The organism is Vibrio sp. Vb1127, assembly GCF_033338735.1.
GTDB lineage: Bacteria > Pseudomonadota > Gammaproteobacteria > Enterobacterales > Vibrionaceae > Vibrio > Vibrio alginolyticus.
The window spans coordinates 57,672-115,342 of the sequence record NZ_JAWOTF010000013.1 but is presented as its reverse complement, the minus strand read 5'-3'; the positions used below and the strand labels follow the sequence as shown (position 1 = coordinate 115,342).

Annotated in this window: 51 protein-coding genes (2 of these 51 cut by a window edge); 18 read left to right on the top strand and 33 right to left on the bottom strand. The window is 44.3% G+C overall.

Going from position 1 to position 57,671, the window contains the following annotated elements; translation table 11 throughout:
• Nucleotides 1-69 carry the 5' portion of a fumarate hydratase gene (locus R7H07_RS17120; RefSeq protein WP_005376905.1) on the bottom strand. The gene continues 1,449 nt to the left of window position 1, outside the view, so 69 of the gene's 1,518 nt are visible here — the first part of the coding sequence; it begins with the start codon at nt 67-69; its stop codon lies off the left edge, out of view.
• A 270-nt stretch (nt 70-339) separates the two neighbouring features.
• Here R7H07_RS17120 and pabB point away from each other — a divergent pair, with 270 nt between their 5' ends.
• Nucleotides 340-1,704: an aminodeoxychorismate synthase component 1 gene (pabB, locus tag R7H07_RS17115; RefSeq protein ID WP_065274662.1), complete on the top strand. Its 1,365-nt coding sequence runs from the start codon at nt 340-342 to the stop codon at nt 1,702-1,704.
• A gap of 360 nt (nt 1,705-2,064) precedes the next feature.
• Here pabB and R7H07_RS17110 read toward each other — a convergent pair whose 3' ends face one another.
• Together R7H07_RS17110 and R7H07_RS17105 are read right to left on the bottom strand one after the other, a co-directional pair.
• Nucleotides 2,065-3,765, bottom strand: coding sequence for an ATP-binding protein (locus R7H07_RS17110; protein WP_005376903.1), 1,701 nt, complete (start codon nt 3,763-3,765; stop codon nt 2,065-2,067).
• Nucleotides 3,766-3,772: 7 nt separating this feature from the next.
• Nucleotides 3,773-4,312, bottom strand: coding sequence for a heme NO-binding domain-containing protein (locus R7H07_RS17105; protein ID WP_005388282.1), 540 nt, complete (start codon nt 4,310-4,312; stop codon nt 3,773-3,775).
• Nucleotides 4,313-4,543: 231 nt separating this feature from the next.
• Between R7H07_RS17105 and R7H07_RS17100 the strand changes: the two genes are divergently transcribed.
• The 5 genes from R7H07_RS17100 (at nt 4,544) to R7H07_RS17080 (ending at nt 10,690) form a co-directional block, all read left to right on the top strand.
• Nucleotides 4,544-5,143 (top strand): CoA pyrophosphatase, encoded by a 600-nt coding sequence (locus R7H07_RS17100; RefSeq protein WP_005376901.1) that lies wholly within the window; start codon nt 4,544-4,546, stop codon nt 5,141-5,143.
• A gap of 345 nt (nt 5,144-5,488) precedes the next feature.
• On the top strand, nt 5,489-6,742 hold the full coding sequence (locus tag R7H07_RS17095) for an aromatic amino acid transport family protein (protein ID WP_005388284.1): 1,254 nt from the start codon (nt 5,489-5,491) through the stop codon (nt 6,740-6,742).
• A 97-nt stretch (nt 6,743-6,839) separates the two neighbouring features.
• A complete protein-coding gene (locus tag R7H07_RS17090; RefSeq protein ID WP_005376899.1) occupies nt 6,840-8,201 on the top strand; it encodes an L-serine ammonia-lyase in 1,362 nt (453 codons plus the stop codon).
• 211 nt (nt 8,202-8,412) lie between these two features.
• Nucleotides 8,413-10,128: an EAL domain-containing protein gene (locus R7H07_RS17085; protein WP_169628565.1), complete on the top strand. Its 1,716-nt coding sequence runs from the start codon at nt 8,413-8,415 to the stop codon at nt 10,126-10,128.
• A 94-nt stretch (nt 10,129-10,222) separates the two neighbouring features.
• Nucleotides 10,223-10,690 (top strand): GNAT family N-acetyltransferase, encoded by a 468-nt coding sequence (locus R7H07_RS17080; protein WP_169628564.1) that lies wholly within the window; start codon nt 10,223-10,225, stop codon nt 10,688-10,690.
• An 89-nt stretch (nt 10,691-10,779) separates the two neighbouring features.
• Here the strand turns inward: R7H07_RS17080 and queD are convergent, their stop codons facing one another.
• Nucleotides 10,780-11,142 (bottom strand): 6-carboxytetrahydropterin synthase QueD, encoded by a 363-nt coding sequence (gene queD / locus R7H07_RS17075; protein WP_005376896.1) that lies wholly within the window; start codon nt 11,140-11,142, stop codon nt 10,780-10,782.
• Between the two features lie 293 nt (nt 11,143-11,435).
• On the opposite strand from queD, the gene R7H07_RS17070 reads away from it, so the two are divergent.
• Both R7H07_RS17070 and asnS read left to right on the top strand, forming a co-directional pair.
• Complete coding sequence (locus tag R7H07_RS17070; protein WP_025767294.1) at nt 11,436-13,061, top strand: methyl-accepting chemotaxis protein; 1,626 nt, start codon at nt 11,436-11,438, stop codon at nt 13,059-13,061.
• Between the two features lie 189 nt (nt 13,062-13,250).
• The gene (gene asnS, locus R7H07_RS17065; RefSeq protein ID WP_017636101.1) at nt 13,251-14,651 is read left to right on the top strand and encodes an asparagine--tRNA ligase; all 1,401 of its coding nucleotides are present in this window, start codon (nt 13,251-13,253) and stop codon (nt 14,649-14,651) included.
• A gap of 91 nt (nt 14,652-14,742) precedes the next feature.
• Here asnS and R7H07_RS17060 read toward each other — a convergent pair whose 3' ends face one another.
• Nucleotides 14,743-14,967, bottom strand: a complete 225-nt coding sequence (locus tag R7H07_RS17060) for a hypothetical protein (RefSeq protein ID WP_017636102.1) — start codon at nt 14,965-14,967, stop codon at nt 14,743-14,745.
• A 98-nt stretch (nt 14,968-15,065) separates the two neighbouring features.
• Nucleotides 15,066-16,457, bottom strand: coding sequence for a PLP-dependent aminotransferase family protein (locus tag R7H07_RS17055; protein WP_154204464.1), 1,392 nt, complete (start codon nt 16,455-16,457; stop codon nt 15,066-15,068).
• 258 nt (nt 16,458-16,715) lie between these two features.
• On the opposite strand from R7H07_RS17055, the gene R7H07_RS17050 reads away from it, so the two are divergent.
• From R7H07_RS17050 to R7H07_RS17040, 3 genes are all read left to right on the top strand, one after another.
• Nucleotides 16,716-16,946, top strand: coding sequence for a hypothetical protein (locus tag R7H07_RS17050; RefSeq protein ID WP_017636104.1), 231 nt, complete (start codon nt 16,716-16,718; stop codon nt 16,944-16,946).
• A gap of 245 nt (nt 16,947-17,191) precedes the next feature.
• Nucleotides 17,192-17,491, top strand: coding sequence for a hypothetical protein (locus R7H07_RS17045; RefSeq protein ID WP_005376885.1), 300 nt, complete (start codon nt 17,192-17,194; stop codon nt 17,489-17,491).
• Between the two features lie 331 nt (nt 17,492-17,822).
• The gene (locus R7H07_RS17040; RefSeq protein WP_017636105.1) at nt 17,823-19,013 is read left to right on the top strand and encodes an amino acid aminotransferase; all 1,191 of its coding nucleotides are present in this window, start codon (nt 17,823-17,825) and stop codon (nt 19,011-19,013) included.
• 93 nt (nt 19,014-19,106) lie between these two features.
• Here R7H07_RS17040 and R7H07_RS17035 read toward each other — a convergent pair whose 3' ends face one another.
• Nucleotides 19,107-19,748 carry an outer membrane beta-barrel protein gene (locus R7H07_RS17035; RefSeq protein WP_005376883.1) on the bottom strand — a complete coding sequence of 214 codons (642 nt, stop codon included), beginning with the start codon at nt 19,746-19,748 and terminating at the stop codon, nt 19,107-19,109.
• A gap of 314 nt (nt 19,749-20,062) precedes the next feature.
• On the opposite strand from R7H07_RS17035, the gene R7H07_RS17030 reads away from it, so the two are divergent.
• Together R7H07_RS17030 and R7H07_RS17025 are read left to right on the top strand one after the other, a co-directional pair.
• Complete coding sequence (locus R7H07_RS17030; RefSeq protein ID WP_017636107.1) at nt 20,063-21,952, top strand: DUF294 nucleotidyltransferase-like domain-containing protein; 1,890 nt, start codon at nt 20,063-20,065, stop codon at nt 21,950-21,952.
• Nucleotides 21,953-21,960: 8 nt separating this feature from the next.
• Complete coding sequence (locus tag R7H07_RS17025; RefSeq protein WP_206959885.1) at nt 21,961-22,680, top strand: 3'-5' exonuclease; 720 nt, start codon at nt 21,961-21,963, stop codon at nt 22,678-22,680.
• Nucleotides 22,681-22,749: 69 nt separating this feature from the next.
• Here the strand turns inward: R7H07_RS17025 and R7H07_RS17020 are convergent, their stop codons facing one another.
• On the bottom strand, nt 22,750-24,633 hold the full coding sequence (locus tag R7H07_RS17020) for a methyl-accepting chemotaxis protein (RefSeq protein WP_005376880.1): 1,884 nt from the start codon (nt 24,631-24,633) through the stop codon (nt 22,750-22,752).
• Nucleotides 24,634-24,864: 231 nt separating this feature from the next.
• The gene (locus R7H07_RS17015) at nt 24,865-26,436 is read right to left on the bottom strand and encodes a BCCT family transporter (protein WP_005376879.1); all 1,572 of its coding nucleotides are present in this window, start codon (nt 26,434-26,436) and stop codon (nt 24,865-24,867) included.
• A 387-nt stretch (nt 26,437-26,823) separates the two neighbouring features.
• Between R7H07_RS17015 and R7H07_RS17010 the strand changes: the two genes are divergently transcribed.
• Nucleotides 26,824-27,300 carry a MarR family winged helix-turn-helix transcriptional regulator gene (locus tag R7H07_RS17010; RefSeq protein WP_005376877.1) on the top strand — a complete coding sequence of 159 codons (477 nt, stop codon included), beginning with the start codon at nt 26,824-26,826 and terminating at the stop codon, nt 27,298-27,300.
• Between the two features lie 40 nt (nt 27,301-27,340).
• On the opposite strand, the gene R7H07_RS17005 is transcribed toward R7H07_RS17010, so the two are convergent.
• The 6 genes from R7H07_RS17005 to R7H07_RS16980 form a co-directional block, all read right to left on the bottom strand.
• On the bottom strand, nt 27,341-27,979 hold the full coding sequence (locus tag R7H07_RS17005; protein ID WP_005376875.1) for a response regulator: 639 nt from the start codon (nt 27,977-27,979) through the stop codon (nt 27,341-27,343).
• Nucleotides 27,972-29,327, bottom strand: coding sequence for a cache domain-containing protein (locus R7H07_RS17000; RefSeq protein ID WP_053306569.1), 1,356 nt, complete (start codon nt 29,325-29,327; stop codon nt 27,972-27,974). Before R7H07_RS17000 ends, R7H07_RS17005 begins: the two co-directional genes overlap by 8 nt.
• Nucleotides 29,328-29,478: 151 nt before the next feature.
• Nucleotides 29,479-30,765, bottom strand: a complete 1,287-nt coding sequence (locus R7H07_RS16995; protein WP_005376871.1) for a TRAP transporter large permease — start codon at nt 30,763-30,765, stop codon at nt 29,479-29,481.
• A 12-nt stretch (nt 30,766-30,777) separates the two neighbouring features.
• Complete coding sequence (locus R7H07_RS16990; protein WP_053306570.1) at nt 30,778-31,317, bottom strand: TRAP transporter small permease subunit; 540 nt, start codon at nt 31,315-31,317, stop codon at nt 30,778-30,780.
• Between the two features lie 115 nt (nt 31,318-31,432).
• Nucleotides 31,433-32,524, bottom strand: coding sequence for a TRAP transporter substrate-binding protein (locus R7H07_RS16985; RefSeq protein WP_017636112.1), 1,092 nt, complete (start codon nt 32,522-32,524; stop codon nt 31,433-31,435).
• Nucleotides 32,525-32,938: 414 nt separating this feature from the next.
• The gene (locus R7H07_RS16980) at nt 32,939-33,343 is read right to left on the bottom strand and encodes a hypothetical protein (RefSeq protein WP_005376863.1); all 405 of its coding nucleotides are present in this window, start codon (nt 33,341-33,343) and stop codon (nt 32,939-32,941) included.
• A gap of 273 nt (nt 33,344-33,616) precedes the next feature.
• Here R7H07_RS16980 and R7H07_RS16975 point away from each other — a divergent pair, with 273 nt between their 5' ends.
• Nucleotides 33,617-34,282: a DUF2982 domain-containing protein gene (locus tag R7H07_RS16975; RefSeq protein ID WP_005386825.1), complete on the top strand. Its 666-nt coding sequence runs from the start codon at nt 33,617-33,619 to the stop codon at nt 34,280-34,282.
• A gap of 18 nt (nt 34,283-34,300) precedes the next feature.
• Here the strand turns inward: R7H07_RS16975 and R7H07_RS16970 are convergent, their stop codons facing one another.
• The 15 genes from R7H07_RS16970 to nrfB form a co-directional block, all read right to left on the bottom strand.
• Complete coding sequence (locus R7H07_RS16970; RefSeq protein ID WP_065274666.1) at nt 34,301-34,957, bottom strand: MBL fold metallo-hydrolase; 657 nt, start codon at nt 34,955-34,957, stop codon at nt 34,301-34,303.
• Nucleotides 34,958-35,086: 129 nt separating this feature from the next.
• Nucleotides 35,087-35,635: a DUF882 domain-containing protein gene (locus tag R7H07_RS16965; protein WP_031778936.1), complete on the bottom strand. Its 549-nt coding sequence runs from the start codon at nt 35,633-35,635 to the stop codon at nt 35,087-35,089.
• A 166-nt stretch (nt 35,636-35,801) separates the two neighbouring features.
• Nucleotides 35,802-37,343, bottom strand: a complete 1,542-nt coding sequence (locus R7H07_RS16960) for a L,D-transpeptidase family protein (protein ID WP_005376852.1) — start codon at nt 37,341-37,343, stop codon at nt 35,802-35,804.
• A 153-nt stretch (nt 37,344-37,496) separates the two neighbouring features.
• A complete protein-coding gene (locus tag R7H07_RS16955; protein ID WP_206959887.1) occupies nt 37,497-38,579 on the bottom strand; it encodes a DUF1513 domain-containing protein in 1,083 nt (360 codons plus the stop codon).
• Nucleotides 38,560-39,597 (bottom strand): imelysin family protein, encoded by a 1,038-nt coding sequence (locus R7H07_RS16950; protein ID WP_054866138.1) that lies wholly within the window; start codon nt 39,595-39,597, stop codon nt 38,560-38,562. Before R7H07_RS16950 ends, R7H07_RS16955 begins: the two co-directional genes overlap by 20 nt.
• A gap of 10 nt (nt 39,598-39,607) precedes the next feature.
• Nucleotides 39,608-40,990 carry a di-heme oxidoredictase family protein gene (locus R7H07_RS16945; RefSeq protein WP_065274667.1) on the bottom strand — a complete coding sequence of 461 codons (1,383 nt, stop codon included), beginning with the start codon at nt 40,988-40,990 and terminating at the stop codon, nt 39,608-39,610.
• 92 nt (nt 40,991-41,082) lie between these two features.
• Nucleotides 41,083-42,345: an imelysin family protein gene (locus R7H07_RS16940; RefSeq protein ID WP_053304295.1), complete on the bottom strand. Its 1,263-nt coding sequence runs from the start codon at nt 42,343-42,345 to the stop codon at nt 41,083-41,085.
• A gap of 174 nt (nt 42,346-42,519) precedes the next feature.
• Nucleotides 42,520-43,116: a GTP cyclohydrolase II gene (locus R7H07_RS16935; RefSeq protein WP_025767283.1), complete on the bottom strand. Its 597-nt coding sequence runs from the start codon at nt 43,114-43,116 to the stop codon at nt 42,520-42,522.
• Nucleotides 43,117-43,387: 271 nt separating this feature from the next.
• Nucleotides 43,388-43,564: a hypothetical protein gene (locus R7H07_RS16930; protein WP_020480909.1), complete on the bottom strand. Its 177-nt coding sequence runs from the start codon at nt 43,562-43,564 to the stop codon at nt 43,388-43,390.
• Between the two features lie 146 nt (nt 43,565-43,710).
• The gene (gene nrfF / locus R7H07_RS16925) at nt 43,711-44,121 is read right to left on the bottom strand and encodes a heme lyase NrfEFG subunit NrfF (protein WP_053306573.1); all 411 of its coding nucleotides are present in this window, start codon (nt 44,119-44,121) and stop codon (nt 43,711-43,713) included.
• Complete coding sequence (locus R7H07_RS16920; RefSeq protein WP_005376839.1) at nt 44,108-44,641, bottom strand: DsbE family thiol:disulfide interchange protein; 534 nt, start codon at nt 44,639-44,641, stop codon at nt 44,108-44,110. Before R7H07_RS16920 ends, nrfF begins: the two co-directional genes overlap by 14 nt.
• Nucleotides 44,619-46,526 carry a heme lyase CcmF/NrfE family subunit gene (locus tag R7H07_RS16915; protein ID WP_151514965.1) on the bottom strand — a complete coding sequence of 636 codons (1,908 nt, stop codon included), beginning with the start codon at nt 46,524-46,526 and terminating at the stop codon, nt 44,619-44,621. The genes R7H07_RS16920 and R7H07_RS16915 overlap by 23 nt, the downstream gene beginning before the upstream one ends.
• A 9-nt stretch (nt 46,527-46,535) precedes the next feature.
• Entirely contained in the window at nt 46,536-47,507 is a 972-nt protein-coding gene (nrfD, locus tag R7H07_RS16910; RefSeq protein WP_025767279.1) for a cytochrome c nitrite reductase subunit NrfD, read from the bottom strand.
• Nucleotides 47,504-48,190 (bottom strand): cytochrome c nitrite reductase Fe-S protein, encoded by a 687-nt coding sequence (nrfC, locus tag R7H07_RS16905; protein WP_017636123.1) that lies wholly within the window; start codon nt 48,188-48,190, stop codon nt 47,504-47,506. Before nrfC ends, nrfD begins: the two co-directional genes overlap by 4 nt.
• A gap of 1 nt (nt 48,191) precedes the next feature.
• Nucleotides 48,192-48,794, bottom strand: coding sequence for a cytochrome c nitrite reductase pentaheme subunit (nrfB, locus tag R7H07_RS16900; RefSeq protein WP_054701239.1), 603 nt, complete (start codon nt 48,792-48,794; stop codon nt 48,192-48,194).
• Nucleotides 48,795-49,244: 450 nt separating this feature from the next.
• Between nrfB and nrfA the strand changes: the two genes are divergently transcribed.
• Nucleotides 49,245-50,672, top strand: coding sequence for an ammonia-forming nitrite reductase cytochrome c552 subunit (gene nrfA / locus R7H07_RS16895; protein WP_085569792.1), 1,428 nt, complete (start codon nt 49,245-49,247; stop codon nt 50,670-50,672).
• A gap of 118 nt (nt 50,673-50,790) precedes the next feature.
• Here the strand turns inward: nrfA and R7H07_RS16890 are convergent, their stop codons facing one another.
• The 3 genes from R7H07_RS16890 to gyrA form a co-directional block, all read right to left on the bottom strand.
• Nucleotides 50,791-51,345: a hypothetical protein gene (locus R7H07_RS16890; RefSeq protein WP_017636126.1), complete on the bottom strand. Its 555-nt coding sequence runs from the start codon at nt 51,343-51,345 to the stop codon at nt 50,791-50,793.
• A gap of 42 nt (nt 51,346-51,387) precedes the next feature.
• Entirely contained in the window at nt 51,388-52,011 is a 624-nt protein-coding gene (locus tag R7H07_RS16885; protein ID WP_054701274.1) for a tetratricopeptide repeat protein, read from the bottom strand.
• Nucleotides 52,012-52,134: 123 nt separating this feature from the next.
• The gene (gene gyrA, locus R7H07_RS16880; RefSeq protein WP_206959889.1) at nt 52,135-54,855 is read right to left on the bottom strand and encodes a DNA topoisomerase (ATP-hydrolyzing) subunit A; all 2,721 of its coding nucleotides are present in this window, start codon (nt 54,853-54,855) and stop codon (nt 52,135-52,137) included.
• A 475-nt stretch (nt 54,856-55,330) separates the two neighbouring features.
• On the opposite strand from gyrA, the gene ubiG reads away from it, so the two are divergent.
• On the top strand, nt 55,331-56,038 hold the full coding sequence (ubiG, locus tag R7H07_RS16875) for a bifunctional 2-polyprenyl-6-hydroxyphenol methylase/3-demethylubiquinol 3-O-methyltransferase UbiG (RefSeq protein ID WP_017636129.1): 708 nt from the start codon (nt 55,331-55,333) through the stop codon (nt 56,036-56,038).
• A gap of 501 nt (nt 56,039-56,539) precedes the next feature.
• On the top strand, nt 56,540-57,671 hold the 5' portion of the coding sequence (nrdA, locus tag R7H07_RS16870; RefSeq protein ID WP_005376819.1) for a class 1a ribonucleoside-diphosphate reductase subunit alpha. It continues 1,151 nt past the right edge of the window; the window shows 1,132 of its 2,283 coding nt (coding positions 1-1,132); the start codon lies at nt 56,540-56,542; the stop codon falls past the right edge of the window.

Here is a 57,671-nt window from a genome sequence, read left to right as displayed (position 1 = left end):
GTAGTAAGAAATATACTGTAGCGCATCAGCGACACTGCTGATCACATCCTGCTTGCGTATTACCGTCATTACATGCCTCGTTATAGTTATGCTTCCATTATTGGCTTAGCTTCAATCGTGTTTGTTGAGCTTATTGCTCTTTTGAGCTTCGTTTTTTATAAACAATTGTCGAACGGCTGATATCGACACACGAAATGCTGAAGTTGCCTACTTGTAAACCATCTCAAAACCCTATGAATAGAGGGAGTTTGGCTATACAGAGGAATATGATACTCTTGCTGCCCATGACATGCCATGCAGTGAACGATCTCTTTGTCACAAATTACACAAATGAACAACATGGACAATCAATTCATTGATTTTAAAGCGTTGGAATACGCACCAGAGTTTGCTCTTCACCTTTTTTCTCGCATTCAACACCTACCTTGGGCGATGTTGCTGCGTTCTGCATCAAAAACGCATATCGATAGTCGCTTCGATGTATTGGTTGCCAACCCAATTGCAACGTTAGAAACCACTGCCGACAACACACTAGTTGAAACACCATCGAATGCCTATTCAACTCAAGATGACCCATTTGCGCTGCTTCATCAGTTGCAAGAACAGTGGCTTCCTCACGTAGAGTTAAATAAAGAATTGGATTTGCCTTTTGTCGGCGGTGCGCTCGGTTACTTCAGTTACGATTTAGGTCGCCGCGTAGAAACGATGCCAGAAGTGGCAGAAAAAGATCTCAACACGCCGGATATGGCCGTAGGTCTGTATGAATGGGCCGTTGTTGTTGACCACAAGCTTAAAAAAGCATGCCTAGTTGGTCAGAATATCGAGCAAGCTTGGCAGTGGTTAAACGAGCAAAAAGCAGAACAAACCATTGACTTCGCTTTGTCTGGTGCTTGGCAGTCAAACATGACGAAAGAGAGCTACGCCACTCGCTTTGACCAGGTGCAAGAATACTTGTTGAGCGGTGACTGTTATCAGATCAATTTGGCGCAGCGCTTTAACGCGCCGTATCAAGGCAGTGAGTGGCAAGCGTATCTGAAATTGGAGTCCGCCAACCAAGCGCCATTCTCAGCGTTTATCCGTATGCCTGAGTCTTCGATTTTGAGTATCTCTCCAGAGCGCTTTTTAGAGCTCAAAGATCGCGTCATTGAAACAAAACCAATCAAAGGTACTCGCCCACGCAGCGAAGATCCAAAGCAAGATAATGCTAATGCCCATGACTTGCAGACAGCGGAAAAAGATCAGGCAGAAAACCTGATGATTGTCGATTTGCTGCGTAATGATATTGGTCGGGTTGCATCACCGGGTAGCGTTCACGTGCCAAAGTTGTTCGATATTGAAAGCTTCCCTGCCGTGCATCATTTGGTGAGCACCATTCGTGCAAGTTTGGATGAACAATACGCTCCTGCGGATTTGCTGCGAGCGTGTTTTCCAGGCGGTTCAATTACGGGAGCACCTAAAGTTCGCGCAATGCAGATCATTGAAGAACTGGAGCCGCATCGACGCAGCGCGTATTGCGGCAGTATTGGCTACATTTCACGCCATGGTCGTATGGACACCAGCATTACTATCCGAACTCTTGTAGCGGAAAAAAACAAACTTTACGCTTGGGCTGGCGGCGGCGTCGTGGCAGATAGCGATTGCGCCTCTGAGTATCAAGAAACGTTGGATAAGCTTTCAAAGATTTTGCCAGCGCTGCAATCGTAGGTTTCAACAGCACACAACGCCGCTTTAATGCTATTGACGAAAACAATCCGCCTCCAGAACGGATAATGCCGCTCGTTTAACAGCGAGTGGCATATTTCTGTATCTCATCACCCTGCACAGCGACGAAGGAGCGTGATACAGGTTCTTCTATTCGAGCACTTTGTGGTCAAATTTGTTTCATTACCCGCTCATCGTGCTGCTACTAGATTCTCAGTCTCGCCAAGGCTCGCTAGAATGACCCAAAAAACATCGTTAAATGATCGGCATTATCCAGTGTGGTGCGTTTTTTTGTGTGTTTTATTTGCATGTACTTTAGCTTTTAGCCGTTGGCCAACAAACATACTTTTTAAGAGGCAGCGTCTACTGCTCAAGCCACTTACACATAATCTGTTCGATATCGGTTGCGGTGTACGGCTTAGTGAGGATGTCGTCCATGCCTGAATCAATGCACTTTTGACGCTCTTCGATGGTAGTGCCAGCGGTTAATGCAATAATAGGATGAGTAAAGCCACGCTCTCTCAGATACATCGTCGCCTCATAACCATCCATTTCTGGCATTCGGCAGTCCATGAATATCAGTTCGTAGTCTTTACTTTTCACCGCTTCTAATGCTTCTTTGCCGTTGGCTTTTAAATCAGGTGTAATGTCGAGTTTTTTCAGCATTTGAGTAACAATGACTTGATTCATTCTGATGTCATCAACCACTAATATTGAGCGTCCTGCTAAATCGCTTCGCTCTATGGTGACCAATTCCCCCTCTGCTGTGCCTTGTGCTTGCCCTTCCTCAAGAGGAATAGCAACTTTAAAAGTTGTCCCTTTGCGCTCTTCACTCTCAAAGCTAATTTGACCTTGCATCAAATCCACGAGGTTTTTACAAATCGCGAGACCTAAACCTGAGCCTTCAAAGCTGCGTTTCGCCGAGCGATCAACTTGGACAAATGGATCAAAGAGTGACGGCTGTGCTTTTATTGGGATGCCAATACCAGTGTCTTCAACCTCAAAATAAGCCGTGCCGTTAAGCCATTCCACCCGTAACACGACGCCACCCAAGTGAGTAAACTTAATCGCGTTTCCCACTAAGTTAACCAAAATTTGTGTAATGCGCTCTAAGTCACCGACTAAAAATTCTGGAATCCCCAGCTTTTTGTCGATAGAGAAATGGATGCGCTTTTCCGCAGCCTTAGCTGCAAATACACCCATGATGGCTTTTTCAAGCTCCTCCCAGGCAAAAACTTTATGTATGATTTCCATCATACCGGCATTCATCTTACTGAAATCAAGAAGATCATTAATGATAACTCTCAATAAGTCCCCTGATTGAGTCAGATTGCTCAAGTATTGACGCTGCTCTTCTTCTAATTGGGTTCGACTCAATAACTCCGCACTACCCAATACGCCATTGAGAGGAGTTCGCAGCTCATGGTTAATCATGGCGACAAACTCCTTCGTCGCTTTTTCTGATTCCTCAGCCCGCTTTCTCAGCTCGACCTCTCGCTCTAAACTTAAGTGTCGACCAATAACACCATGAACTAAGTCAGACACGAGCTCCATCTGTTTGGAAATAAAAGACTGATCGATTTGATCTTGCAACACAGAGAAAATCAACTCCCCAACCGTTTCTCCATCAATGATAACTGGCAAATGCAAATTCTCTCCCTGCCAATTAGGAGTGGTGAAAATCTCGTTGTTATGACGAAGCTGTAAGTGACCAAAGTGATGACGACGCAATGAGCTCAGCTTTGTAGCGTCAAGAAACAAGTAAGCCGCAGAAATGATCGAGTTAGAAGTGAGCTGCTCAATAAAGCTCGCTATCATTGCTTCATCGAACGTGCTCGATAAAAAAGTACGACCGAACTTAATCAACGTCGCATCAATTTGCTCTTCAAACTCAAACTTACGAAGATCCTTTTTAGATTTCAGCTCCAGCTTTTTCAATGCAACACTGAGTTGCTGGTTGGATTCATATAACTCTAAGCTTTTCTGTTCCAACAGCTGCTCAGCTGCTTTTCTTGATGCAACTTCTCGTTTGAGTTTCCTTTCTAATGAGGAACTTCCCGTCATATCGTTCTTATTGAGCCTCTAACCAAAAACGTACTTTGCTACCATCTTCTGACTGATTTTGATGTTTGATATGAACTACCTCACCAAAATGCGCAGCACAGCCTTTTATCAATCCTAAGCATACGTGAGACATACATCTTGCACTGTGGTAGTCAAATACCAATTGGGATTGATTTTCACTAATGAAATCAAATTGCGGAGGGTTAGCATCAGGATAGAGCTTCTTAACTTCGACATGAATAAAGTCTTCAACATGGCGAACAAATTGAAACGTCGTTTCACACTGTTGCAAACTGGCGTGACTAGGAATGGAGCGAAGTAAATTCAAAAAGACGCACTCTCCAAACACTTCTTGCAGTTGCTCGGGGGGAACACCAGATACTTTACTGAGATTCACGATCAACTTAACCAAGTCTTTGTGATCGTAACTACCAACAGCGGTGTAAACACCTTCATCGTTAGAAAGATCGAGAACTTGGTCTAACACATCAAGACCGAATTTCTCTTCTACTAACTCCATGAACTCGGTGAAAATAATCCCTTTCATTGGCCAATACTTGTCCTATAGTGACGTCCTAAAATAAAGAATGGTGTATAACCTTATAAGTTTCAAATTAATATGTTCAAGCAGAGTGAGACACACAACACAAAGAGGGAAAGTGCTGGCGAGTGCTTTAATGCGAATGTTTTATTTGGTAACCAGTAACGATAACGCCATACGCTTTGCCGTCTTTGAGTATAATAAATAATGGTTAGGCACGATAAATAAGGACTCAGTTTGGTTATCGACAAAACTCATTTACTACAGAACTTTCAATTTCGGCTTCCAACGGGCTACCACAAAGAGTCCCTTGCACGACTGAAATGGATGAAAGAAAAGTCCCTGAGAGATGCGGCAGTCTTAATCGGTTTTGTGGAACGCGATGACGGGTTACAAGTCATTCTGACTAAGCGTGCAGCCCACTTACGCCATCATCCGGGACAAATCAGCTTTCCCGGTGGCAAATATGAGCAGGAAGATATTCAGCTCGTGAATACCGCTTTAAGGGAAACCAAAGAAGAAGTTGGGATAGAAGATGAGCATATTCATGTGTTTGGTCAACTGCCTACACTACCAACGATTAGTCAATTTAATGTGACACCTTTTTTGGCTTTTGTTTCTCCGGAATATAAAACGCATATTGACCCAAATGAAGTAGAGTCAGTTTTTGAGGTTCCTGCCAACCATATTCTGAACCCCAAAAAATTGTATAGCACCAAATTTGACCTAAAAAGAAGCAGTCATCGTGTATTTGCTATCCCATATAGACAGCATTTCATCTGGGGCATGACGGCACAAATTATCGAATCAATGCAAAAACATATTATTTCACATTAAACAGTTGTTGATATCGGTGCTTTTATAGGCGCGATCATTATGCGCATCAATATTAATAAAACGTTGCTTCATAAACATTCATTCACATTAGATTAATTTTCCATTTTCACCGCAAACGCTTGCGGTGAAATAAATTTATACAAACAGCCCTATTGATAAGTTTTTCTAATTTTACTCATTAGCAGAAATCACGAGTAGCACATCATTTTCGTGATAAAAAGCAGGTTTTTGACATATCATTCAATAAGCGTAAGCAATAAATGATTTAGATCTAATTTTCCTAGTGTAAAATCTTGCAAAATTACTCCCGACTTATTTCCTGTTCCCAAAATGAGTAACTAAAAAATGAATACAACTACTTCTGCGGTTTCTACCGCACAATCGTCTAGTAAGTTTTCTTACAAAGACTTTACCTGGTGTCTGTCCCTTTTTGGTACGGCAGTAGGTGCAGGTGTACTGTTCCTTCCTATTAAAGCAGGTGCAGGTGGCTTTTGGCCATTAGTAATCCTAGCCCTAATTGCAGCACCAATGACTTGGTTCGCACACAAATCTTTAGCTCGTTTCGTTCTTTCTGCGAAAAACCCTGAAGCGGACATCACCGACACAGTAGAAGAGCACTTTGGTAAGACTGGCGCAAACCTTATTACGTTCGCTTACTTCTTCGCTATCTACCCAATCGTACTTATCTACGGTGTTGGTATCACAAACACAGTTGACTCTTTCCTAGTTAACCAAATGGGCATGGAATCTATTCCTCGCTGGCTACTTTCTGGTGCACTTATTGCTGCAATGACAGCAGGCGTAGTATTCGGTAAAGAGCTTATGCTGAAAGCAACTTCAGCAATGGTTTACCCTCTCGTGTTCATCCTACTAGCTCTGTCTGTATACCTGATTCCTGGTTGGAACACTTCAATGATGGAAGTGTCGCCTGACTGGGGTGCAATGCCAGCTATCGTATGGCTAGCAATCCCTGTTATTGTGTTCTCTTTCAACCACAGCCCAATCATTTCTCAGTTCTCTAAAGAGCAACGTCGTGTATATGGTGATGACGCAGTTAAGAAAACTGACGCTATCACTGGTGGCGCAGCAATGATGCTGATGGGCTTTGTTATGTTCTTCGTTTTCTCTGTTGTACTTTCTCTGTCTCCAGAGCAACTAGCAACGGCGCAAGAGCAAAACATCTCTGTTCTTTCTTACCTAGCAAACGTGCATGAATCTCCACTGATCTCTTACATGGGTCCATTGGTTGCTTTCGCAGCGATCACCTCTAGCTACTTTGGCCACTTCTTAGGTGCGCACGAAGGTCTAGTTGGTCTAGTGAAATCTCGTTCAAAATCACCAGTAAGCAAGATCGAGAAGATGTCTCTAATCTTCATTGTAATCACAACTTGGATCGTTGCTATCGTTAATCCAAGCATCCTAGGTATGATTGAAACAATGGGTGCACCGATGATTGCGGCAATCCTATTCTTGATGCCAATCTTCGCAATGCAAAAAGTTCCTGCGATGGCTAAGTACAAAACTTCAGCACCTGTGCAAATTTTCACAGCAATCTGTGGTCTTGCTGCAATTAGTTCTGTAATCTACGGCGCTCTTTAATCATCTCTGCCCAGTGCAGTATGATTAATCCAAAAATATAACGATAAAATTAAGCCTCCCAACTCCCCTTGGGAGGCTTTCTTCTGAGGTAATCGATATGATTAGTGTTTTTGATATCTATAAAATCGGTGTTGGACCTTCAAGCTCACACACTGTAGGCCCAATGAAAGCGGGTAAAGAGTTTATTGATGATCTTCGTGCAATGGGAAAACTGCGCGACATCACTAAAATCACCGTTGACGTTTATGGATCACTATCACTGACAGGGAAAGGTCACCACACAGATATTGCTATCATCATGGGTCTTGCAGGCAACACTCCTGAGAAAGTTGATATCGATTCTATCCCGGGCTTTATCGCTCGTGTAGAAGAAACTGAACGCCTTCCTGTTGGCATGCACTGTCACACAGTATCGTTCCCACGTGAAGGTGGAATGAACTTCCACAAAACAAACCTAGAGCTACACGAAAACGGCATGCAGATCCACGCTTGGATTGATGACGAAAAGGCGTACTCAAAAACTTACTACTCTATCGGCGGTGGTTTCATCGTTGATGAAGAAAATTTCGGTAAAGAAGCTGAAAACCCAGTAAAAGTACCTTACCCGTTTACAACGGCAGAGGAACTGGTTAACCAATGCCACGAAAGTGGATTGTCCATCAGCGCACTAACCATGAAGAATGAGCATGCGCTTCATTCAGATGAAGAAACTCGTACTTATTTCGCAAACATCTGGCGCACAATGCGCGAGTGTATGGATCGCGGTATGAATGAAGAAGGTATTTTGCCTGGTCCACTGCGTGTGCCTCGCCGTGCAGCAGCACTTCGCCAGCAGCTACTTACTTCAGAAAAGACAACAAACGACCCAATGTCTGTTGTTGATTGGGTAAACATGTTTGCTTTCGCAGTAAACGAAGAGAACGCAGCAGGTGGCCGCGTTGTTACAGCACCAACTAACGGTGCGTGTGGCATCATCCCTGCGGTACTGGCTTACTACGATAAGTTCATCCAAACTGTGACTGAAAAAGATTACATCCGTTACTTTGCGGCTTCTGGCGCAATCGGTGGTCTTTACAAGCGCAACGCGTCTATCTCTGGTGCTGAGGTTGGCTGTCAGGGTGAAGTTGGCGTGGCATGTTCTATGGCAGCAGCAGGCCTTGCTGAGCTTATGGGTGGTAGCCCAGAGCAAGTGTGTATGGCAGCAGAAATCGCGATGGAGCACAACTTAGGTCTAACGTGTGACCCAGTTGCAGGTCAGGTTCAGGTTCCATGTATTGAGCGTAACGGTATTGCGGCAGTAAAAGCAATCAACTCTACTCGCATGGCACTACGTCGCTCTTCAGCTCCAACTGTTTCTCTAGATAAGGTTATCGAAACCATGCTAGAAACAGGTAAAGACATGAACGCGAAATACCGCGAAACATCTCAAGGTGGTCTAGCAATCAAAGTGATTTGCTAACACGCCTTTCTGAATACCAATCAAAACCCGAGTCTGTGCTCGGGTTTTTTTATACCTAAAAAACCCAGGAAAATGCGTTATCAGGACAAGTAAAAAAAACCTAAAACGTTGAATATATCCAAATATTATGGATATCTCAGTAAAAAATCACATCTCTTCCCTAGCTTTATTGATAACGTAGCCAAAAATTAAACTTGGAGCACATCAACACATGATTAGGTTTGAAATTGGAAACCAAATCTGCGTTTGCTTGTCCGAAAACGAAATATCTCTAGAGCTCAATCAGTCACTCCACCACTCCATTCCTGTCAACCCAAATGAGTACGCCATTCTGTCAACTATCGCCACATACGGCAGTTTAAATACGCCGATTAGTCAGCGGTTAATAGAAAGCAAAATCACTCAACAATACAAAATGACACTGCCTGAAAATGGCTTTAAAAACGCGGTGGCCGCTCTAAGAAAGAAATTTCGCAAGCTCACGGAAGAACACTTAACCACTAACAAAAACATTATCGAAAACATTCACCGGACCGGATACTTCATCCCTTTTACTATGCAAAACAACCATCAGAATGGCATCGAACATCAACAGAAGATCAATCAATACACAACCAATAGTCTTCGAAAAGCACTTCGTATTTGCCTGCGTAATAAAAAGATCTATTCAGAAGCGATGTGGGTTGTGTTGATCACTGCGATCATTTTCTTTGCTATCTGTTACTACACGATAAACAGCATCGTTAAACATAATTATCTGGATAACGCCTTCGAAATTGCAGAGAGCCTTTCCCGCAGGAGTTGCTTTGCTAATGAAAGCGAACTGAAGTCGCTATTTGATAATGTGAAGTTGGTGGAATCGAGCATGATGCTAGATCGTTTCAATATTCGATGCTTAGTCACTCCAGAAACCGTTGTCCCTGTCAGCAAAAAAGCCTTTGAAGAGTGGAGTAACAATAACAATTACACGACCCAATCATTTGACTTAAATAACGCAACTGTTTTGGTTCGTGTTAAAAACATTAACTTATCCGACAATGTTGAAAATCATATTTCACGTTTTTTTCTTTCCGGTATGAAGCTATCAACGAATACCGGAACGTCGTTAGAGATTGGTAACACCAATGAACGCTTTTTCAATTATCACGTAAAGAATAGTGGCTATAAAGAGGTGTATTACATCTCTGGACCGTTTCAAAGTATCATTCTACTGAGCTTACTTTTTCTCATTATACTGCGTCACCGCTCCCTACAAGCCTTTATGGCTTACTTGTGCGCAATTCGACAATTCAAAATAAAACTGGAGCCGATTTATAACACTTCGGCACAAAAGATTGTGCACTACGAAGCCCTCTCCCGGTTTAAGGTAAAAAATACGCAACGGTTTATTGAAACACTGATCCGCAATGGATTGCTGCTAACTCATACCTTACTGGTGATTGATTCCATCTACACCAAGCAAAAAGCGTTGCCCATCCCTATCAGCATTAACGTTTGTCCTTCTTTGCTGCGAGGGCGTAACTTTTCAATCCTATATAGAGAGCTATCTAATCGGGATTGCCGTTTGCTGACAATCGAAATCACAGAAAATGCATCGATGTACTATACCTCTGAGATTTATGGCAATGTCGCGAAACTAAAAGCTCTGGATTGTAAAATCAGTATTGATGACTTTGGCACCGGCAATAATAATGTGGCGCTTATCAGCAAGCTGAATCCGGACTATCTCAAAATCGACCGAGAATTTGTTATTGGCCTAAAAACTGATGATAAAAAGATAGAAACCTTGCGTCAGTTAATTGCTATGGGTAATACGTATCGCTGCACGGTCATTGTTGAAGGCGTAGAAACCGCAGACAGTGCTCACTTACTCACAACATTGGGCGCATACATTCACCAAGGTTATTATTACCCTCTTCATTGCTAGCTTTTCTTCACTCGGTTAGTTACTTAAAATAGATCTAATACTCTATAAAAACTCGTGGTGGCATAAAGGTATGCCGCCAATTTGTGATTGAGCGATGATTGCGATTAAACCCACCAAACTGAAAGATTTTTCAAGTTTGATGCAATTGGATGTGCAAGAAGAGCAAAAAGGATTTTTTACACCGTTTGAAATGGCTTATCAAAAACGTAGTAAGTCAGAGGCGTTGTTTACGATTTATTCTGATGACCTATTAGTAGGCTATCTTGTTATCGATAAAGGTTTCTCCCAACATGCGCCGTTTGCTAAACGATACGAACTGGAGCTTAAGTACTTGATGATTGATCAACGTTTCCAACGTCAAGGGGTTGGGAGTGAGGCATTGCGTAAACTGTTCCTTTATGCGTATACCATTAACCCTAAAAGCACTTCTCTTTGCGCCACTGTCCCACAAAGTCAGCAATACGCTATCAGTTTTCTTGATGCGTGCGGATTCATTAATACAGAGGAAACAACATTGGGTGATAATGAAAAAGAATGGATTCTACGACACCCATTAAGCTAGCTGGTGAAGCATAATCAAAATTGGGCCATTCAGATACAACAAAGGCAAGCTTCTCGCTTGCCTTTGTTTAATGCTCAACAGAAAGTGACTTATTCGCCTTTGTAAATACAACCCGCTGTGCACGTTTCTTTGATTTCTACTTTACTTAGCAGTGGTAAGCTTGGCTTAAGCTGCTGCCAAATCCATTTTGCTAACACTTCGCTAGTCGGGTTCTCTAACCCTTCAATGTCGTTTAGGTAGTAATGGTCTAAGCGATTGTAAATTGGTTTAAATGCAGCTTTGATCTCTGCAAAATCCACTACCCAACCTGTATGTGGATCAACTTCACCTTCTACATAAAGACGAACAAGGAAAGAGTGTCCGTGCAAACGACCACACTTGTGACCTTCTGGTACGTGTGGCAAATGGTGTGCTGCTTCGAACATAAACTCTTTGTATAATTCTGTTTTCATCTTGATTCTCAGGCTTTAAAAAGACAGGCAATACTAAGGAATTCGCTGCCAAGAGACAAGCGTTACCCCATACAAGCGTAGCAAAAACTTCCGCTTGTTCCTGGCCTCTTTGCTATCACTCACACCAAAGCGCCGTATTTCTGTCACGCGCCAAACATTTGATTACACAGCACTCACATCACAATTACATATCCCCAACATGTGTGGGGTCACAATCATTCATTTCGTTGTTCGCAGTGCGCATTTGTGCACATTAATATTGTGCAGTTCGTTCCAATTACACTTATAAATTTATGCGCTCAACTATCACTTTTAAGCTCTTACTGGCGTTAATTGCTGTCTTCAGCTGCGTTCTAGCTGCCTCTACGGCTTACCAATACCATCAACAAAAAACCTTAATCAATGATGTTCTTAGTGAACAACTCCATGATAAGGCTAGTAATTATTTCGATAGCCTAAATATGATGATGCTTACGGGCACCATGTCGCAAAAAGAAACCTTACGTCAAAAGGCCCTGGCCCAAGAAGGCATTGAAGCAGTTCGCGTGTTGCGAGCTGATACTGTGACCAAACTTTACGGACCTGGGCAACAAAACCAGCAGCCTGTCGATGATATTGATCAACGAGCGTTGAATGGTGAACTGGTGATTGAACCAATCTCAGCCGATTGGGGCAAAGGGTTAGTAGTCGCGCTACCAATGAAATCGAGCGAAAATTACCGTGGCACCAACTGCGTTTCTTGCCACGTTGCACCAGCAGGAGAAGTGTTGGGCGCGATTCGCTTGGAATACAACATGAATCATGTCAATTCAATGATCAGTAAACAGGCAATGTTTGCGATGGGAATAATGGCCGTAATCGCATTTGTGGGCTTCATCATAACGATGAGTTTGATTCAAAAAATCATTGTACGACCAATTCAAAGAACGTCGAAATTCATGTCGAATGTGAGCCATAGCAAAGATCTATCTCAACGACTTATGCATCACCAACAGGATGAAGTGGGCCAACTTTCTACAGCCATCAATTCATTCATGGATACGGTCTCCGAAAGCTTAGAACGTGTGCAAGACACCTCTCACTCACTTGCCGACTCCGCGAGTAAACTAACTGCTGTCGCGCAGTCCACAGATAAAGCGGCCAATAACCAACAGCTAGAGACCAACGAAGTACAAAGTAATATCACCGATATGTTGCAGCAACAAACTGCGGTTGAGGACTCGACTAATAATGCTACTGTTTTGGTCAATCACACCGTTGATGTCGCCACTCATAGTGCAAGCCAAGCACACAACGTCAGTGAAGACATCAAACAACTAGTAAGTAACATTGATACCGTACGGGAAAAAATCAGCTCTCTAAACCAGAGAACCGAAGAAGTGTCGTCCATTCTTGTGGTTATTAAGGGTATTGCAGAACAAACCAATCTGCTCGCGTTGAATGCTGCTATTGAAGCCGCCCGTGCCGGAGAGCAAGGACGCGGTTTTGCGGTCGTCGCGGAAGAAGTGCGTAACCTGGCTTCTAGGACGGCTGAAGCCACTGGTAATATTGAACATATCATTTCTCAATTCCAGCAAGGAAGTGAAGAGTCATTAACTTCTGTTGATACCGTCTGCCAGTTTGCTCATCAACGCTCTGTCGATGTCGAGGCACTATCAGCCACAATGCATAACGTTGTTGACGAGATGCGCCAAGTGCTCAGACATGCAGAAGATATCCAAAACCAGACGCAAACCACATCTGATGTAAGTCAGCATATTCAATCTAAAATAGATGTGATCACACTGCATGCTAACGACACATCGCAATCAGCATCGCACACGCGTGATATTAGTGTTGATTTAGAGCATCTATCCGAACGTTTAGAGCAATTACTAAACCAATTCACACTTTCAGAGCACAAAAGAGTGAATAAATAGAGAGATTCTCCCCATCAAAACGAATATAAAGGTTGATGCGAGCGAATTGACAGGTAATATGTCTCGTTGAATCTGTAAAATGCTACCCAACTCAGCGCTTAGCTTGTTTTTTGAACAAAAATGTTATTAGACAAGTACTTTAAGTAAGCGTTGAGTTGAATTTTTACCTCAATGGAGAATATTGAAAACATGACTTACGCGCCTGTATCAGACGTATTGAAAGGTCAGCTAGCAGTAGACAGCGAAGTGACTGTTCGTGGCTGGATCCGTTCACGTCGTGATTCCAAAGCTGGAATCTCTTTCCTTGCCATATATGACGGCTCTTGTTTCGACCCGATTCAGGCCGTGGTCCCAAATAATCTTAATAATTACGAAGACGAAGTATTAAAGCTAACGACTGGCTGCTCTGTTGAAGTAACTGGTAAGATTGTTGAATCTCCTGCAAAGGGTCAAGACTTCGAACTTGCTGCCACTGACGTTAAAGTGGTTGGTTGGGTTGAAGATGCTGAAACTTACCCAATGGCAAAAACTCGTCACTCAATCGAGTACCTACGTGAAGTTGCGCACCTTCGTCCGCGCACAAACGTAATCGGTGCAGTAGCACGTGTACGTAACTGCCTATCACAAGCAATCCACCGCTTCTACCACGAGCAAGGTTACTTCTGGGTATCTGCGCCGTTGATCACGGCTTCAGATGCTGAAGGCGCTGGTGAAATGTTCCGCGTATCTACGCTAGACATGGAAAACCTTCCTCGCACTGACGCTGGTAAAGTGGACTACAACGAAGACTTCTTCGGTAAAGAGACGTTCCTAACCGTATCTGGTCAGCTAAACGCAGAAGCTTACGCTTGTGCGCTAAGCAAAGTTTACACTTTCGGCCCTACTTTCCGAGCTGAAAACTCAAACACAAGCCGCCACCTAGCAGAATTCTGGATGGTTGAGCCTGAAGTTGCGTTCGCAGAACTGGATGATGTAGCGAAACTGGCTGAAGACATGCTCAAGTACGTGTTTAAAGCGGTGCTTGCAGAGTGTCGCGATGACCTTGAGTTCTTCGCTCAACGCATCGACAAAGAAGCAATCACTCGTCTAGAGCAGTTCGTTTCTTCTGACTTCGCGCAGGTTGACTACACTGACGCAATCCAGATCCTTCTTGATTCAGGTCGTGAGTTCGAATTCCCAGTTGAATGGGGTATCGATATGTCTTCTGAGCACGAGCGTTTCCTTGCTGAAGAACACTTCAAAGCACCTGTAATCGTTAAGAACTACCCGAAAGACATCAAAGCATTCTACATGCGTGCTAACGATGACGGTAAAACAGTTGCAGCGATGGACGTTCTAGCACCGGGCATCGGCGAAATCATCGGTGGTTCTCAGCGTGAAGAGCGCCTAGACATTCTAGATGCACGTATGCGTGAAGTGGGTATCGATCCTGAACATATGAGCTGGTACCGCGACCTACGTAAATACGGTACAGTGCCACACGCAGGCTTCGGTCTAGGCTTCGAGCGCCTAGTATCTTACGTAACTGGTATGGGCAACGTTCGTGACGTGATCCCATTCCCACGTACTCCTCGCTCTGCGAACTTCTAATCACTTTTTAGTGATATCGAATTAAAAAGACCTCCCATGTGGAGGTCTTTTATTTTGTACGAATGATTTTCTAGCAACCGGTGTATGCACTCTAGTTGTTATTTTCGTCGTCATCCTCATCTGCTCGCGCTGCGTATTTTACTCCAACCACACACAAGCCAAACATCACAAATGGGATAACGGCAGCAGTGTATTCCGTCCAAACCATATGAGAAAAAGATTTCGCCAATATCAAGTGTGCAAACACCAACAAAAATGCGCTAAAAATAGCAACACCCATCAACCTAAGTTCATGCTTTACCAACTGCTTTTTCATTACGGCTCCTAACCTAAATGGTTGTCTGCCCATGATTGAAACACAGCTTCGGTATCGTCCACTGATACAGTTTGAGCAAAAAACAGGTAAACAGTTGGCTAATGAAGTAATTCTCCGACCGTCTTCACGGCTTGTTCTAATTCATCATTTACAGGTAACGATGTATTAAGCCTCAGGTAGTTCTCATAATTTGGAGCGACAGAAAACAACTGACCAAATGCTACAGTGATGTTCGCTTCCAATAACTTCTGATAAATCGCTTTTCCGCACTTTGTTTTCGGCAGTTCTATCCAAAGAAAATAGCCGCCTTCCGGTTGCGTGTAACGAATCGATTGGGGAAAGTACTTATCAACCAGTTCAATAAACGCCAATTGCCGCTGCTCAAGATTCTTTCGCAGTTTTCTAAGATGGCTATCATAACTATCGTTTTGCAAGTAATGCGCGATACCCTGCTGGATTGGTGCACTGCCTGACAACGTCGAGATAAGTTGCAGCTTTTGAAGTTGCTCATTGAAGCGTTTGTTTACCACCCAGCCCAGCCTATAGCCAGGGCAAAGGCTTTTTGAAAATGATCCACAATGCAACACGCGCTCTTGTGTATCAAAAGCTTTAAGTGAGCTTGGCTTTTTTTCAGAAAAATAAAGCTCTGAATACACATCATCTTCGATCAAGTACACATCGTATTTATCAGCCAGTTCGACGATACGTTGCTTCTGCCCGTCACTTAATAAGGTTCCTGTTGGATTGTGAAAGTTAGTCATTAACCAACATGCGCGAACATCATTGTCGGCAAAAGTCGCTTCAATTTGATCCACTGAATGTCCAGTTAACGGATCCACCGTTATTTCTATCGCCTTTAGACCTAAACGTTCAATCGCTTGAAGTGCGCCATAAAACGTCGGTGATTCAACTACAACAGTATCTCCAGGCTGGGTCACGGCCTGAAGGCTCAAATTCAACGCTTCTAATGCGCCAGAAGTAACGACAATATCATCATGGGTAAACACCATACCTTGTTGGATGTACCGTTGAGCAATCAAACGGCGTAGAGACTCACAGCCCGGCGGCAAGTTATCCAATAACGTCTCTGCCCCCATCTTCCTGCCTGAGCTGGCTAGGTTGCGGTTTAGCGCTTCTAATGGGAACAATGCTGGGTCTGGAAACGCGGAGCCAAACTTCACCGCATTCGGTGAGGCCTGATTTTTGAGGTAGTCGTAAAGTTCATCGTTGATGCTAGAGCGATAAACGGAAGTGGCTGGAGAACTCGGTTCGAAGCGGTCCAACTCCGCAGTCACAAAGTATCCAGACTGAGGTTTCGCTGCGACCCAACCTTGTGCTTCGAGCAACTGATAAGCTTGTAATACCGTACCTGCGCTGACAGAATGGTTTCGGCTTGTTACACGCACTGATGGCAGCTTTTCCCCTGCTCTCCATGTATTTTGCTGAATCTGCGTTTTGAACAGCTCAGCCAGTTGACGGTATCGGTTCATGTTTCCCTCATTTCACTTACAGCCGCACCATAGCATACTTCGCGCCAGCATTCTGATATGGGAGTATTCAATTTAGCAACGTAATTTATCAAGCTTATCAATAGATATTTCAGCCACGAAGTGAGCGTTTATATCCCATACTTTGACTGTTACACACATATTGCCTCACATCTTTGCAATACCTAAAAGCAAGGTTTTACGTTGGACTGAGTGCGTTAAACTCACTTCGAGCTACGGTCTTTAAATCAGGAGGAAGCGATGAAAGTTTTTACAATGGACGATCTCTCGTATCGCGGAAAACATAAAGGTGTACATAGTTGGGACCATCCTGGCAGTACCACCCCTTATTATTGGCATCCTGATTGGCTGCATATCGCTGAAGATGCTTTGGGTGAACACAAAAAGGCTGACCTTGAAGTCCCTGATGGAGAAACAGCGACAGAAGAGCATGCAAAAGCGGCGATTCTCAAACACTTGAATGACGAGTAGTTTAGGCTCTATCACCGTTCAAGAATAGCATTAGGTAGGCGAATCCATCGTTGTATGCTTTAAACACAAATAAAGCTAAAACCTGCCAAATAGTAAATTCTTCTGAATGAGAAGTACGCATCTTCTATAGCGTTCAAAGGGCAAAATAAGTCGATTGTTATCACATTAATTTTCATTACATCTGTTACATTTAAATAGTAATGGTGATGCACACCTCAACTCATGGATTATGAGAGAAAACAATAATGGCGAAATACAACGAAGAAGATATTAAATACAAAGGTGAATCCAACGGCGTACATTCTTGGAGCTCTCCTTCCGGCCAACCTTATTACTGGCACCCAGATTGGCTACACGTTGCGGAAGATGCGACGGGTACGCATCCGAAGCAAAAACTTGAAGTTGAAAAGACAGAAGTACCAACCGAAAAGCACGCATTAAAAGCGATCTTAAAGCATATGAACGACTGGGCGACTGAAAAACTTTCTTCTAACCCTGACATCGAAACCAATGCGGTTGAGTCGGAAATCAATCTGAAGAAATAACCCCAACCGATATCCATACTCTAACAGTAAACGCTCCACCTTTGGTGGGGCGTTTTTGTCTCAACAAATCCTCACTAGACAATTATAAACGTGTTAACGCAAAGCACTGAATTGAAACGATTGGGATGTGTGCAAAACTTCTCCAACCATGGCATAAATGCCCTTCAAACTCTGTGCCTACCAAACGTTTTCATGGCAAAAACTTTAGTTATGTTAGAATTCTGTTTCAAATCGCAACTTTTTTAGGTTTTCTTTTCAGTAACGGTTGTAACCAATATTGCTGAAAGGTATAAATGTTAGCACACCCCTTCGATTAACATGGATGAAGATTATGTTTGAAAAAGTAGTTGCCGCTCCGGCTGACCCTATTCTTGGCCTTACTGAAGAGTTTAAAAAAGATGCTCGCGCAGACAAAATTAACCTTGGCGTAGGTATTTACAAAAACGAGCAAGGCGAAACTCCCGTTCTTGCGACAGTAAAGAAAGCTGAAGCAGCACTTGTTGAAACTGAAAAAACCAAATCTTACCTAACCATCGAAGGCACAGCAGAGTACGGCATTGCAGTGCAAAAACTGCTTTTCGGCTCTGATGCAGAAATTGTAAACGAAAAACGCGCTAAAACAGCTCAAGCTCCGGGTGGTACTGGTGCACTACGTGTTGCCGGCGAGTTCATTAAACGTCAACTAGGCGATGTAAAGATCTGGATCAGCAACCCAACATGGGCGAACCACAACGGCGTATTTACTGCTGCTGGTATCGAAACGGCACAATACAGCTACTACAATGCTGAAACAAAAGACAAAGACTTCGATGCGATGCTAAATGATCTGCAATCTGCATCTGAAGGCGACATCGTGCTTCTACACGGCTGCTGTCACAACCCTACAGGGATCGATCCTACAGCTGAAGAATGGGAAACATTGGCGAAACTTGTCGCAGAGAAGAAATTGCTTCCTCTGTTCGACTTCGCCTACCAAGGCTTTGCTAAAGGTGTGGAAGAAGATGCTGCAGGTCTTCGTACTTTTGCTAAGTACAACAAAGAAATCCTAGTCGCGAGCTCTTTCTCGAAAAACTTTGGCCTATACAATGAACGCGTAGGTGCCTTCACGTTAGTAGCTGAGTCAGAAGAAGTCGCAACAACCGCATTTTCTCAAGTTAAAGCCATTATTCGCTCTATCTACTCTAACCCACCTGCACACGGCAGCGCTGTCGTGACTCACATTCTTGGCAACGCCGAAATGCGTGCGGAATGGGAAGCTGAAGTAGCAGAAATGCGTGACCGCATTCAAGAAATGCGTGAACTGTTTGTAGCGACACTAAAAGCAGAGGGTGTGGACGCAGACTTTAGTTTCATCGAACGTCAAAATGGTATGTTCTCTTTCTCTGGTCTTTCTAAAGAGCAAGTTAACCGCCTTAAAGAAGAGTTCGGTATTTACATTGTCGGTTCTGGCCGAATCAGTGTTGCTGGTATGACGAAGTCAAATATGGGCCCTCTGTGTAAAGGCATTGCAGCGGTTTTATAATCGACTGTCGAATACTTTATTAAAAGGAAAGGTCAGCATAAGCTGACCTTTTTTGTTTGTTTTAACTTAACGCCAAAAACGAACCCGTCCGATCTAGTAGACAAACTTCAAACTCAGCCCAACTTCATTGACGTAATCTGAGCTTTCACCGCTGTAATCAGTATCTCTAAACTGATAAAAAAGACCAGTGCCGATGACTTTATGCCATTGGTAGTTAAGACCGATCTTAAAATTGTTCTCATCAACGATATCACTTCGGTTCAACTCCACTTCAGCTGTCGCAATAAGCTTTTCACTGAGCAAGTAATTCACCCCAACAGTTACAGCTTGAATCAATTCGCTATCGGAAGACAACGTATTATCCGTTTTGTCGTCCGTCGCTTTCGCTTTGATTGCGCCTATTCCATATATCCCGTAGATATCGAATTGCTCTGTAACTCCATAACGGTAACCACCACCAAACAAAAGGCGGTCAATGCGAAGAGTAAAATCATCCGGATGGAAAAACTGCGCTGAGTAATCAACATTAAACAACCAATTCTCAGTAAACAAATAGTTACCACCGAGTCCCACTGTGGTCGTATTAGAGTTATCTAACCATTCTTCGTTTGTCGTTCCGGCACCAACATCCAAATGAATGTGTTCGTACCCAAATTTTTCTGCTTGGTCCATGACCACTGCGCTTGATATCGCCGGCAAAGCAGCTAAAGAAACAAGCAATAAATTTCTCACCATTCGACTTCCTTTCATGAGAATTATCTAAACACTGTATTCCATCGCCTGAGCTACTTGGCTCAAGAAGAATAGCTTAATCTAAAGACGTGATAACGATCTGAAACAGCCAAAGATCTAATCAGTCATCACGAAGAAAACATATCGGCGACGTCTTTTTCAATTGAGGTGACCATATAGTAGTAAAAATGAAGCTCCCTTATCGTGCGATATGTCAGAATCTTATGACTGAGCACGAAAATCGCGGTTCAGATAAGACTCTGTTTTAAAACTAAGTTAAGATTACTTTATTATTTGCGAACTAAAAGGCGCCTTCGATGGATGCAGAACTTCTCGAGATTTACAACTTTCTCGCCAAGTATCCCCCGTTCAATGAACTCCCTGAAGAAACACTAAACAAGGTGACAGAGAGTGTCGAAATCTCGTACTACCGAGAAGATACCCCCATCATCCATTTTGGAGACTATATCCAAGATTTATACGTGGTGCGAAGCGGTGTTGTTGAAGTTTATCGACGCAAAGGTGAGCTGTATAACCGCCTTGACGAAGGTGACCTATTTGGCCAGATGGGCATGCTCACCAATAACAAAGTCCGCTTTCCGGTAAAAGCCATTGAGGATACCCTGCTCTACTGTATTCCTGGTGACATTTTCCAAGAAATTTACGATAACTTTGATTCCTTTGCGGATTTTGTTGAAGTTGAAAATAGCGCTCGTTTACGCCAAGCCATTTCAGAAAACAAAGACGCCAATGACCTGACGACGTCGAAAGTGAAAACCTTGCTGACTGGCGATGCTCATACGATTGATCGTGGTCAGACAATCCAGCAAGCCGCGCAGCAAATGGCGAATGACAACGTATCGGCTTTACTTATCGTCGACCCAGATTTCGTTCGTGACGAAGACGATCCACAGTCCCCAGTACTTGGTATCATTACTGACCGTGATTTGTGTACCCGTGTGTTAGCTGAAGGTTTGTCCCCACAGGACGATGTGTCTAGTGTGATGACCACGGAGGTCATGTCTCTTGACCACAACGCTTACATCTATGAAGCAATGTTAACGATGCTGCGTTACAACGTACATCACCTACCAGTGGTAAAAAACCAATTACCAATTGGTATTATCGAAACAACCGACATTGTTCGTTATGAATCTCAGAATTCGTTGTTGCTGGTGAGTAGTATTTTCCAACAACAGACTATCGAAGATTTAGCAGTTGTTGCCGAAGAAGTGAAAAGCAGCTTCGTGCGTCTGGTCAATGAAGATGCCAACTCTCACATGGTGGGTAGCGCGATGTCGGTCATTGGCCGAAGCTTCAAACAGCGTCTGCTAGAAATGGCAGAAGAAGAGCTTGGCCCACCGCCAATTCCTTATTGTTTCCTTGCACTTGGCTCAATGGGGCGAGATGAGCAACTGTTGGTGACTGACCAAGATAACGCCATCATTCTAGATGAGACTTATCAAGAAGAGAAACATGGTAAATACTTCGAAGCCCTAGCAAAATACGTCAGCGATGGGTTAGATGCCTGTGGCTACAAATATTGCACAGGTGATATTATGGCAACCAACCCACTATGGCGCATGACTCGTTCAGAGTGGGAAGAGTGTTTTGCTGACTGGATTGATAACCCGAACCCGAAAGCACTACTCAACGCCTCCATCTTTTTCGACTTGGATGGCGTCTATGGCCGCTTAAAATGGGCAGAACAGTTAACTAGCTTTATTGTTCGTCGCGCTCGAAAGAACAACCGCTTCTTAGCGTGTTTGGCTCGTAACGCACTAAACAGAACACCACCTCTGGGCTTCTTTAAAGACTTCGTGATGGAAAAAGATGGCAGACACAACAACTCCATCAACCTCAAACGTCGCGGTACTGCTCCTCTGGTCGACTTAATTCGCGTTCACTCTCTGGCGGTTGGTTCACGTGCACAGAACTCGTTTGAGCGTCTTGACGACATTATTGATGCTGGCATTTTGCCAAAAGGTCGAGCACAAGACTTAAAAGACGCGTTAGAATTTATTTCCATGGTACGTATTCGTCACCAAGCGACGGATGTGGAACTAGGCATTGATCCTGATAACAATATCGAACCGGAAAACCTCTCTGAGTTTGAACGTCGCAACCTAAAGGATGCATTCCAGATCCTAAGCAATGGTCAAAATTTCCTTAAGTTCCGCTACCAAGCGAACAAGAGCTTTAAGTGAGGTTTAGCATGATTAAAAAGCTCTTTCAGAAGCCAACCATTCAGTGGCCAACGAAGTTTGAACAAAAGCTGGAGATGGCGGAGGATGAGAATTTAATTGCGTTTTATAGCAACAAGCCGCCTGCTCCAGAAACACCGTTATCTGAGGTGGAGTTCGTGGCGTTAGATTTCGAAACGACGGGTTTGAATCCTGAAAAACATGACATCATTACTATTGGTTTGGTGCCGTTTAACCTGAAGCGAATTTTCCTACGTAACTCGCGTCATTGGAAGGTACGTCCACAGCGTGCACTCGATGAAGATTCAGTCATTATACACGGTATTACTCACAGCGAATTGATCGATGCACCTGACTTAGGCGATATCTTAAGCGAGCTGCTACCATGCTTAAGCGGGAAAATCATTGTTGTTCATTACCGTCGTATCGAGAGAGAGTTTCTGGATAAAGCGCTCAAAAGCCGTTTAGGGGAAGGTATTGAGTTTCCTGTTTTAGATACGCTGCACCTTGAAGAAACGATTCAACAGAAACGTTCAGGCTCTCTCTGGGAGCGTTTAAAAGGGAAAAAACCAGAATCGGTTCGGCTAGCGCAATCTCGACGCCGTTATGGGCTGCCAGACTATACGCCTCACCATGCATTAACCGATGCAATTGCTACCGCAGAGCTACTGCAAGCGCAAATCGCCCATCATTACAGTGAAGAGCAACCCATCAGTGAGTTCTGGCTGTAATATACTTCACGCTTAATAGCGATCAAAAAAGGAGCCAGATGGCTCCTTTTTACTTAGGTTGAGACAAGATTACAGCTTAAAGCGTTGAATCTCTTGTTCAAGTTCGTGTGATAGCTCAGACAGGTGAGCAGCTTGTTCTGCTGCTTGATGAGCTTCGACTGACAGCTCGTTAGACACGTCACGAATACCTTCAGTGTTACGAGTGATCTCAGTGGTTACCGATGCTTGCTCTTCTGCTGCTGAAGCAATCTGCGTTGCCATATCACTGATACGCTCAACAGCAGTGTGGATTTGCGTCAAGCTCGCTGCAGCCGCATTGGCATCATCAACACTGGTATCAGCTAGACGACGACTGTCACCCATAATACCGACCGCTTTGGCTGTTGTGCCTTGTAGCATCTCGATAGTTTCTTGAATCTCTTGCGTTGAAGCATGAGTACGTTGGCTCAATACGCGGACTTCATCTGCAACCACAGCAAAACCACGACCTTGCTCACCTGCACGTGCCGCTTCGATCGCCGCGTTCAGTGCAAGTAGGTTCGTTTGCTCTGCAATGCCTTGAATCGTTGATAGAATCGTATTGATGCTATTTCCGTGTGCTTCTAGCTCTTGAATCACATCAGTAGCAACTTGAACTTCTTGCGCTAAGTTCTGAATAGAGCCTTGCGTTTGAGTTACTTGGCTAGAACCATGTGAACAAGCTTGAACCGCTTCTTCTGAGTTACTTGCCGTGCTATCAGCATTACCTGCAATTTCTTGTGTCGCTGCTGCCATTTCGTTCACAGCCGTCGCCACCATGTTGATTTCATCTTGCTGGTAAGAGATACGCTGACTACGCTCCTCAGCTTGCTGTGCTGTCGTGCGTGCTTGCTCTGAAAGCGCAGAAGATACGTGGCTAAGCTTAGTAACCATTGTGTGCATGTTGCCAACAAAACGGTTGAAGTTTTCCGCCAGTTTACCTACTTCATCATCACTGCGTGGTTCTAGGCGTTGCGTTAAGTCACCTTCGCCAGATGCAATTTCTTCCAGTGCATTTGATACGCGGTTCAAGTCACGGAACAAGAAACCAACTAGCCAAGAAACTGCAAGAATAACCACAATCGTGATCGCCACAGCAGTGAACAATAGATCTCGTAGCAATACCGCATGACCTGCTTCTTCTGTTGCGCGATCCATTTCAATCGCAAACATCCAATGCGTACCAGGAACTTTATTGAAGTAGTAAAGCTTCTCTTTTCCTTTGATTACCGTATCTTCGATACGACCTTCATCGGCGGCGCGCTCAATTGCCTCTTCTGAAAAATCTTTTAGAACACTGGTGATAGGCTTAAGCGTCAAGCTTTTATCTGGATGCGCTAAGAAGGTGCCTTCATTCATGTCGATTAGCATCGCATGCGCGTTTTCACCTGCATCTAAGTTAATCACATCGCTGATAAGCTGATCGATCAGTACGTCCGCACCAACAACACCAACAAACTGACCATTTTTCATTACTGGCTCAGCAATGGTCACAAGTAGTGCATTCGTGATTGCGTCTTGATATGCGGCTGTGATGATTTGCTTACCCGCGGCATCAGCATCCTTGTACCAAGGACGTGTGCGAGGGTCATAATCAGCACGGTTACGCTCCGGATGAGAGCGGTACATATCACCGTTTGGTGTACCAAGGAAGATGTCATCGAAGCCACCAGCCTTGCGAGCTTGTTGTAGGAAAGGAACAACGTCTTGCTCGGTCGAGTAGTCGTTGAACGCAGTGGCAATATCTTTACGGATATTGACCCAATCAGAAATTCCCTCTGACGCAGTAGTACTAAGACTTTGCGCACGTGAATAGACACCTGAACGAGTCTGATCAAATAATTGACCAGCCGACAACCAAGTAAGTGCTGTTGCCATCACAACAACAGCAGAAAGGCTTGCGCCTATAAGCTTTTGTTTTAATGATAATTTCATATTTATAGTTTTTTGAGTTGGGAGAACAGTTAAGGTGCATGAATATTACACACTTTTTTACGACTATTCACTAATTTTTAAAAAACAAAATAGCACATTAACTCTTTGTAAAATATGAACTTTCATGTGTCATTTTTTTGTCTCGAGCGTCATAAAAACCGCACAAAAAAAGCCAGCAAATTGCTGGCCTTTTGATTAATTGTTAGTCAAACGGTTTTATAAAATGCCGAATTACTGACGCTCAGTTCGCATACCCATCAATAAGCTCACACACATTGCAAGCAGAATGAAGGTAAATGGCAGTGCTGTAGAAATGGCACCAGCCTGAAGAGCTTGAACCGCCTCGGAGCCACCAATCCATAGCAGAGCAACCGCAATTGCACCTTCCATGAATGCCCAGAAGACACGTTGAAGTACAGGTGCATCGACTTTACCACCTGCCGTGATACTGTCGATAACAAGTGAACCAGAGTCAGAAGACGTAATGAAGAACACAAGTACCAGCACAACAGCGATGATAGAAAGCATGCTACCAAATGGAAGAACATCAAACATTTGGAACATAGCAAGTGATACGTCAGTCAAGCCATTTGTGCCCAGCTCACCTACTTTATCAACAACTTGCTCGATCGCCAGGCCACCAAATACAGACATCCAAACAACGGTAACCGCCGTTGGAACCAGCAGAACTGCTGTGATGAACTCGCGAACGGTACGGCCACGAGAAACACGCGCGATGAACATGCCTACGAATGGCGACCATGAAATCCACCAAGCCCAGTAGAACACTGTCCAGCCTTGGAACCAAGCTTCGTCCGTACGACCAAACGGGTTACTTAGTGGGATGATATTCTCTACATATGCCATAAGTGTGGTTGGAATCGAACCTAGGCTCGCCGCCCAACCGATAAGACCAACAAGGAGAAGTAGCAAGAACGCCACAACCATGTTGATGTTACTAATGACTTTAACACCACCATCGATGCCGCGTACGACTGAAACAACAGCAAGTAAAGTCACCACGGTAATAACGACGATTTGCAGACCTAGGCCTGGCTCAACACCAAATACGTGATGAATACCACTTGCTGCTTGCTGCGCACCTAGACCTAGGGATGTAGCAAGACCAAATAAAGTCGCAAGCACAGCCAGAATGTCCACAATGTGGCCAGCCCAACCCCATGCACGATCACCCAGAAGTGGGTAGAAGATCGAACGCATAGATAGCGGTAAACCTTTGTTGTAGGCAAAGAATGCTAAAGAAAGTGCTACAACACCGTAAATTGCCCATGGGTGAAGGCCCCAGTGGAACATCGTTGCACCCAGTGCCAATCTCGCGGCTTCTGGTGTATTTGCCTCAACACCAAGTGGCGTTTCATACCAACCGGTGAAGTAAGCGACAGGTTCTGCAACACTCCAGAACATTAAACCGATACCCATACCAGCTGCAAATAGCATTGCAAGCCATGACATAAACGAGTAATCGGCAACAGCGTCTTTACCACCTAGTCGGATCTTACCCATTGGTGAGACGATAAGCGCCAAACAGAAAATAACGAAAATGTTACCTGCAATAATGAACAACCAATCGAATGAACCAATAATTTTCCACTTCAGCCCATCAAGTGCCGTCTTTGCGGTATGTGCATCTAGAACTAATGCAGCGACAAGAAACAGCGCAATTAAACCTGCACTAATACCAAAAACTGGGTTATGAACATCAAAACCCCATTTTTGAACGTTGTCCTGACCTACCGTATAGTCGGTACTATCGATACTGTACTTATCTATACCCTTTGTCATCGTTCCTCTCTATTTTTGTAGTGTTTTTACGTACCAAACAAAAAAATCTTTCGAACACGATACGTTTTGCATTCCGTGAAGGCGCAAGATCCTATCATTTGACACGTTTTTGTCTATCTTTTTGCTATTAAAAAATCCAATAACTTACTTTTCACTGTGTGGTTACGGCCTTTGATAGAACAAATCACTACTACAATAGTTAGACCACAAACATTTATTGCTATAATAATTTTAGCTCTTCTTATTTTGTCGAAAAGGCGCGACAAAATGGTATTGAGGACACGGCGTAAAATTGTAGAGGTAATTTTTGATTTCCCCCCTTTAAATAAGGGCGCATTTAAGTTAGTGTCGCCTCGATAAATGTTCCCTACAGACTGGATGAATAAATTGGAAAAGTACGAAGAAGTATTGGTCTCGATTCGTCAGATCATCCGCGCTATTGATTTACATTCTAAAAAGCTGAGCAAAGAGTCTGGATTGACTGCTCCACAGTTGATTTTGATGCGCGCTATCAATGACTTAGATAACGTGACGATTAAACAGTTGTCTAGCCACACTAACATGAGCCAAGCGACCGCAACGACCATTCTAGATAGACTAGAACGAGGCCAGTTTGTTGAGCGTCAGCGCAGTGTTCAAGACAAGCGTAAAGTGCATGCTGTACTTACGAGCAAGGGCCAAGAAGCCTTAAAACAAGCACCAACGCCGCTGCAAGAGCACTTCATTAATCGATTCCAAAAATTGGAAGAATGGGAGCAATCCCTTCTACTATCTTCCGTTCAACGCATCTCGACGATGATGAATGCAGAGGACATCGATGTTGCTCCAATGCTAGAGCTTGGTAGCATTACCAAAGCCGATTAGTTTCGCTCCCACGTGCTCGCTTTTTGCGGGCACTACTCTCCTACTCAGTCAACCCAGTTTCAAACGCATATTTTGCTAACTCTGCCGTCGAATGTAAGTCCAACTTGTGCTTAATGTTATGGCGATGCGTCTCTACCGTTCGATAACTAATATTGAGTAAAGTGGCGATTTTCTTGCTGCTGTTTCCTTGAGCAACTAATTTAAGTACCGCTTCTTCCCTGCGGCTGAGAGGATTCGTTTTTTGCGTGGCAGGCACCACTTCTTGGGTAAAGAGTGTTTGTGTGACGGATTCACAGAAATACGTCGAGCCTTGGTTCACCGTTTTTATTGCTTGCACCATTTTCTCGGCCGAGATTTCCTTGAGCATATATCCTACGGCACCAGCTTGCATGACCTTCATGATGTACTCGCGATTATCGTGCATGGTCAACATAAGTATTTTGCTCTCTGGGCGAGCTTCTTTAATCACACCAGTCGCTTCAATACCGTTCATTATTGGCATGCTGATATCCATCAATATGACGTCCGGTTGCAAGTGCTTTGCGACCTCTATCGCTTCCAAACCATTACTTGCTGTACCCACCACTTCGATGTCAGGCTCTAACTCCAAACGAGCCATGAAGCCATCCAATACCACTTGATGATCATCGACAATCACTACACTAATCGGTTTATCCATAAACTATTTCATCCAAATTAAGCAGCACGGTAATCTCTGTTCCCAAGCCAAGCTCACTCATTAGCTCAAATTCACCACCGATGAACTCTACACGCTCTTGCATGTTCCTTAACCCAATCCCTTGTTGGTGCACTGCATGGTTAACCACAAATCCAAGCCCATCGTCACGTATGAGTAATTGCAGCATATTGCCCATTTTTTGCAAAGTAACCGTTACTTTTTTCGCTCGCGCATGTTTTTCAATGTTATTCAAAGACTCCTGAGCGACGCGATATAGTGTCGTTGCGACTTCCGAAGTCAGTTTATGCTGCTGAGTATCGAAATTGCTCTCGATATCAATCCCGGAATGGGAATGAAAGTCCTGTAGCAAGGTCGTCAGTGCTGCTTCTAAACCGATATCATCGAGGGCGCTTGGACGGAGCTGATGAGAAATATGCCGCACCTCGTTTATCGCGGTAACGAGCGATCGTTGTGATTTATCTAAGTGGGATTTGAGTTTTTCGTCTTCCAGTCTATGACTCATTAAGTCTAAATGACATTTACTGGAGACTAACAACTGATTGATTCCATCGTGCAGTTCTCGCGCTAAATGCTTTTTCTCATCTTCTTGGAACATCACGGTTTTATGTGCCAGTTCTTTCAGGTTCTTATCAGCGAGGCGATGCTCGTGCAGATTGATCGCCAAAGTGAGAACAATGATTACAGCAACGGTCACCGCTAAGATCACGACGACTGAGAAAAATGTCGTTTCGATATTTTTGTTCACCGCCGCGCGCATATTGGCGACTTCTCGGCTTACATCCTCAATATACAGCCCAGTCCCTATCATCCATTCCCACTTATCGAGCCATGCAGCGTAACTAAGCTTAGGGACAACTTCACCCGTAGATGGCTTTTGCCACAGGTACTGATGAAATCCACCACCAGATTGCGCTTGATACAATAAAGCTTCGATTAAGCGATCGCCATTTTCGTCTTCAAGATAGAGTAAGTTTTCCCCGACAAGCTCCGGAAGAACTGGGTGTACAAGGTTGGTACCATATTTATCATAAGCAAAAAAATAGCCGTCCGACCCATAACTCAAACGATTTAAAATCGCTTTCACACGCGTTTTGGCAACACTCTCTTCTAAAGTCGGATCGTTGTAGATGTAAGAAATGGAGTCAAAAGCGACGTCGACCGTATCTTTCAGCGCCGCTTCTTTTGATTGGATCAGGTTTTGATGAAAGATCTCCACCTCCCTTTTGCCAAGGGTCTTGGTTTGATAGATAGAGATCCAGCTGATACTCGCTGACACCAATACCACGGGTATCAGTGTCAGCAGAATTAACTTTGCTTTGAGAGGCATCCCTTCCCTCCATGAAACGCTGCCTTTACAGCTTACTATCTTAGCAGTACAAACGAATCGATTGTGTCTGCATAGACATAATTAACAGCTTAACAACTTGTCTCAAAAGGTAAAAACTCTCAGTTCACAAAATCTCTTTATTATCGAGTGATTAACTCATACCGTAAAAACCTGGGAAAAACAGCAAAGACGCCAACACAACAATCTGAATCGCGATAAATGGCATCACACCTTTGTAGATATCACGCGTAGTAACCCCTGCTGGAGCGACACCTTTTAGATAGAACAAACTAAAGCCAAATGGCGGTGTGAGGAACGACGTCTGCAAGTTCATCGCAATAAGAATCGCAAACCACGTCATATTAATACCCATCAATTCAGCGACTGGCGCAATAATTGGCACGATGATAAAACAGATTTCAACGAAGTCGATAAAGAAACCTAAAATCAGAATCACCACCATGGTAATAATAAGGAATCCCCACTTTTCACCCGGCAGTTCTAACATCCACTCTTCAACTAAATAATCACCACCAGTGTAGGTAAATGCCATTGAGAAGGCGGTCGCACCAAGTAAGATCGCAAAGACCATTGCGGTTACTTTCACTGTCTCTTTTGATGCATCATAAATCATCGACCAACTAAACTGTTTATACAATAGCGATAAAATTATCGCACCTGCACCGCCCAGTGCCGCTGACTCTGTTGGTGTTGCAATCCCTGCAAAGATGGAGCCCAATACCACGATGATCAATGCTAACGGTGGCAATACAGCTTTCAGTGCGGTGAGCACTTCTTGTTTACGACTGATCGACTCATCGCGCTCTATCGCCTGTGCGGCTTGAGGGTTCAACTTCGCGTAGATGAGAATGTAGATCACATAGGCGCCAACAAGTGTAATACCGGGCCAGATCGCAGCTTGAAATAGGTCCCCTACCGGTACGCCAAGTACATCACCCAACAAGATCAACACGATAGAAGGTGGGATAATTTGGCCCAACGTGCCAGACGCACAAATAGTCCCACACGCTAAACCTTTGTCGTAATTGTACTTGAGCATCACAGGAAGAGATATTAAGCCCATCGCAACAACTGATGCGCCTACCACACCCGTTGAAGCGGCAAGCAATGCGCCAACTAACACGGTAGAAATAGCGATACCACCGCGAACGCCACCGAACAAACGCCCCATTGATTCTAGTAGCTGTTCAGCAAGCTTCGTTTTCTGTAGCACTAGCCCCATAAAAACGAACAGCGGTACGGCCATTAGCACCGTATTTTCCATAATGGACTGAATTCGATATGGCATAAAAGCAAACATCTCGATGCCTTCAGCCCAAACACCAAAAATCAGCGCGATACCACCAAAAGTAAAGGCAACGGGAAATCCCAATAGAAGCGCAAAGAGCGCAACAAAAAACATCACTATACCGATCATAATGACTTCCTTTTACGACTTACCGTTATTACCGGCATAGATGAGATGAGGGTTGACAATTTTGTTGATTGAATGAAGTAACAATCCAATACCACTCACCGCCATAAAGAAAAATGACAGCGGAATCATCGCTTTGATAATCCAACGATATGGTAAGCCACCTGGGTCACCAGACGTCTCGCCTAACGCGTAACTTTCCTTAGCGAAATCAACACCAAACCAAGCTACCAGTAGGCAAAAAGGGAATAAGAAAAATAGTGTGCCTATGATGTCGATGATGGATTGTGCTTTGTAAGATAAGCGTTCATAAAAAATGTCGACGCGAACATGGCCACCGGACTTAATTGCGTAAGGCACACCAAGCAAGAACACGGCAGAGAATAGATGCCATTCCATTTCTTGGAATGCGATAGACACATCATTAAACACGTAACGCATGACAACGTCGTACACAACGTTTGCTAACAACAAAATAAACAGGATGCTGGATAACCATCCGAGGAAATCGCTAAAGCGGTTAAATAATCGCTCAATATAAATAAGACTTCTCATTCCGAACTCCGTGGAACGTTTAGATGCGCTCCGCTATGGTGCGGAGCATTCATTATGAAGTTTTCTTGGGCTTCGATAGCAGGCTAAACCTCTCGGCATCGCCTGCTTCATAACGTTATTGTTGAGCTTGACTGTTTAAGTACGCTCGGTGCGAAATATCTGACCATGGTCGAACTTGATTCATATAGTTCGCTTGCGACTCTTGAATCTCTTTCGCCAAAGCATCTTTTTCTGCATGTTCTTTCAACAAACGATCGTTTGCTTCTCGCAACGCAGCTACTACTTCAGGTGGGAAATCTTTTACTTCAACATTTGGGTATTCAGACTTAATAGATGCCCAGTTTTTGCCACTTTCGTGTTTCGATTGCGTGTACATATCGTAAGCGGCCGTTTTCATGGCTACTTGCAAAATCGCTTTTAGGTCATCAGGTAGACGATTCCAGGTACGCTTGTTAACGAGGAACTGAAGCTCAGTCGCTGGCTCATGCCAACCTGTGTAGTAGTAAGGCGCGATTTTGTGGAAGCCCATACGTAGATCCAGCGATGGACCAACCCATTCCAAGGCATCAATTGTGCGACGCTCTAGAGAAGTATATAGCTCACCAGGGGCGATATTCGTTGGCTTGGCACCTAACTCAGCCAAAATCTCACCAGCAAACCCTGGGATACGCATTTTCAAACCCTGTAAGTCCTCGACGGACTTGATCTCTTTTTGGAACCACCCGCCCATCTGAGTATCGGTATTACCGCCAGGGAAAGACATCAAGTTATGTGGAGAGTACACTTTTTCCATCAGCTCCATACCACCGCCGTAGTAAAACCATGCATACTGCTCAGTTGGCAACATACCGAAGGGCATAGAAGTGAAGTAAAGTGTGTTTGGAACCTTACCCTTCCAGTAATAAGACGCTGAGTGACCCATGTCATACTGACCCGACTTAACCATATCAAACACCCCAAAAGGCGCTTTATGCTTGTTTGCGGAATCAATGCGGATTTGCAAACGTCCGTTGGACATCTCTTCCGCCATTTTGGCCATGTTTTTTGTGGTATCACCAAAAATTGGGAAATTAGGCCCCCAAGTTTCAGCAAGCTTTAAACGATAGACTTTTTCAGCAGCGTTTACAGAAGTCGCTGCGAGTGCCATCGCGGCAGCGACAGCGGTTGTTTTGAGCACTCGTTTTAAAGATTTTTGGATTAGACTCATCGTTCACGTCCTTTATCACCAAGGTTATTGTTGTCATCCATTTCATTAGGATTGGCTGTATTCGGTATAAAAGATGTAACAATGTTGTCTAATGCGAAATGGGCATGAACACGGAAGCGAGTAATTCATCAATAAGGCATTAGCCTAAGGTATTACGTACAAGTACGTAGGACAACCGTCATGACAAAAGACTGTTAATAGCAAAATCAATAAATTATATTTTTATCTATGAATAAAAATAAAAGACAATACGTACGTATTTTTCTGCCAAAAAATTTACATAGTATTTAAGAAAATGTGACAAACCACTTATTGGCAGTGTTAAAGTCAGAACTTAATGCATTATTTCCAATACCAAGATAAAAAAATACCTCGGCATCGGCCGAGGTATTCAATCTAGAACGGTAGCGGTAATTAAACTGCTTTGTAGATAACTTTGTTACCTGCTAACTGCTCTTTTTGAACTAGGTTTTCTTCAAGAAGCTTCTTTAGTGCGCCAGTAGCCCATGATGCCGCTTTAGTATCTTCTTGACCTGCAGCTAGACCGATGCCTTTAGGGTTAATACCTTCAGCATTCGCCATAACGATGTCTAATACTTGTTGTTGCTTAGGAGTAAGGGCAACATCAACTGTTTTCACTGCAGCTACTTTTTTATCAGCTACTACTTTCTCCGCAACAGCTTTTTCAGCAACAGAAGGTGCTACTGCTTTTTCCGCAACAGGCTTCACTGCTTTAGGTGCTGCAGCTAAGTTTGCTACTGTCGCTTTAATGCGTTTTTGCAGTTTCATCTGCACTTTACGCTTATGAGCAAGTCTCATTGAATATTTCTCCAGTTCACTGCATCTCAGCAGGGATGAAAATTTGAAGCGCGTTTTATACCAAAATTCACAAGCAATTTGTAGGTTTTAGCGGCGAAACGCGATGAAAAATGCGCTCAAAGCATAGAACGTCTACTATTTAATCAGATATTTTATGAACGGATTTATTGAATACTGGGTATAAAAACAGAGGTTTGTTTTATTTTAAATGCAAATCAATGCACATAAAGCTACCCACTTATTTTTGGACAAGTATTCGATGAGGTTATAAGCATGGAAACGCTGCACCTAACAAATTCACATTTCAAACCCGACTCCCCTATCAACAGAATACTTTTGTTGCTTGTTGCACTCATCACTTTGTTTTTGGTTGCCATTTCTCCGGGATGGAAGCAAGCCATGTTGTCGGTCATTTTGATGTCTGCAATCGTTGGTTTCGCCATCTTGATGATTAAGAAAAGCCAAGTCACTTTTACGCTGACAGCTTCTCACTTTCAGCAACACCTTTTTAAAGGAGGTTGGGTCGTCCGATGGCGAAATATTGAGTCAATCGGTATTTGTAGCTACCAACAGGAAGGGTGGCACCAACCGCTACCTTGGATCGGTATTCGTCTAAAACACTACTCGCCCTACTTAAATTCAATCTGCCCTCGTATAGCGACAGAAATTCTCCTCAGCCAGCGAGCACTGCTTTACTTAGGCGCGAAACAAAATCAGTGTGAAGATAAGTTTGAGGATATAGTGCTTGACCCTAAACCGTATATAAACAGAGATGGGATTGAGTACAAAGGTTTGTTAGCGATGCTCGCCAACCGGATGAAGTATCAGAGAGGCTTTTATGGCTACGATCTATTTATATCAGCAAGTGATCTAGATCGTGAGGCTGAGGATTTTGTGGGACTGACTCGGCGATACTTAGCTGCCGCCGAGCCAGAATAATGCTTAGTACACGCACTTTTAGTAAAGCGGCATCTCGTCAGCAACGAACGGGTTAGTTTTACGCTCATGACCGAAAGTCGATTGAGGGCCGTGACCAGGGACAAACGTGACATCATTGCCTAAAGGCCACAATTTCTCTTTGATAGAACGAATCAACGTATTGAAATCACCTTGTGGGAAGTCAGTTCGACCAATGCTACCGTTAAACAAAACGTCACCCACAAACGCTAAACGCGCTTCTTCACTGTAAAGCACAACGTGACCAGGTGTATGACCAGGTGTGTGGAATACGTTCAGCACTTGATTACCAAAAGTGACAGTGTCACCTTCATTTAGCCATTGGTGCGGTTCAAACGCTTCTGTCAGCGGGAAACCAAACATTTGGCTCTGACCTTCCAAACCTTGCAACCAGAAGTTATCTGCCTTGTGAGGACCAACAATCTCTGTACCGCCAAGCAGTGCAGACAGCGGTTCCGTGCCACCTACGTGGTCCAAGTGACCGTGTGTTAGCACTAGGTTTACCACGTCAACACCCAGCTCTTTGATAAGCATAGCGAGCTGCTTTTCATCGCCGCCTGGGTCAACCACAATACCTTTCATGGTTTCGTCACACCAGACAATAGAACAGTTTTGAGAGAAAGATGTTACTGGAACAACTTGGTATTTCAGAGCCATAGATAACCTATACCGAATAAATTTGCATGAAAACTGCCGCAACTATGACACTAAGGCCTAGCGACTTCAAGCTTTGAACTGTGGGTAATCGACGACGTTCTGAGACTAGAAACCTTGTCTCAACTAGCACTACCAGGAACGAACAGCTCCCGTATCGATATGAACAAAGTTACTACCTGGATAATAACCCACGCCACCGGCTTTTAGGCTTAATGCAGCATCACGAACCGTTGAAAGCTTCACGCCGTCTAAACGAAAATCAATGGCCTTTCCTTCCATGTGCATGCTCTTTTTCGCTACACGAGAAGACCCGTTGCGCAGCGAGGCGTTAGTGGCAGGAGAACGGTAACCTGAAATGACGATCACCTCTGCTTCTGTACCAATTAACTTTTGAATTTGGCTTATTTGATCGAACAAGCGTCGATCCATCGGATGAACCTCATTCCGTCGATGGTCTCGACAAAACTCATTCAGCCTTTGAAGTTCATCATTAATGTATCGTTTTCCATCGAAATAGCATGTTTCGAGGATCTCTCCAGTATTAAGATTGTTCATCGCCAGCGCACGTGGCTCGTCAGGGAGTGAAGCCCAAGAAAATGATGGCAGGGCAGACGCCAACACCACACCACCAGCGGTCATTTTAAGGAAATCTCGGCGGGAAAAGTTACGACTTACCATTTCAAAATACAGTGCTCAACAACTAGACAAGTCGTGGACATTAACCAAACACATTTGTCACGTCAAATGCATAAAACGCTCCATCTTGATTTTCAGATGCAGTAATTATTGCTTAATTATTGAACGAAAAGAGAATTCTTCGTTTTGTAAATTTTCCTTAAAGATTTCAACTGCGGTGATCGTACTTATAGATATCATCACGGTAGTAAAGCGTTCCCTCTTCCAACCATGCTGTTTGATAAATGATGTGTACTTGAATGCGCTCTCCCAAAGGAACTGACGTGTTAGACCGACGAGAACTTTCTCGCTTTTTCGCTAAACGTTCTTCCAACCCCTGAGTTTTGAACAGAAGTTCTGCTAACTGGTCTGCATGTTCTACACGAACACATCCTGAGCTGAATGCGCGTCTGTCCTGTTCAAACAAGTTCTTACTTGGCGTGTCATGCAAATAAATAGCTTGTGGGTTAGGCATATTGAACTTGTACAATCCCAGTGCATTTTGTAAGCCCGACGCCTGTCGCATACGATAAGGAAATGTTCTCGGATTCACCGTTGCCCAATTGATGGTTGTAGGGTCAATAATTTCGTTCGAAGTCCAAGACCGAATGATTTGAATGTTATGGTTAATCAAATACATCGGATTACGTTTTACTTTAGGAATAATGTCTTTAACCATGATAGTCCAAGGCACGTTCCAAGTTGGGTTGAGAATAACTGAATCCAGTGCTACCGACATGATGGGCGTTTTTCTTGATGCTCTCCCTACCACAACTTTAGACTCAAACAAGGGTTGACCATCATGCCAATACGTGACTTCGTATCCAGGCACGTTAACAAAGACAACATTATCCCTTTCTTTCGACCAAATTCTTGAACGCTCAGAATTCAACGCCAGCAGATGCAATCGCTCTTGAGGAGAAAAGTTGATCCATCGAATGGTATTCGGGCCGATAACGCCATCTTCTTTCAAACCATGAATACGCTGGAACTCTTTTATCGCAAGCTCTAATTGTTCGTCATATTCTTCAGTGACTAAATCCAAGTAAGAAACATCTACGCCTACGATCTCCATTCGCTCAATCAATAGGGGTCTGTTTTCTAATATATCGCCAACACGTGCTAGCCCAGTTTGTTGATAGGCAGGATATTGGTACTGAGAATGTTCCGATAGCGAAGAATAGGCGGAGTAGAAAGCATCATCTGTTTGTAATGGAGACCGGAGACTTGCCAAAAACTGACCAAGTTTGCCAACCGTAATCTCATTACTCAGAACCGATAAAGTATCGATGCTAGGAGCGGGTAACGTAACATGGGCTTTGTCTGTAAATAGCCAATTAATCCCTTCTTCGGGGAGTTGCTCAAGATAACTAAGGTACATCAAGAGTGAATCTGTCATCACTAAATCGAAGTCGAGATTATCTCCCTGCCACCTTACTTGGTTTATCCGGTGAAGTTGATTTTCGAATTCATCGGTGACATCCGCAAGTGCAACCAGGTTTACTTGAAAAAGAAACTGCTCAATATCACTTTCATTTTCCCAGTTCAAACGGTAATTGGTGCTTTGATACAGTTGATCAATCACCTCTGGATAATGGATCATTTTTTCTACAGACAGCTTTTGTACCGCTCCCTCTTGCTCGACTTGCGCTGAAGCTTCGAGAGAAACGACGGTGGAAAAGCTGCAAAACGGCACCAGAAGTGCCGTCATGATTAAAACCCTAGCAAACACTGAAATAATCCTTGCGCTACTTGCCATAATAAAAAGTATGGCAAATATCTCACAGCTTGCAGGTTTAAAATTAAGAATCTGATGCCGAAAACGACAACAAAACTCTCTATAAGTAATTACTCAATGATCTTTCTAGATAATTCTCGACCAATGGTTGTCCCATTGCACTCCGCTTGCGAAGGTACTTTTTGACTCCTCAGGTCTTTGCTCTACCACTTTTCCCGCCCCAGAACTGACTCGGAACTCATCGCCATAAACCACAACACCAGAGGCATCTGGTAACGCACTTAGCTCGACCAATTTGCCCGTAGATTTAGACCATATACCATAACAACTGCCCGGAGGCGAAGTGGCTAAGATCCATTCATCGGTTGCTGCAATACTCGCAACGTAGTGATTGAAACGCGCCCACTCTTCAGGATCAGCTTGTAGATCCTGCATCTCACCACCACGCGTGTGCATGGCGATCAAGGCTGGATACTCGTCCGGCTCACCACGATATTGTTGCCCACAAAGCACGGTTTCCGCACCATCATGAGCTAAATGGCGAATACTCAACTTATGATCCGGTAAAGACACTTGATCCAATAGCTCCCCTTCTTGTGAAAGGTAACTCAGACTCGGTCTCATGCTATCAAGATTGAGAGGTTCACGGCCATTAGTGTGTACGCCACCAACGCCAATCGCCAATGCGCCATCAGGCATCATGATCACTTCATGAGGGCCAAGGCCAAAGCCTGTTAACTCATCGATCTTTTGATATTGCTTCTGTACATCATAAACACCAATGATCCCGCGGCTTGTCCCCCTCTCCCCTTCTGTGGCAAATAGCAACGTGCCGTCATGGGAGTAAACACCATGTCCGTAAAAATGGCGATTTGGCGTTGCTAGTTGCAGTTTGATCATCTGCTCTGAGCGATAATCAAACACCATGAAGAAAGTACCAGGTCGACGACCAAAAACTACGGCGTGGCCTTGTTGGTTGGTTGCCACACCGTGACCACGCTCAGGAATCGGCAATGAAGATAGCGGCATACCATGCTCATCCGCCACCACCGCTGCATATTTATCTCGGCCAATGATAGAGCAGCCGATCAACGCAGGCTCACGTGAGCTTGTTGAAGAACAACCAAATGGCATCATAGGTGTAGCCGCCCCGAATAGAGCGGCTTTCAGCAAGATTCGGCGGGTTTGATCAGTCACCATCGGTTGCATTAAATCCTATAACTACGCCAAGCTCGATCGCCACTTCTTCGTGAATCAGGTACTTCAATTGCTCTAGCTTATTGTATTGAGCGAGCACCATGCGATAGCCTTCTTTTGTTTGTAGTGCAGCAAACAAGCTCTTATCTTCTGGCCAAGTTTCTAACGCCATTTCAAACTGATGAACGACACGGTCTGCGAGATCTGCATGGCCTTGCTCTCTAAGTAGCGCATCTAGACCATTCCCGTTAGCAAAGTACAACGCTTCCATCCCTTGAAGGTTGGCTTTTAAGTTTGAAAGCGAGGTCTCTGAACGCCACGATTCTGAGAAATACGGGCGAGGCTTACCAATCTTCGCTAGCGGTCGGCTCAACTTCTTCATGCTGTATTCAAGCTGATTCGAGAGCAGTGAAATGTACTCAGACTCCCATTCCGTCATCTCTAGCGATTTCCAAGGGTTCTCTGCCCAAGAATCCGCGATGATCTGCGCTTTGTTATCGAGGTTTTCTGCAATCGCTACGCCTGTCACACAAGTATTGCCGTTGCTAGATAAGGTCGACGCTTTATCGTAAAGCAGCCATTCCAATGCACCTAAACCTTGCACGGTGACACTTTGGGTGGAGATATCTTCTGCACTCCAAGCTTGATCAGATTTCGTCAGTACAGACATTTTACGACCAGTGGTATTCTTTTTATCTGGCCAAAACTGAACATTCCAGCTTTGCTCCAACGCCGTAGCAGGGCCACGTTCTTGACCTTGTAATGCCATCCACGCAAGCATCGTTTGATGCCATTGCTGTTTTACTTGTGCATCATCTTTCGACTCTGATGCGCAGTAATCCGCGAAGCGCTGTTCAAGTTCTGTGGTTTGCGCTAAAAACGTCTGAGCTGATTGAAACTCAACCTCGTACACGCTTTGAGAAATATGACTTGTACTCTCAGGCTTGGCTGAGCTCGAACCGATGGTCGATTGGCAACCAACCAAACTTAACGTTGCGGCAATCGCACTCACTAACAGTGTTTTTTTCATGGTTGCTTCCTTATAGAGAGTTCAGAAACGCAATGAGAGCATCACGTTCTTTTTTGTTCAGAGCTAAAACATTTTGTTTCGCCGTTTCAGCTTCGCCGCCGTGCCACAACACCGCTTCCATCAGGTTACGAGCGCGGCCATCATGTAGAAAGTACGTGTGTCCGTTTACTTCTTCGGTATAACCAATACCCCACAACGGTGCCGTTCGCCATTCACGGCCGTTTGCTAAGTATTCCGGACGGTTATCGGCTAAGCCTTCACCCATGTCGTGCAGAAGCATGTCGGTGTATGGATGGATAAGCTGCTCAGAAAGCGCTGGTAACTCTGGTCGCTTCGCCGTTTTAACACTGGTTTTATGGCAGCTTTCACAACCAGACGCAGCAAAGATTTGCTGACCAAGTTTCACGCTAGGCTCATTGATGTTACGGCGAATAGGTACGGCTAAGTGTTGGCTGTAAAACTCTACGAAGTCGAGAATATTTTCACTCACTTCAGGTTTGCCGCCATTTGGCATGTCGTCACAAATGCTTTGTTTCGAGGTACAGTTTTCATTTGGGAATAAATGGCTCGTAAGACCCACATCACCATTAAATGCTGCTGCATTTTGCTGCATTAGCGTCGGTTGTCCTGCTTTCCAGCCAAAACGACCAATCGAGAAGTCGTCCTTTTCAATATCCCACACCTTATTGACTTTGCCTGAGATACCGTCTTTGTCGGCATCTTGTTCATCAGCCCAAGCAAGTAGCGTTTCGTCGGGAATACTCTCTAACAAACCAAGGCCGATCATTGGCGGTGCCACGCGTGCTGAGAACTCGGTATCAGGGTGCATATCGCCGTAACCCAGATCGGTAATGTTCAAATGAGGTTTTCTTAGCGTCACCGTCGTACCGTCTTTAAATTTCACTGGGACATCGGTGTAAGTGATTTCGATTTTGCCTTCTGGCGTTTGATCTTGCAGAGCGAAATCTTGAAGCTGGCCACCATAAGTCGGCTCAGGTATGCCGCCATCTTTGATGTAAGCTTTCTTTTGTTCTGGCGTCATCGCAGGAATGCTTAAGCGCACTAACATAGACACGGCATGTAAATCATCTTTCTCTGGCGGATGACCACGACCGTCTTTGATGTGACAATTCTGACAACCATTGGTGTTAAAAAGCGGGCCTAGGCCATCACGAGCGTCCGTTGACGCTGGCGCTTGTACCCAAGGGTTACGGAAAAAGCTGTTACCTACGCTAAAGTCGAGGCGTTTGCTCATTGGCAAGTTAGCAGCAGGAAGAGAATAGGCATTCGCGCCGTCTTTTTTAACACTGGTTTTGCCACCAGACTTAACATCATAAGCCATGGCAGAAGAAGAAAGGATCGCGGCTAGCGCAGAAATTAGGTATGGCTTCATATCATTGCTCTACATAGACAACAAGGGTGATAACAACGAGCTCAAACGTCAAAAGGGCTCACAAAGAGCCCTTATTTATTATGGTTTTCTTATTAAAACTCGTGGTCAGCAGTATCAGGGCTTAGGCTGTCGATGCCGACAATGCTTGCCGCACGCTCAATCGCACCGGTTTGTGCTACCAACGACATGATGGTGTCGTTTACTAGCGCGTTGCCTTGTGCGTTACCCGCTGCAATAAGTTGGTCAAAGTGCTGGTTGTTCTTCTCTGCAGAAGTCACTAGCTCACCAACTTGGCTACGTGTTGTATCAAACTGCTTTTGAATTTCGGTCGCGGCTTTCTTGTCTTTTTGAGCAACAAGGTCAGCGATACTTGGACCAGATAGCTCTTTGCCGTTTACACCTTTGTATGTACCTGTGTAAACGTTGTAGATGCCTTGCTCATTGTAGTAGTGAGAGTTGTGCGTGTTGTCTGAGAAACAATCGTGTTCGTCTTCAGTCGAGTTTGCCTCTAGTGCCACCTTCATGCGCTCACCCGCTAGCTCACCTAGAGAAAGAGAACCCATGCCGAATAGCATCTTACGAAGACCATTGTCAGCAGATTCGTTCAATAGCTCTTCACGGTAGTTGCCTTTCACTTCTGCAGACCACTGCTTTTCCATCCACTCTAGGTCTTGAACCAGTAGATCAGCGGCCGCTTTTAGGTACTCACCACGACGATCACAATGACCATTCGTACACTCAGAGCCAACGACGAAATCAGTGTAAGCACGTTGACCTGCACCCGCGTTAGTACCGTTTAGGTCTTGACCCCAAAGCAAGAATTCAATCGCGTGGTAACCTGACGCGACGTTTGCCTCAGAACCGCCTACTTCGTTTAGATCCGCTAGCAATTCTGGAGTGATTTTTGAAACGTCCAGTTTAGAAGCACCAATCTGCAGACTTGTGTTCGCGATGATGTTGGCAGCAGCGCCCTCGTTACCCAATTCGTATTGGTAATCAGCCGCTACGTAGTCAATCAAACCTTCATCAAGTGGCCATGCGTTCAGCTGACCTTCCCAATCATCAACAATCGCGTTACCAAAACGGAAAACTTCAGACTGTTGGTAAGGCACGCGAGAATCTAGCCAAGCTTGTTTTACTTCTTCAAGCTTTTTCGCTGATGGTGATTGTAGAAATTCGTCGATTTTCACATCAAGCGCTTTCGCTGTTGTTACTGAATCAGCAAATACAGCATGGGCAACGTCCGCGTAATGTTCGACTACTTGTTGTTTAGTTACTGTGGCAGCAACGGTAGAACCACTGGCAATGAGGAGTGATGCAGCAATAGATTGGACTAAAACTTTTTTTGCATTCATCTGAAGCATCCTTGTTGAGCTTTTCAATTATCGTATTGGTAGTGCTAATTATTCTTATTTGCACTTTAGTCTCGAGATAATACAAATTTACAATTTATTTGCAACTCCAGATACAAAAAAACCTCATAAAAATGAGGTTTTTCACAGACTTTATTGTCAGTTTTATCTTTAGGATTAAACCTTTAGGTCATGTTTTCCGTGAGAGACTTTTGCCTTCAGATAATTTTCGTTGCCATCTTTGATATGTGCAGAGGTATTGACAACCTCGCCAATTTCAATTCCGTACTCAGATAACTCACGAATTTTCTTAGGGTTGTTCGTCACGAGGCGGATCTTATTCACGCCTAAAGCTTCTAGCATTTGTGCTGCTTCTGTGAAATCACGCAGGTCATCATCAAAGCCCAAATGGTTGTTAGCTTCGTACGTGTTCATGCCCTGGCTTTGTAAGCGGTATGCATCGATCTTATTGTACAAACCAATACCACGACCTTCCTGACGGAGATACAAGATGATACCACCGGACTCGCCCATGCGATTGATCGTCTCTTCTAGTTGCTCACCACAGTCACAGCGTGAAGAGTGAAACACATCGCCTGTCAAACACTCAGAGTGCATACGAACTAAAGGCATGTCCTGAGTTTGGTCCGCTTGTTTAAAGATAATAGCAACATGCTCTTTGTCTGTCTTCAGACCATGGAAAGACAGAATTTCGGCATCAATGTTACTTTTTGCCCCGACTTTAAAATCTACTCTGGCACGTACTTCCGCCATATCTATACTCACTCGATTTATTGCTTGATGCGCTTGATGCGTTTTCGTTATTGCATTCATGGGATTTACTCGTTGCTCTTCAACTATGGGGACTGATACCGCATTTTGCAATATAGAGATCACAATTGAGGGCAGTTATCCACTCAAGACAGCAAAAGAGAAACACTCTCCAACTGAACAATTGTTATATTATAACAATTTAAAAAAACTACAATAAAAAACCCCAGACAAATTTTGTCTGGGGTTTCAAGAAGGTCGTTTGGTCTATCTTTTAATGGGTCTGACTGCGCTTCCAAACGGCGAGTTCAATCCAAACTGCTTCGAGTTCTTGGATTTCCTCGTCGGTCAACACGGCGAGCGTTGAAGTAACTTGAGGCAGGTTCGGTGATTGCAATGCACGAATCTGCGAATAGAAGTCTTTTTTAAGTTGTAATATAACTGAATCCACTGCGTGCACCTATTTCGTTCTTTTATTACTTATCCAGCTCAAAATTTTTATTTTCTTTATACTGGAAACTTCATAAATTCGGAAAAATGATAACATTCTGCTTGTTAAGTGCACAATTTATTTTTAATAGTGGAATAACGGTCACATTAATTACGCTTCACCATTCGGATCGAATATAAGACAAAAAAGATCAAAAATAGCACAGGAAAGATCCACAACAGCGCCGTGGAATAATTTAATGGTGGTTGGTACAGAACAATATTCCCATAACGAGCAACTAGATAGTCCTTTATTTCTTGATCTGAGCTGCCTTCATTGGCCATCGTATACACTTTCAACCTCAGGTCTTTAGCCGCTTGTGCATTAGACTCGACAAGGTTTTGGTTTTGACACTGCGGGCAGCGTAATGCCTTGGCTAACGAGGTTGCACGCTGTTGCACTTCAACGGAATGAAATTCAAACAGATCAACATTCTGTTCTATATCCGCACTTCTCGTGAAAGGAGAAAATAGTATAAATAGGATTAAAGTGAGGAGAAGATTATTAAATCGAAACATTCAAGTATCCTGAAAATATATCGTTCCATTTATCTGCCGTTAGCTCTCCACGATATTTGATCAATATACGACCATTTGGATCAATCAAGTAAGTTTCCGGCGTTCCGATAACACCTAGCTCCACAGCGAGCTTTCCATTAGGGTCACTAATTACTTCAATATATGGATTTCGTTTAGAGCTCAAATATTCACGAGCGGCTTGTTTTTGATCTCTATAATTCAGCCCAATAATAGGCACACCGAGTTCTGCTAACTGCAATAATTCTTCATGCTCTCGTTTGCATACTCCGCACCAAGATGCCCAAACATTCAATAATTTATATCCGTCGCTTTTGAACAACTGCTCAGAAACCATGTCATCAGAGATCAGAGAAGTAGAGCGAAAATTAGGTGCATCTAAATTTCGTTGTGGGGACAATTCAACATGTGGTCGCTCAGACAAAGCCACCGCAGTTACTACAGCAAACACGGCAACAGCCACAAACAGACCTGCGAGTTTAAGCGTATTTCTCGATCGCATTGATAGCCTCTCTCCTTTTCTTTAGGCCGGTTAATAGCGCACCAAACACAGCTAGTAGCCCGCCAGACCATATCCACCAAATACCTGCGCGGTACTGAACTTTAATCGCATAAGCATGAGTATCGACTTTGTCACCCAATGTCACGTAATAATCGCCATGCCATAGTGAACGAATCGCAGGCTCGGTCATATTCATCACTCGCACAGGGTAATGACGCTTTTGCGGGTTGAAATTGAGCATGCGGCCATCTTCCAAGTGCAAGGTGATCTGTCCTTGTTCCGCGGTGTAGTTTGGCCCCACTAGCCATTCGATACCATGATAATCGATAGTGATCCCCGCCCTTTGTTGAGAACTGCCGGGTTCGACACGTAAATTGTGTTCATATGAGTAGTGACTGTTGAATACAGCTCCATTCACCGCCAGCGCAAAACCGATATGTGCCATCACGATTGGCATGAGTTTGCGCTTATTGGAACAACGAAACAGCATAACGAGATGCGCCACAATCACCCAAGTAGCCAACGTTATGGTTAGCAATACTTCGAAATGCAGTGCGTGCACTAAGAAGATAAACCCGCTCCCAGAGACAAGAGATAACGCAATACTGATCGCAATATCAGCGCTTACACTCGGCACTGTGCCTTTTGTCCATTTCAGCAGCGGCATGAAAGCTAGGGCAATCAGAGCCAGTATGCTTAATGGGAAGATCAGACTATTAAAATAAGGTGCGCCAACTGAAATGTTTCCTAAACCGAGCAGTTGATAAACCATCGGATAAAAAGTGCCAAGAAAAACGATAGCAGTCGCAATAACCAGCAGCCCTTTGGCGATGTAAGCAGTGTAAGCTCGGCTCGCTAGAGATTGAAGTTTGAAGCGAGGGAGTTGTTCTCCTCGCAAAATCAATACGCCAAAAGTGATGATGACAAGCAAGCTCAATACACCAATCAGCACCAAACCTTTAGTTGGGTCCACCGCAAAAGCGTGCACTGAAGTCAGCACGCCAGAGCGCACCACGAATGTCCCTAAAATGCTTAGGCTGAACGTAGCAAACGCCAGTGCATAGGTGCTCCAAATTGCGCCTCTGTTACGTGTTGCGACAACACCGCTGTGCAACAAAGCAGTACCAGTAAGCCAAGGCAGTAGAGAAGCGTTCTCCACAGGGTCCCAAAACCACCAGCCGCCCCACCCTAGCTCATTGTACGCCCACCATGATCCCACCAAGACACCCAACGTGAGCGTTCCCCAAGCAAAAAACGCTGCGCTTCGAGCAACCACATACCAATCGCTCATCGGTTGTTTACCCAATAGCGCAGCTAATGCAAAAGCTAATATTGCTGCGTAACCGACATAACCGAGATAAAGCAATGGTGGATGAATGATAAGCCCAACATCTTGCAACATTGGGTTTAGATCTCGTCCTTCCGACGCCAATACTTGGGCATACTCGAACGGGTTAGAGGTCATTAACGTGAACCAAGCAAATGTCGCAATAAGAACGTTCATGATTCCTAAACAGTCACAAGTATATTGGGCGTTGAGCGGTGACTTAAATGCAATAAACGACGCCCATAAACTCAAGGTGACGACCCAAAACAACATGGAGCCTTGGTGCCCGCCCCAAGCGGCAGCAATCTTGAATGCTACGGGAAGTTGACTGTTGGAATGCGTAACAACATATTCCAACGCGAAGTTGTCTTGCACGAAGCAGACGATCAGAAGTGCTAAACAAATGATGGAAGCTAAGCTAATGATGTGGGACATCGCGACTTGATGCGGCAATGTCGCCTTCTTACCCATAGCACGACGTAGCCAATGCAGCAACGATGCACAAGTCGATGTTACAGCCACCAATATCAGTAAGAAGAACCCTAGCTCAGCTTCCATTTATCCCCCTTACACTACGGTCATTTGACCGGCATAGAGAATGAAAGTACGCAGCATAAGTACGCCAACCAAGCTCAACGTCGTGACCACAAAAACGTAACTGCCTTTGTGGCGCACTTCTGAAGGCGTTAACCAATTGAGAGTCAAAGGCGTTATCATGCCGATGAACACTACGCCAACCCAGAACCATTGAGCCCAGAATCCACTCGAAATAGCATTCCAAGCCGCGACTTCGTTCTGACCACCGCTGAAGATCAGTCCAGTAAAGAATGTCACTAAGACAAACAACTCAAACAACACTACTGGGCGTTCAAATCCGTGCACCCAAGACACACTTGGGCTGCAGGTCGACTCTTTAAACACCAAGATGCCGAACATCAAGCATGCTGCTGCGCCCGAGGACAAACTAGAGAACAGGAACAAGATTGGCAGTACTGGATTGTTTAGCATTGGGTAAGTCTTCAACGCAGACAATAGAAAGCCAGTGTACGCTGCAAGCACGATGGCTAAGAAGCCCAAGAACAATTCAATTGCGTTGTTGGCTTTCCCCGCCTTAATCAAAATGCCATCGGCAAAATCCAGCAGTTTGCTTGGTAACTTCCCTTCACAGAAGCTGATGATTTGATGGCGGAAGATAACGCCAATCCAAACAAACAACACGATCATGTACACTTGGAACAAGATCACGCCCATCGACATCACAGACGTTGGGTTGTAGTAGATCATGATCTTCCAAAACTCTAAAGGCTTGGTTAAATGGAAAATCAAAATTACCAACCCAGCAATGATGCCAAATGGTGCGAGCCAAGCCATCGCTTTCATGATGCCGTTTTTTGCGGGATCACCTTCAATCACTTTGCGTTTTAAATAGATTGAAATCATCACCGCACCCGCTGACATCCCAGCAAGGAATAAGTAAATCGCGATGATCCAATCCCAGACTAACGAGTCAAAGTGGAATACACTTTCGAAGCCGTTCATGATGACACCTCCCCTTTGCTATGCGGAATTTTGTACAGTTTAGGTTGCGTACCTAAATGCGATTTATCGCGATAGACAACATGGCTTTCGATAGCTTTGCTCACCTCGCTAGTTGGGTCATTCAAATCACCAAAGATGAGTGCTTTTGTTGGGCAAGATTCCACGCAAGCTGGCTGCTTACCTTGCGCTAGGTTGGTATCACGGCAGAAGTTACATTTATCCGCAGAGTGATCGACTGGATTAAAGAAGCGCACTTGGTAAGGGCAAGCAGCAAGGCAATAACCACATCCGACACATTTCTCTTTGTGTACATCCACGATGCCGGTCGCTTCATCTTTGTATGCAGCGCCTGTTGGACAAACGTATACACATGGAGGGTTATCACAGTGTTGACAGGATTCGCGAGTAAACTGGTATTCCACATCTGGAAATTCGCCAATCGGTTCACTGCGATGAATTTTAAGTCGGGTCACGCCTTCAGGGACTTTATTTACTTCGCGACAAGCATCAGTACAGGCGGTACAGCCAATACAGGCATTTTCATCATGAACCATACCCATGCGTTTCGCTTGTTCACTGTTGCTGGCATAAAGAGAGGAGCTAACAACGGAAGTGCCTGCAACGCCTGTAGTTAAAATCAACGCGCCGCTGCCGGCTAAAAAGTTTCTTCTCGAACATTTCATGCTATCTCTCCTCTTCTTTGGTAAGTTCAGGTTCGACGGCAAATTCAGAGTGACAATCCACACACTGCTTGATCAGTTGTTTTCTGTCGTACGACAACGCTTTGGTTTTCGCTGCGTGTACATCGTGGCAATTTGAACAAGTGAGGTTTTTGGCGTGCACATCGTGCGTCCAGTGGCTTTCTCTCAGTTGTGTCGGTGCATGGCAATCCACACATCGGCTGTTGGCTTTAAGAATCATGCTTGGATCAAGGAACACTTTGTCGTGTACCTCTTTCGATTGCGCGGCAGAAAACTTAATCACATCAGGCGCGCCTTCACGGTGATCAGGGCCGATGTTGCTATGGCAGTTAGTGCAATTGAGTTGCTTACCTTGACTCAATAACGCTTGCGAATCATGCGATAGATTCAGAGTCTCTTTGGCGTCCTTATGACATTGAAGACACTTGTAGTCTCGGTCACGGATCAACTCGACTTGATGACGCTCAGCTTGAGCACCTTCAATCGGCTCTGAAGAAGTCGCGTGGGCGGCGATGGAGAAACCATAGATGGCAAAGATGAAGAGAAGTTTCAGCATTGTCTCTATGGTCAATTTTATATTGCCCATATTGTTCTTTCCTTAGCTCGATAATAATTGATAACTATTCTCAATTATTTATTTGAGCGACAATTAATTTCCTCTGAAGATATTTTTTAGATCTTCAAATGACATCAATTCTTATTTCGGAAAGCCACAACACTAAACCTATATTTATAATACCTCTATTATTCATAAGGGGTAGAAACACCTGCTCAAAAAGCGAACCAAATCACCCTATTTTTAAAAAGGTTAAGAACCCAAAGCATTGTAGAACAACGACTTAATAACTACCACTTTAGAGGTATATAAATTCAAACATGACTGAGATCACTGGTGTAAATTGATCTAAAACAAGACAAGATTCACTCACTATTTCATCTATCCAATTAAGCAATATTATTAATCGTAGATCTCCAGTTCTTATTTGGAATAGCTCCTCACAACGCTGCTAATAAAAACGAATATGGAGATAACACTGTGAGCATAAAACACTGGATGAGCGCACCTATTGCGGTTGCGACCTTATTCGCCAGCCAATTATTTTTGGTCGGCGCTCCGTTGGCGGCAGAAGAAAAAGGCCTCATCGATCCTCGTAACGATGTCTTTGAACAGAACCACCCTGATCAATACCATTCTTGGAAAGCAACATCCGAAAGTGAGCACATTGAAGATGCTCTAAGTGAAGACCCAAACATGGTTATCCTGTGGGCTGGTTATGGCTTCGCGAAAGACTACAACAAAGCGCGCGGTCACTTTTACGCAATTGATGATGTTCGTCAAACCTTACGTACCGGCGCACCGACTGATGAAAAATCCGGCCCTATGCCGATGGCGTGCTGGAGCTGTAAAAGCCCAGACGTTGCTCGCGTGATTGATGAACGTGGTGAAGACGGTTATTTCGAAGGTAAATGGGCACGCTTAGGCTCAGAAATCGTCAACCCTATCGGTTGTTCCGATTGCCACAACACAGGCTCTGAAGCCTTCAAGAAAGGCGAACCTGCGCTAGCACTGACTCGCCCATACGTCGAGCGTGCTTTTGATACTATTGGTAAAAACTTTGATGGACAGTCTCGCCTAGATAAGCAAGCATCGGTCTGCGCTCAATGTCACGTTGAATACTACTTCACCGGCCCAACTAAAGCGGTTAAATTCCCATGGGATATGGGCACCACCGTTAATGACATGGAGAAATACTACGACGCGTTGAATTTCAAAGATTGGACGCATGCCGTATCTAAAGCGCCGATGCTAAAAGCGCAACATCCAGGTTTCGAAACTTGGAGAGCGGGTATTCATGGTAAAAACAAAGTGGTGTGTGTGGACTGCCACATGCCTAAAGTGACCAAAGAAGACGGTACGGTGTACACAGACCACAAAGTGGGTAACCCATTTGATCGTTTTGAAGACACCTGTGCGCAATGCCATACCCAAACTAAAGAGCAGCTACAAGGCATCGTCTCGACTCGCAAAGCGCAAGTACTGAACATGAAGCTAACCGCCGAGAAGCAAATCGTAGCGGCACACTTTGAAGCAGGCGCAGCGTGGAAAGCAGGTGCAACAGAAGCAGAGATGGAACCTATCCTACAAGATATTCGCCATGCACAATGGCGTTGGGACTACGCGATTGCTTCTCACGGTGTTCACATGCATGCTCCTGAGGTAGCACTTGAAGTACTAGGTACTGCAGTTGACCGCGCTGCTGACGCCCGTACCAAATTGGTTCGTTTACTGGCAACCAAAGGCATTACTGACCCTGTTCAAATTCCAGATATCTCGACCAAAGCGAAAGCACAACAAGCACTAGGCATGGATATGGATAAGATGAACGCAGACAAGAAACACTTCCTAGAAACAGTAGCGCCAGAGTGGGATAAAGCAGCAGCTGAACGCGAAGCCACGTATTAGTCTAACTGGCAACGGTTAACTTATAGATACAACAAGGGGCGTACTGAACGCCCCTTTTCTTTCTTTATTATCTTTATCTCTTCATCCTGATTCTATCGAGAGACAAAAATCGAATGTACTAGCGACGAGGAAGCCTAGGTCTAGGTTGAATATTTGGACGTGCTTTAGGTATCTGCACATTTGGACGAGCAACTGGACGCTGGATCTTCGTTTCCGGTAATGCTTTTCTTTGTTGAACCTTTTCTTTCACCGCCTTGCCTTGTAAAGTCGCTGGTTCAATATGCTCCGGACGATTCTCCCATTGGGTTCGAATCTCTTGCTTTTGCTCGTCAGGCAGTGATTGCCAATGATCGTCAAGTTGGCGTTTCATGTTATCGATATTGGCGGACATATCGTCGTCTTTCCAATCTTCGATTTTGTCTTTGATGGATTGCTGTTGGTCTTCATCTAAACCATTCCACCACTCTTCCAGTTTCTCTTTGTATTCATCGTCGTTATCGCAACAGCCCGGATAGTAATAAATCCAGTAGTCGTCATGATCGTACCACCACGGGTCGTAGTAACCCGATGAATAATAAACCGTAGAGGAAGAGCCAGAATGATCGGAAGAGCTACAACCCGCCAGCACAGAGCCGCACAGCAAAACCAATATGCTTAGTGCTTTATTTTTCATTCGTTGCCCACCTTTCCCTCTATTGCTTGTTAAATTGTACGCTTACAACAGCTCTTTTGCTTTGTTAATAGAGTTAATGATTTGCACCCTATCTAAATTTGGATCATTAGAATCTAATAATAGTACCCAGGCATCAATCGCTTCCTGAAATCGGAATGACAGAAAATGATCATTTGCGATCAAAGACAAAGCGGCTTCATTGTGCGGTTCTATCTGCAAAGCTTGCTCCAAAAGCAAGCTAACTTCTTGCGTCATTGATTGCTGGTGAATGTAGTACAAGGTCGTCGCTTTTGCGGCAAGTTGCGTGGCACTGACTGGCTCAGTCAGTTGGATCGCGTAATCAAAACAAATCAGCGCGCCATCAAATTCCCCCTCTAGCAGGTAGCCCTGCCCGAGTTGGAACCACAATTCAGCGTTGTTCGGGTCTTCACGCAACTGGTCTTGAATCTCTTTCATGATGTCACGAGCAGTCATCATTCGTGACATTTCCGCTTGTATTGGTTTAGGCGGAGTTTGATGCAGCAATAAGAAACTGGCACTCGTCACGACAAGTACTAACAGGCAAAAACCAAACCATTGAGCAGGTTTAACTTTTGATGCACTCAGTGATAAGAGTACGATAAACAACCCCATTAGAGTGATGGCAGCGAAAAACCAAACAGACATAACACGTCCCATAAACAAAGATAACGTCAGTGTACGCATTTCTTACTTTAAATGCGTTGATACAGATACAAAAAAGCCGAGCAACTAAGGCTCGGCTTTTCATATCAGGATAACGATGTAAGATTACTCTTCGTTACCTTCCTCTGCATCATCAGCAGCTGGAGCTTCTGAAGCGTCTTGCTGCGTATTTTCGCCTGTTGACTCTAACGCTTCTGCATCTTCATCAGTAGGCAGCTCTTCATCATCAACTTCTTCAATACGTTGCAAACCAACAACTGATTCATCTTCCGCAGTACGGATAAGCGTTACACCTTGTGTGTTACGACCAACCTGGCTAACTTCACCCACACGAGTACGTACTAACGTGCCAGCGTCGGTGATCATCATCATTTCATCACCTTCAACAACCTGGATAGCACCAACTACCGGGCCATTTCGCTCAGAAACTTTGATAGAAACTACACCTTGAGTGCCACGACCTTTTGTCGGGTACTCGCTAAGTGCTGTACGTTTACCATAACCGTTTTCTGTAACCGTTAGGATGTCGCCTTCGTGCGAAGGAACAATAAGTGATACAACTTGGTCATTTTCAGCCAGTTTCATACCACGAACACCAGAGGCGGTACGACCCATAGGACGAACACCTTTAAACTTGATCTCTGGCTGACCATTCTCATCAAGAACTGGTTTACCATTTTCATCAAGTACTGGAATCTCTTCTGCTTCTTTAAAGCGAACCACTTTCCCCGCTTTAGAGAACAGCATGATTTCGTTTTCGCCGTTAGTGATATCCACACCGATTAACGAATCGTCTTCACGTAGGTTCACAGCGATTAGGCCGTTTGAACGTACGTTTGCAAACTGGTTCAACGGCGTTTTCTTAACCGTACCGTCACCTGTTGCCATGAAGATGAATTTGTCTTCAGAGAATTCATCAACACGTAGAATCGCGGTAATGCGCTCACCTTCTTCTAATGGAAGGATGTTCACAATTGGCTTACCACGCGCAGTACGGCTCGCTAGAGGCAATTGGTAAACTTTCAGGCGGTATGTCTTACCACGAGTAGAGAAACACAAGATGTTATCGTGGGTATTCGCCACTAGAAGACGCTCGATATGGTCTTCATCTTTCATCTTAGTCGCACTCTTACCTTTACCACCACGGCGCTGTGACTCGTAGTCGCTCAGTACTTGGTACTTAACGTAACCACCGTGAGATAGAGTAACCACAACGTCTTCACGTGCGATCAGCTCTTCCATGTCAATATCATGGCTCGCAGCTGTGATTTCTGTACGACGAGCGTCACCAAAGCCGTCACGAACCGCTTCAAGTTCTTCACGGATCACTTCCATCAAACGCTCAGTGCTCGCAAGGATATGCATGAGTTCAGCGATTTCTTCTAGAAGTGTTTTGTATTCGCCAAGAATCTTCTCGTGTTCTAGACCTGTTAGTTTATGTAAACGTAGATCTAGGATAGCTTGTGCTTGTTGCTCAGTCAGGAAGTACTGACCATCACGAATACCATATTCAGGCTCTAGCCATTCAGGGCGCGCAGCATCTGTACCAGCACGCTCTAGCATTGCTGAAACGTTGCCTAAATCCCAACCACGAGCGATAAGACCCGCTTTTGCTTCAGCCGGTGTAGGTGCCTTACGGATAAGCTCAATGATTTCATCAATGTTAGCAAGCGCTAGAGCTAAACCTTCAAGGATATGAGCACGTTCACGCGCTTTACGCAGTTCGAAGATAGTACGACGTGTCACAACTTCACGACGGTGATCAACGAAGCACTTCAGCATATCTTTTAGGTTGAATAGCTGTGGCTGGCCATTGTTTAGGGCCACCATGTTGATACCGAAAGTGGTTTGCAGCTGAGTCTGAGCGTAAAGGTTGTTTAGAACTACTTCGCCCACAGCATCGCGCTTACACTCAATAACAATGCGCATACCGTCTTTATCTGACTCGTCGCGCAGTGCACTGATGCCTTCTACTTTCTTATCTTTAACTAGCTCAGCGATCTTTTCGATCAAGCGAGCTTTGTTCACCTGGTAAGGAATTTCAGTGACGATAATGGTCTCTTTACCATTCTTCTCCACTTCGATGTCCGCTTTCGAACGCATGTAGATTTTGCCACGACCTGTTTTGTACGCGTCTACAATGCCTTTACGACCGCTGATAAGCGCCGCCGTTGGGAAATCAGGACCAGGAATGTAATCCATTAGTTCATCAATAGTGATTTCTTCATTATTGATGTATGCAAGACAGCCATCAATCACTTCGCCAAGGTTATGAGGCGGGATGTTGGTTGCCATACCTACTGCGATACCAGAAGCACCGTTAACCAATAGGTTTGGAATTTTAGTTGGAAGAACCGCTGGGATCTGCTCAGTACCGTCGTAGTTTGGTACGTAGTCTACGGTTTCTTTGTCTAGGTCAGCCAATAGTTCATGGGCAATTTTTGCCATTCGAACTTCGGTGTAACGCATTGCCGCAGCAGAGTCGCCATCGATCGAGCCAAAGTTACCTTGACCATCGACCAGCATGTAACGAAGCGAGAACGGCTGAGCCATACGTACGATTGTGTCGTACACAGCAATATCACCATGTGGGTGATATTTACCGATTACGTCGCCGACAACACGGGCTGATTTTTTATATGGTTTGTTCCAATCGTTGCCTAGTACGTTCATCGCGAATAAAACGCGGCGGTGTACTGGTTTTAGGCCATCACGCACATCTGGAAGAGCACGACCCACGATGACTGACATCGCATAGTCTAGGTATGAACCTCTAAGCTCATCTTCAATGTTTACGGGCGTGATCTCTTTAGCTAAATCGCTCATAGAGCCATTATCCCTCTATTATCTGATCGTAATTACGATACGTGTAAGGTGCAAAAATATAACACACAATTCATCACTTCGGCATCACTTTCCCTCTCCTTTTATCAGGTTGTGAGCTTGGTTATGAATCAAATGTCGAGAATTTGCACACTCATCCCATATCTTTCTGATTAGTGGTTACATTTCGGTCAATATTGAGCAAAATCGGACCCTTTACGCGGAAAAGCGAGGTAAATTCCTTTAACCACACAACGCGAAAATGCAGGTTTTAGAGTTATTATCACTGGCACCAGTTCAAGGATGAACCAAAAACAATAGTTAGCGCTTTACAAATTACAGGCACCTGTCTCGATTGCCGCGCCAGTGAACTCTGTCATTGTCCCTTAACTAAGCACATCGAGGTTGTTTGGGTGTAAAACGTTGGAGTATACTGGCGCCCTCTAAAGGACTCAGATTGAATGCAATAAAACCAATTATGACTAAAGCACAAAACGTCGACCCAAGTGAAATTAAGAAATTCGAGGACATGGCTTCTCGATGGTGGGATTTAGAAGGCGAGTTTAAGCCGCTTCATCAAATTAACCCACTTCGTTTGAACTATGTACTTGAAAAAGCAAATGGCTTGTTTGGCAAGCGAACACTTGATGTCGGCTGTGGTGGTGGCATTCTTGCTGAAAGCATGGCAAAAGAAGGCGCTATTGTGACGGGGCTTGATATGGGTAAAGAACCATTAGAAGTCGCGCGACTACATGCATTAGAAACAGGCACTCAACTGACCTACATTCAGAGCACAATAGAAGACCACGCTATAGAAAACGCAGGAACTTACGATGTCGTGACTTGTATGGAGATGCTTGAACACGTTCCAGATCCTCTCTCCGTTATCCGCTCTTGTGCTGCGCTAGTCAAACCCGGTGGTCACGTGTTTTTCTCAACTTTGAACCGAAACATTAAGTCGTACTTATTTGCTATTGTCGGTGCTGAGAAGCTTCTTAAGATTGTTCCTGAAGGCACTCATGAGCACGATAAGTTTATCAAGCCAGCCGAAATGATGAAGATGATAGACCAAACTGACCTGACGGAAATGGGCATTACTGGGCTTCATTACAACCCTCTAAATGATAGCTACAAACTCGGTCGTAATGTAGATGTAAACTACATCGTTCATACTAAAAAATACTGAACGCTATTAAGTTAAAAAATGAGTTTTGTGATTGACATTTTTTAAAGAAAATGAATCGGAAGCGGTAGCACAAAGTTGCCGCTTTTTTTGTCTTTTTATGGCTAAAATTCGTGCTCTAGATTCCATTTTGACCAAGCCATTTTTCGTAGATAAAAACGGCCAAAGATCAAGGAAAATATTTTTGCATGCGGTTATTTCTAAACCGATCTCGAAACCGTACTTTTAACCATTCAAGTCTGCCCTTTTCTCATCGGTTAGTGTTCACTTACTGATTTTTTTCATTTTGTCAGTTATCCACAAGTCATCCCAAACCTGTACCTTGATAAATCAGTGTAATAGCACTATCTTGTAACCCGCAAACAAATGAACCCCTATATGTTGTGTTTAAGCGACAATATATAGATAGACTTTGATCACAAAGCCGCCGCAAGCTTTACTCATATTGCACATAAACAAACAAAAATACGGCTTTTATCAGTTTTCTTAGGGAAATAAAGCAGAATGAACCAACAACTTACCGTCACCAAGCGTGATGGCCGTAAAGAAAGTATCGATCTGGATAAAATCCACCGCGTTATCACTTGGGCTGCAGAAGGTCTAGATAATGTTTCGGTTTCTCAAGTAGAACTTCGCGCTCACATCCAGTTTTACGACGGCATCACAACGACAGATATTCACGAGACAATCATCAAGTCTGCGGCAGACCTGATCTCTGAAGAGACTCCGGATTACCAATACCTAGCTGCTCGCCTAGCGGTATTCCATCTGCGTAAAAAAGCGTATGGCCAATACGAGCCACCAACGCTTTATGATCACGTGTCTCGCCTCGTCGATATGGGTAAGTACGATCAACATATTCTAGAAGACTACACAAAAGCAGAACTCGACGAACTTGATGCGTACCTCGACCATAAACGCGACCTAAATTTCTCATACGCGGCAGTTAAGCAGCTAGAGGGTAAGTACTTCGTACAGAACCGTGTTACGGGCCAAATTTACGAAAGTGCTCAGTTCTTATACATCCTTGTAGCAGCGTGCTTATTTGCGAAATATCCAAAAGCGACACGTCTTGATTACATCAAACGTTTCTACGATGCGACATCGACATTTAAGATTTCTCTACCTACGCCAATTATGTCTGGCGTGCGTACCCCTACTCGCCAGTTCAGCTCATGTGTTCTGATCGAGTGTGGCGACAGTCTTGATTCTATTAACGCAACAGCAAGCTCAATTGTTCGTTACGTATCTCAGCGCGCTGGTATTGGTATCAACGCAGGTCGTATCCGTGCATTAGGCTCAGAGATTCGCGGTGGTGAAGCATTCCACACTGGTTGTATTCCGTTCTACAAGTACTTCCAAACAGCAGTAAAATGTTGTTCACAAGGTGGTGTACGTGGTGGCGCAGCTACTGTGTTCTACCCAATGTGGCACGGTGAAGCACGCTCACTAATGGTACTTAAGAACAACCGTGGTGTTGAAGAAAACCGTGTTCGTCACATGGACTACGGTGTTCAGTTAAACAAACTGATGTACCAACGTTTAGTTGAAGGCGGCAATATTACGCTATTCTCACCATCTGATGTACCTGGTCTGTACGACGCATTCTTCGAAAACCAAGAAGAGTTTGAGCGTC

Coding starts and splice junctions, on each gene's coding strand:
- pabB (WP_065274662.1), top strand. CDS start 340: ATGGACAATCAATTCATTGATTTTAAAGCGTTGGAATACGCACCAGAG.
- R7H07_RS17110 (WP_005376903.1), bottom strand. CDS start 3,765: ATGACGGGAAGTTCCTCATTAGAAAGGAAACTCAAACGAGAAGTTGCA.
- R7H07_RS17105 (WP_005388282.1), bottom strand. CDS start 4,312: ATGAAAGGGATTATTTTCACCGAGTTCATGGAGTTAGTAGAAGAGAAA.
- R7H07_RS17095 (WP_005388284.1), top strand. CDS start 5,489: ATGAATACAACTACTTCTGCGGTTTCTACCGCACAATCGTCTAGTAAG.
- R7H07_RS17090 (WP_005376899.1), top strand. CDS start 6,840: ATGATTAGTGTTTTTGATATCTATAAAATCGGTGTTGGACCTTCAAGC.
- R7H07_RS17085 (WP_169628565.1), top strand. CDS start 8,413: ATGATTAGGTTTGAAATTGGAAACCAAATCTGCGTTTGCTTGTCCGAA.
- R7H07_RS17080 (WP_169628564.1), top strand. CDS start 10,223: ATGATTGCGATTAAACCCACCAAACTGAAAGATTTTTCAAGTTTGATG.
- queD (WP_005376896.1), bottom strand. CDS start 11,142: ATGAAAACAGAATTATACAAAGAGTTTATGTTCGAAGCAGCACACCAT.
- R7H07_RS17070 (WP_025767294.1), top strand. CDS start 11,436: ATGCGCTCAACTATCACTTTTAAGCTCTTACTGGCGTTAATTGCTGTC.
- asnS (WP_017636101.1), top strand. CDS start 13,251: ATGACTTACGCGCCTGTATCAGACGTATTGAAAGGTCAGCTAGCAGTA.
- R7H07_RS17060 (WP_017636102.1), bottom strand. CDS start 14,967: ATGAAAAAGCAGTTGGTAAAGCATGAACTTAGGTTGATGGGTGTTGCT.
- R7H07_RS17055 (WP_154204464.1), bottom strand. CDS start 16,457: ATGAACCGATACCGTCAACTGGCTGAGCTGTTCAAAACGCAGATTCAG.
- R7H07_RS17050 (WP_017636104.1), top strand. CDS start 16,716: ATGAAAGTTTTTACAATGGACGATCTCTCGTATCGCGGAAAACATAAA.
- R7H07_RS17045 (WP_005376885.1), top strand. CDS start 17,192: ATGGCGAAATACAACGAAGAAGATATTAAATACAAAGGTGAATCCAAC.
- R7H07_RS17040 (WP_017636105.1), top strand. CDS start 17,823: ATGTTTGAAAAAGTAGTTGCCGCTCCGGCTGACCCTATTCTTGGCCTT.
- R7H07_RS17035 (WP_005376883.1), bottom strand. CDS start 19,748: ATGGTGAGAAATTTATTGCTTGTTTCTTTAGCTGCTTTGCCGGCGATA.
- R7H07_RS17030 (WP_017636107.1), top strand. CDS start 20,063: ATGGATGCAGAACTTCTCGAGATTTACAACTTTCTCGCCAAGTATCCC.
- R7H07_RS17025 (WP_206959885.1), top strand. CDS start 21,961: ATGATTAAAAAGCTCTTTCAGAAGCCAACCATTCAGTGGCCAACGAAG.
- R7H07_RS17020 (WP_005376880.1), bottom strand. CDS start 24,633: ATGAAATTATCATTAAAACAAAAGCTTATAGGCGCAAGCCTTTCTGCT.
- R7H07_RS17015 (WP_005376879.1), bottom strand. CDS start 26,436: ATGACAAAGGGTATAGATAAGTACAGTATCGATAGTACCGACTATACG.
- R7H07_RS17005 (WP_005376875.1), bottom strand. CDS start 27,979: ATGGATAAACCGATTAGTGTAGTGATTGTCGATGATCATCAAGTGGTA.
- R7H07_RS17000 (WP_053306569.1), bottom strand. CDS start 29,327: ATGCCTCTCAAAGCAAAGTTAATTCTGCTGACACTGATACCCGTGGTA.
- R7H07_RS16995 (WP_005376871.1), bottom strand. CDS start 30,765: ATGATCGGTATAGTGATGTTTTTTGTTGCGCTCTTTGCGCTTCTATTG.
- R7H07_RS16990 (WP_053306570.1), bottom strand. CDS start 31,317: ATGAGAAGTCTTATTTATATTGAGCGATTATTTAACCGCTTTAGCGAT.
- R7H07_RS16985 (WP_017636112.1), bottom strand. CDS start 32,524: ATGAGTCTAATCCAAAAATCTTTAAAACGAGTGCTCAAAACAACCGCT.
- R7H07_RS16980 (WP_005376863.1), bottom strand. CDS start 33,343: ATGAGACTTGCTCATAAGCGTAAAGTGCAGATGAAACTGCAAAAACGC.
- R7H07_RS16975 (WP_005386825.1), top strand. CDS start 33,617: ATGGAAACGCTGCACCTAACAAATTCACATTTCAAACCCGACTCCCCT.
- R7H07_RS16970 (WP_065274666.1), bottom strand. CDS start 34,957: ATGGCTCTGAAATACCAAGTTGTTCCAGTAACATCTTTCTCTCAAAAC.
- R7H07_RS16965 (WP_031778936.1), bottom strand. CDS start 35,635: ATGGTAAGTCGTAACTTTTCCCGCCGAGATTTCCTTAAAATGACCGCT.
- R7H07_RS16960 (WP_005376852.1), bottom strand. CDS start 37,343: ATGACGGCACTTCTGGTGCCGTTTTGCAGCTTTTCCACCGTCGTTTCT.
- R7H07_RS16955 (WP_206959887.1), bottom strand. CDS start 38,579: ATGCAACCGATGGTGACTGATCAAACCCGCCGAATCTTGCTGAAAGCC.
- R7H07_RS16950 (WP_054866138.1), bottom strand. CDS start 39,597: ATGAAAAAAACACTGTTAGTGAGTGCGATTGCCGCAACGTTAAGTTTG.
- R7H07_RS16945 (WP_065274667.1), bottom strand. CDS start 40,990: ATGAAGCCATACCTAATTTCTGCGCTAGCCGCGATCCTTTCTTCTTCT.
- R7H07_RS16940 (WP_053304295.1), bottom strand. CDS start 42,345: ATGAATGCAAAAAAAGTTTTAGTCCAATCTATTGCTGCATCACTCCTC.
- R7H07_RS16935 (WP_025767283.1), bottom strand. CDS start 43,116: ATGGCGGAAGTACGTGCCAGAGTAGATTTTAAAGTCGGGGCAAAAAGT.
- nrfF (WP_053306573.1), bottom strand. CDS start 44,121: ATGTTTCGATTTAATAATCTTCTCCTCACTTTAATCCTATTTATACTA.
- R7H07_RS16920 (WP_005376839.1), bottom strand. CDS start 44,641: ATGCGATCGAGAAATACGCTTAAACTCGCAGGTCTGTTTGTGGCTGTT.
- R7H07_RS16915 (WP_151514965.1), bottom strand. CDS start 46,526: ATGGAAGCTGAGCTAGGGTTCTTCTTACTGATATTGGTGGCTGTAACA.
- nrfD (WP_025767279.1), bottom strand. CDS start 47,507: ATGAACGGCTTCGAAAGTGTATTCCACTTTGACTCGTTAGTCTGGGAT.
- nrfC (WP_017636123.1), bottom strand. CDS start 48,190: ATGAAATGTTCGAGAAGAAACTTTTTAGCCGGCAGCGGCGCGTTGATT.
- nrfB (WP_054701239.1), bottom strand. CDS start 48,794: ATGGGCAATATAAAATTGACCATAGAGACAATGCTGAAACTTCTCTTC.
- R7H07_RS16890 (WP_017636126.1), bottom strand. CDS start 51,345: ATGAAAAATAAAGCACTAAGCATATTGGTTTTGCTGTGCGGCTCTGTG.
- R7H07_RS16885 (WP_054701274.1), bottom strand. CDS start 52,011: ATGTCTGTTTGGTTTTTCGCTGCCATCACTCTAATGGGGTTGTTTATC.
- gyrA (WP_206959889.1), bottom strand. CDS start 54,855: ATGAGCGATTTAGCTAAAGAGATCACGCCCGTAAACATTGAAGATGAG.
- ubiG (WP_017636129.1), top strand. CDS start 55,331: ATGACTAAAGCACAAAACGTCGACCCAAGTGAAATTAAGAAATTCGAG.